We start from the raw sequence: 57,458 nt of genomic DNA on the forward strand, positions 1-57,458 counted from the left end.
AACTCCACCGGCAACCGAGGACGACCACCACGAGCACCCATCACAACACCCCTTCAACCGAAAGGTGTTGCAATCACTCCTTGAGCCCGCCCCACAATTTGGCTGGCGAACCCATCAAATGGTGCGCTCCTGCTCGATGTGCTTGCGCCGTACTCGGCACAGGTCGAGTCGGGCCGGCTGGATCGACAGCTTGTGCTGGAAGAGGTTGCGGGGATCCCACTTCGCCTTGATCTGCTGCAGCCGTGGGTAGTTGCCGAGGTAGTACAGGTCGTGCCACGGTACGCCGGACTTGTTGTACGCCGGGTCCGCCAGGTCCACGTCCGGGTAGTTGATGTACGACCCGCCGTTGATCTCGTTCGGCACCGGCACGCCACCGGTGTCGCGATAGATGTCGGCGTACAGCTTCCGGATCCAGGCCAGGTGCTTGGCGTCCTCGGCCGGATCCGACCACCCGACCGTCGCCACCATCTTGCACATCACCTCCCGCTGCGCCGTGGCGGTGGCGTCCGACGCGACCGTGTTGACCTTGCCGCCGTACGGGACGAAGAGGACGGAGAGATCCGGGGCGCTGTACGACGTGTCGGTCATGGCCTTGTGGATCGTCACCAGTTGCTCGTCGCGGTAGCCCTTCCGGAGGTAGCCCGCCTTCCACTTGTTCCGCCCCGGCGACGGCGACTCGGCGATCGAGCGCTCGAAGGTGGTGTGCAGGAACGGTCCCTCGCCTGCGTCGTACACGGCGGGCTTCGGGTCCAGGCCCTCCACCATCGCCGCGTTGAATGCCGCCAGCTTCTCCTTCGCGTTCGGCACCGAGGCATCCAGCTGGGTGGACAGCAGGACGTTCCCGGCGGACGACGGCGTGATGATGAGCGGGCTGTAGAGACTGGCGTACGGCGAATCGGCGGTGTTGTGCCGCTCGTAGAAGTCGAAGAAGTTGCGGATCGCACGGACGAAGCCGGCCTGCCCGATCGTCTTCCAGTCGTAGACGGTGATACTGGACAACAGGGCAGATGGTGCCTTGGGCAACAACCTGGACGGGTCCGAGCCGGTGGCGCCGGCCGTCCGCATCAGGTAGCGGGTGATCACGCCGAAGTTCCCGCCGCCTCCGCCGGTGTGCGCCCACCACAGGTCGCGGTACTCGTTGTCGCGGGTGGCGATCACCGACCGGGCCCGGCCGCGTGCGTCCACGACCACGACCTCCACGCCGTACAGGTGATCCACGACGGAGCCGTGCAGGCGGGACAGCGGCCCGTACCCACCGCCGCTGAAGTGACCGCCGACGCCCACCCCGAGGCAGCCGCCGCCTGGGATGGTCACGCCCCAGCCGTAGAACAGCGCCGGGTAGACCGTCTCCAGGATCGCGCCGGCGCCGATCGAGAAAGCGCGATACCGCTGATCGAACGTCACCTCGTCGTACAAGGACATGTCGAGCAGCACCTCGACGTCGCTGTTGTCGACGAAGTCCTCGAAGCAGTGCCCGCCGCCTCGGACCGCGATCCGCTTGCCGGTGCGGACGGCTTCCTGGACAGCCTGTACGGCGTCCTCGGTCGAGCGGATCACTCGCGCATAATCCGGTTGGCCGACGAACCGGCGGTTCTGCCCCCGCAGCACCAAGTCCTGATAGCGGGCGTCGCTTGACCGGATCTTCTCGCCGACCACTGGCGCCGCTGTCGCAGTACTTGGAATGGCGAGAGCGGCACCGGCCGCAGCGGTGCCGCCTAAAAGACCTCTACGACTGACTCGCATTGCGTTCCTCCCCAGAGACTGAAAAGAACCCGCCCCTCGCTCCGCTCGGGCGGGGGTGTGTGTAATCAACCCTAGGAAGCGGCGCAGATCGCTCGCGTCAGTTGTCAGGTGGAACGGGCGGGTCCCCTAGCCGATGTACAGATGCTCGAGTGGTCCACCCAGCAGGACTCCGGCCAGGGCGCCGACGAGCATGAACGGGCCGAACGGGACCATCTGCTTGCGCGTCATCACCTTGCTCGCGATCAGCGCGATCCCCACGATCGCGCCGAGGAAGAAGCCGCCGTACAGGCCGCTGACGAACTGCCCCCACCCGAGCGCCCCGAGAGCCAACCCCAGCAGCCCCGACAGCCGCACGTCACCGAACCCAACACCCCGCGGGAACACGAACCACAGCACGTAGAACACCGCGAACCCGATCGCCGCCGCGATCACCGCCCGGCGCAACGACCCCCACTCCCCCGACACCGCCGCCCCGACCAGCAGAGCCAGGCCGACCGCGCCGTACGACGGCCAGATGATGGCAGACGGCAGATACCGCGTCCGCGCATCGATGTAGCCGAGTACGGCGCCCACGACAGCCAGCAGCAACCACGCCACGAGCCACGGCGCCGTCCCGAGCATCCAGCCGAGCAATCCCCCGGACACCGCCGCGAGTAGACCACACCAGTACGCCGCCCGCGGGCCGGCCAGTTCGGCGTACGGGATCTTCGTCTCGCCTTCCTCCAGGGAAGGCTCAGGGATCCGCCGCATCAGCCATGGCCCGAGCAGGTACGCCGCGGGTCCGCAGAGGACCACACCGGCCCCTGCGGCGAGCAACGCGTTGTCAGCCGGCACGATCCAGGAGCCTAGACGATTTTGGGCTTCGGCTACGGACGGGCTGTGGATGAACGCCGGACCAGGATCCGGGCGACGATCGCCGCACCGACGCCGAGCAGCACCGGACCGCCTGCCAGGATCGCGATCGTGCTCCACAGGCCGTCGTTGACGGTGACGTACCGGACCCGCTGAAACTCCTCGTCCGTCGCGGCCTGCTTGAAGAGGTAGTCGTTGGTGATCCGGCCCGGCTCGGCGTACGTCGCCGTGTAGGCCGTCAGGTAGTTCGTCGGCACCGGAAGAGCCTCGTCCTGGACGCGACCGGCGTACAGGAGCTCTGGCTTCACGTCCGTATCCGGCACCTCTGCCGCGTCGACGCGATGCTCGGCAGCGACGTAGACCGTCACAGTCTGCTCGCGGGTCGCGCCCTTGCTGAGCCGCATCGGGTAGACGATCCGGTCCGAGCTGAAGGTCAGCTTGAGCGGCGGGGTCGAGCCGCTCATGCTCTGCCCGGCCTGCTTCGGCGCGAGCTTGACCGCGACGATCTCCCACTTCTCGGTCAGGTACGGCGTGATGTTCGCGGCCAGCGTGGGCGGTACCAGATAGCCGTTCGAGCGCAGCCAGTCGATCAGCGGAGCCGAAGTCGTTGCAGCCAGGCGCACGACCTCGAACGGCCCGAGCACCATCTGCTGCCGCACATCCACGCCACCACTGCTGCCGGGCGCGGGGGCACCGGCGGTGTCGCGACCGCTGCCCATGATGCCGAGGTCCCGGAACGGCCAGTACGTCTTGCGCGTCTCGACCCGCTCCCGGGTCATCCACTGCAGCCGGTTGAACACCCCGGTCTCCCCGAGCTCGACCTTCGCGGCCGACGGCACCGGCATGATCCAGGCCGCCTTCTTCGAGGACCCGTTGATCGCCATCGACAGCGTGATCTCCTCAGTGCTGCCGTCGTGCCGGACCAGGGCGTTCTCGCCGTACGCGCGGGCTCGCGACTCCTGATCGGGCAGATACCCGCCACAGGCGCACGCCCACGCGGGCGTCACTCCCGCGGCAACGAACCCGACGGCCAAGATCCCCGCGACGACCCGCCAAAGCTTCACGGCCGAGAGACTATCTACACCAGGGTGTACGGCGCGTGGAAGAAGTTGCCCGCGTCGTACTTCTTCTTGACCGACCGCAACCGGCCCAGGCTCGCGCCGTAGTACGAGCTGTTTGCGCGACCGGCCTCGAGGTAGTTCACGTAACCGCCCGCCGAATACTTCTGGACGGCATGATGCCCGTTCGTGATGAACGTCTGTGCGGCTTTCCCTTGGGACGAGGAGTACCACTGGATCACGCCGAGCGCCGACCGCCACGGCCACGACGAGCCGCCGGACGGCTGCTTCGCCGCCTGGCCGCCGAGCGGGTCGATGATCGCCGAGGCCGGTGTCTTCGCCCGCGCCGCCGCCTTCACCGCACCGAGGAACGCCGTGATCGTCACCGCGTCCATCGGCCTCTTCAGTACGTCGGAACCAGCCAGGAACCCGGTCCGCGGACTAGTAGTCCCGCCGCCCAGGTATCGAACCGCCTCCATGTGCGTCTTCACCGTGATCGAACGGGCGGAAGCCCGCGACCCGACGAAGGACTCGAGTTGCGCCGCCGCGGCAGCAGCGTTCCCGGTGGTGGAGACGCCGAGCACGTGGATCGACAGCGTTCCGTTGCTCTGGGCATCGATGTGCAAGTTGCCCCAGGAAGTGTTCGGCGCCGTCTGCGCGAACTTCTGCCAACCCCGTACGACGGCCGCGGCATTGAACTCCGGCCAGGTCAGCTTGAAGAAGCCCAGCTTGTTCGCCGGGATCGTCGCCAGCTTGAAGTAGGTGACAATGCCGAGGTTTCCACCACCGCTGCCGCGCAACGCCCAGAACAGGTCGGGATCGGACGACGCGGTCACGTTCCGGGCAACGCCGTCGGCCGTGATCACGCCCATCCCGACGATCCGGTCGCAGGTCAGCCCGTAGGCCCGCGTGTGGACTCCCATCCCGCCGCCGAGCGCGAGACCGGCGACACCGACCGTCGGGCACGTCCCGGTCGGCAGTGATCGACCGTACTTGTCGAGGAACGCGTGGACGTCGTACAGGCGAGCACCTGCGCCGACGGTGACGATGCCGTTCGCATAGCTCAGCCCGTGCATCCCGCCGAGGTCGACCATCAGGCCGTTACTGATCGTGGACGCGCCGACGTACGAATGCCCGCCGCCCTTCGGGACCAGCACCAGCTTGTTCTTCTTCGCGAAGAGGATCGCGCTGCGTACGTCGTTCCCGCCCGCCGCCCGGACCACTCCGGCCGGTTGCACGCTGTCCCAGCGGGGGTTGAAGAGCTGGCGAGCGGTCGCGTAGCCGGTCTGGCCCGGACGGTAGAGCCGGCCCTCGAGCGAGCGGCCGAAGGCGTTCCAGTCGGGCGCCGCCGCGGCGAGGTCGTTCGCTCCGGCCTGCTTCGCGTTGGTGCAGCTGGTCAGGGTGACGGCGGTCAGCGCACTGCCGGCTTTCAGGAACGTCCGGCGGTCAAGCAGGCTCACGATCGTCGAGCTCCTCACGGGCAGCGGCTCTCATGGCCGCCAGGGGTGCGGGCGACCTACCCGTCATCATCTCCACTTGGAGGGTCGCCTGGTGCACGAGGAGGTCAAGCCCGTTCAACAGGTCGGTACCGATCCGGTGCGCCGCGATCGCCAGCTGCGTCGGCCAGGGGTGGTACGCGACGTCGAACACCACCGGCGCGACGCTCGCGAAGTGCTCGGCCCACTGGTCGACGGCACCGCCGGGCAGCGTCGAGATGCACAGGTCGAACCCGCCGATCTGCTCGACCTGACCGAAGTCCGCGACCGACGTCTTCAGCCCGAGCTCGGCCGCCAGATCCAGCAGCCGCTCGGCCTTCGAGACGTCCCGTACGACGACCGTCACCTCGCTGACCTTCAACCCGCGCAGGGCGGCCAGCGTGGAAGCGGCGGTCGCGCCACCACCGAGTACGACGGCCGTGTCGGCGCCGGTGATGCCCCTTTCGGCGAAGGCGTTCACCAGCCCCGGTACGTCGGTGTTGTGCGCCGACCGCGATCCGTCCGGTTCGAACAGCATCGTGTTCGCCGCGCCGATCAGCTCCGCGACCGGATCGACAGTGTCGACGAGGTCCAGCGCGACTCGCTTCAGCGGCATCGTCAAAGACAGCCCGCGGACGTCATCACCCAGCGAGGCGACAAACCCACGCAGCTCGTCCTCGCCAACCTCGAAGGCGTCGTACTGCCAGTCGAGACCGAGAGCGGCGTACGCGGCCCGATGCATCGCCGGCGACAACGAGTGCGCAATCGGCGAACCGAGAACAGCACAACGCGTCATCAGCACCGGCCCTTGTGCGCGGCGCACCAGGCCTGCAGCTTCTGCACGTTGGCCAGGTGCTCCGCTTGGGTGGTCGCGAACGCGGTCTCGCCGGTGTCCAGGTTGACCAGCGTGAAGTACAGCCAGGAGCCCTGCGCCGGGTTGATCGCCGCGCGCAGCGTGTCCTTGGTCGGCGAGTTGATCGGCGTCGGCGGCAGGCCCTTGTACTTGTACGTGTTGTACCGCGAGTCGATCGCCCGCTGCTCGGCGCTGGTGAACACGCCGCCGTCCCGGCCGACGACGTAGTGCACGGTCGAGTCCATCTGCAACCGCATCCCGGCCCGCAAGCGGTTGTAGATCACTCGCGAGACCTTGGCGTAGTCCTGCGGCCGGTTCGTCTCCGCGCCGATGATGCTGGCCACGATCACCGCCTGGTACGGATCCAGCTGCTTGCGCTGCGCGGTCTTGACCAGATCCAGCTCGGCCGCATTCTTCGCGTACTGCGCCGTCATCAGCTTGATCATCGTGTACGCCGTCGCACCCTTCGGCACGTCGTACGTCCCCGGGTAGAGGAAGCCTTCGGCGTTGTTGTGCGCGTACGGCGGCAGTCCGAGCGCGGCGGGTTTCGCGAGCGCGGCCGCGGCGGCGCCGGACGAGAGCTTGAGCTTCGAGCGCTGCAGGGTGTCGGCGATCTCGGCCTTGGTCAGGCCGGCCCGGAAGCTGATCCGGGTGACCAGGACCGACTTGGCCGGGTCCAGCATCAGCTCCAGTGCGGCCTTGGCCGACATGTGCTTGCGCAGCGTGTAGGTGGCGGCCTGAATCTGCCGCGAGCGCGGATCGTCGCGGGCGGCCCGCTCGAACGCGCGGGCGCTCTTGACGACTTCCTTCTTCTCCAGCGTGTCCGCGATCGACTGCGCGCTCTCACCCTGGGTGATCTCGACCGTCACGGTGCCGGTGCCGTTGCCCTCGTAGTCGGGCGCGGCGAACATCTGCTCGATGGCGTCCCGGCCCTTGCCGAAGCCGACCACGACGCCGGCCACCAGTGCGCCGACGACGACGAGCGAGATCAGGCCGGCGAAGCAACCGAAACCGCGTCGGGCCCGAGCCTTGCGGCGGTTCGCCCTGCGCTCCACCCGGCTCTCCGGCCGAAGCCCGAGGCCGGCGCCGAGATCGTCGCCGTCTGTCACTTCGTCGTCCACCGATGTTCTGTTCACAGCGTCGTTCCGATCACAGGGGCCTCCCGGGTGGGTTCCCAGTCTCGCGCTCGACGTCGAGTGCGTGTTGCAGAATCACGACCGCCGCGGCCTGGTCGACCACGGCCCGCCGCTTGGAGCCCTTCTTTCCCCGTTCGCGCAGCATGCGCTCGGCGGTGACCGTGGTGAACCGCTCGTCCACCAGCCGTACCGCCGTCCCCGAGTCGCCCTCCTGCACCTTGCGTCGCACCAGTTCCGCCGTTTCCCGGATCTTCGCCGCCGCCGGACCCTCGCCGCCGGACAGCGAGCGCGGCAGACCGACCACGACCTCGAACGCCGCCAGTTCGGCGACGAGTGCGGCGATCCTATCCAGATCTCCGGGCCCGCGGCGGATCGTCTCCACCGGGGTGGCCAGAATGCCGTGCGGGTCGCTGCTGGCGACGCCGATCCTTGCGTCGCCGATATCCAGCGCGACCCGCACGCCCGTTCGCATCAGCGTCTGTCCATTCGTCAGCCGGTGACGAGCTGGCCGATGGTGTGCTCGACTGTGGCCAGCGCGTCGTCCGCGCCCGCCGGGTCGGTGCCACCACCCTGGGCGACGTCGTCCTTACCGCCGCCCCGGCCACCCAGCTTCTCCGCCGCGACCCGAACCAGGTCACCGGCCTTGAGCCGCCACTCCCGCGCGGTGTCGTTCAATGCGATCACCACGCCGGGCTTGCCGTCGTTCACGCTCAGTACGGCGATCACAGCCGGCTTGTCGGCCGGCATCCGGCCGCGCACGTCGAGTGCCAGCTTGCGGAGGTCTCCGCCGTTGACGCCGTCCGGTGCGCGATGACCGACGTACTGGACTCCGAAGACGTCCTTCGGGTTCGCGGCCAGCGCGGCGGCGGCCTCCAGCACCTGCGCGGCGCGGACGCGCTCCAGCTCCTTCTCCGCGACCCGCAGCCGCTCGGCGAGGTCGGCGACCTTCGCCGGCAGTTCCTCGGGCCGGGCCTTCAGGTTCTCGCTCAGCAGCCGGACCAATGCGCGCTCGCGACCCAGGTAGTGCAGGGCCTCCATGCCGACGAACGCCTCGATCCGGCGTACGCCGGCACCGACCGACGACTCGCCGGTCACGGTCAGCGCACCCACCTGCGACGAGTGCTTGACGTGCGTACCACCGCAGAGCTCGCGCGACCACGGGCCGCCGATCTCCACCACGCGGACCTGCTCGTCGTACGTCTCACCGAACAGCGCGAGCGCTCCCCACTCCCGGGCCTCCGGCAGCGTCATGTACTGCGCCGAGACCGGCAGGTCCTGCCGTACGGCGAGGTTCGCGACCTCCTCGATCTCGGACCGGGTCGCCTGGTCCAGCGCCGACGTCCAGGCGAAGTCGAGTCGCAGGTAGCCGGGCTTGTTGTACGACCCGCTCTGCAGCGCGTTCGGGCCGAGCACCTGCCGCAGGGCGGCGTGCACGACGTGCGTACCGGAGTGTGCCTGGCAGGCCGAGACCCGCCACTCGTGGTCGACCTCGGCGTGCACGTCGAGACCCGGCTGGAGGACGCCCTCGAGCACCTCGACCCGGTGCACGATCAGGCCCTTGACCGGCTTCTGGACGTCGAGCACCTTCAGCTTGACGCCGTCGGCGACGATCAGTCCCTCATCGGCGATCTGGCCGCCGGACTCCGCATAGAACGGGGTCTTCTCCAGTACGACCTCGACGGTCTCGCCCGGCTCGGCGGCCGACGCGATCGCGCCTTCCTTCAGCAGACCGCGGACCTGCGAGTCGGTGGCGAGCTCCTGGTAGCCGGTGAACTCGGTGACGCCCTTCTCCCGCAGCTCCCGGTAGCCGGAGGTGTCGGCGTGACCGGCCTTCTTGGCCCGCGCATCCGCCTTGGCCCGCTCGCGCTGTTCCTTCATCAACGTGCGGAAGCCCTCGGTGTCCACCTGCAGGCCCTGCTCGGCGGCCATCTCGACGGTCAGGTCGATCGGGAAGCCGTACGTGTCGTGCAGCTGGAACGCCTTCGCGCCGGCCAGCTGAGCGCCACCCTCGGACTTGGTCTCCTTCACCGCCACGTCGAAGATGCTCGTCCCGGCCGTGAGAGTACGGCGGAACGCGTCCTCCTCGGCGTACGCCACCTGACTGATCCGGCCGAAGTCCGGCTGCAGCTCCGGGTACGACTTCTTCATCTGCTCCAGGCTGACCGGAAGCAGCTCGACCAGGCTCGGGTCCTCGTAGCCGAGCAGGCGCATCGAGCGGATCGCCCGGCGCAGCAGCCGGCGGAGCACGTAGCCGCCCTGCTCGTTGCCCGGCGTGACGCCGTCGCCGATCAGCATCAGCGCGCTCCGGACGTGGTCGGCCACTACCCGGAACCGGACGTCGTCGACGTGCTCGACGCCGTACTTGCGGCCGCTCAGCTCCGACGCCTTCTCGATCACCGGGTAGATCTCGTCGATCTCGTACATGTTGTCGACGCCCTGCAGCAGGTACGAGACCCGCTCCAGGCCGAGACCGGTGTCGATGTTCTTCTTCGGCAGCTCACCGAGGATCGGGTAGCCCTCCTTGCCGCCACCCTCACCGCGGATGTTCTGCATGAAGACCAGGTTCCAGAACTCCAGGTAGCGGTCGCCCGCCTCCCAGTCCCGGTCCGCGCCGAACTCCGGGCCGCGGTCGATCAGGATCTCCGAGCACGGGCCGCACGGGCCGGGGATGCCCATCGACCAGAAGTTGTCCTTCATGCCGAGCCGGACGATCCGGTCGTCGGGCAGGCCGGCGATCCGCTTCCACAGCGCGATCGCCTCGTCGTCCTCGTAGTACACCGAGGCGTACAGCACCGACTCGTCGAAGCCGTACCCGCCGTCGCTCTGCGGCCTGGTGACCAGGTCCCAGGCGTACTCGATCGCCTTCTCCTTGAAGTAGTCGCCGAAGGAGAAGTTGCCGTTCATCTGGAAGAACGTGCCGTGCCGGGTGGTCTTGCCGACCTCGTCGATATCGAGCGTCCGGACGCACTTCTGCACGCTGGTGGCACGCGAGTACGGCGGCGTCTGCTGGCCGACGAAGTAGGGCACGAACTGGGCCATGCCGGCGACGTTGAACAGCAGGTTCGGGTCCGGCGACGGGAGCGGTGCGCTCGGCACCACGGTGTGGCCCCGGTCCTCGAAGTACTGCAGGAACCGCCGCCTGATCTCACTGGTTTCCATGGGTGTTACCGGTAGTCCTCACGTTCCGTTGGTGCAGTGTCGATACCCAGTGCGTCGCGCAGCTCGGTCTCCCGCTCGGCCATGCCCTCGCGCACCTCGTCGCCGAAGTGCCGGATCGCGGCGGCCACCTTGGCCGCGGACTGCTGCAGGCTTTCCGGTGCGAGCACCTGGGCGCGCTTCTTCAGCCGGGTGACGGCGTAGACGCCGACCGCGATGCCCATGATCAGCCAGAAGATCCGCTTCACCGTTTCCGCGCCTTCCGCTCCGCCTTCATCTCTTCCTTCACCCGGCGGGTGACGTCCTTGCGGTGGCTCTCGCCCAGTGCCCGGCGGACGCCGTACGTGAACGCCGCCGCCTTCACCAGCGGGCCGCCGGCCGTCGCCGAGAACAACGACACCAGCGCGGCCGCGTTGGTGGTCACGGTGGTCGCGTTGTCGGTGATGGTGTCCACCTTGGCCAGCTGCGCGTTGGTGGTGGCCACGGTACTGGTCACTTCGCCGAGCAGCGGAACGCTGGAGTCGGAGACGCCCTTCACCATGATCCGGGTCTCGTCCAGTACCTTGCCCAGCTTCAGGATCGGATAGGCCAGCAGGCCCACCAGAATGAGCAGCGCGCAGGCGGCTATCAGCCCCGCGACTTCACCGACGCTCATGGGAAACGATCCACCTTCCGTTGCGACTCGTGGACCGCCCGACCTTATCGCGCGGCGCCACGTCAGCCCGCCTCAGGACACCATCCCCCACATAACAGTCCCCCACCAAACTGGGTGACTGCGCGTGATCACGAACTGCCGCGTTCGCAGGCGACCCCGTCGCCGTTGCGGTCGAGCGCTTCGGTGTAGCCGGGGTCGCCGCGGTACAGAGGTGCCAGACCGGCGGCACGGACGGCGGCGCAGGTCGTGAAGACCACGGCCGGGGTGCCGGTTGGGGTGGTGCTGGTTGGGCTGGGGCTGCTCGAGGTCGCGGTTGGCGACGGCTGGGCTGTGGTCGGCTGGGCCGTGGTCGGTGTTGAGGTGGACGGCGCGGGTGATGTCGGGGTTGATGAGGACTGCGTCTGCTTCGGCGAGGTCTGCTGAGTCGTGAACGGCGTCAGCGTGGATGGCGCTGATGGGGCAGGCGCTGTCCAGGGCGGCATCGGGGCGGACGCGGACTGTGCCGGCCCGGACTGTGCCGACTCAGACTGTGCCGACTCGGGCTCAGACGCTCCGGACGAGGGCTGTATCGCCTCGGACTGCGTCTGGGTCGGGTCCGATGACGGCTGGGCCTCGGTCGCTTTGTCACCCGGCAGTATCGGGCGGCCAGTCGATCCGCGCGAGGGCGCCTCGGTCGCGCCGTCGGGCCTCGGGTTGGTGGTGTCGCCAGACTGCGGGGGCTCGCTGGTAGCGGAGTTGTGAGCGTTGAACGGGATGAAGAGCCATAGACCGGCCAACGCCAGTAGCACTGCTGCAAACGCGCCGAGCTTGAGGACGCGCGGACCGCCGTACCGCACGGCTGGTCTGGGGAGGGGCTTACCGTGCCTCAATGATCTGAACCTTCCGCCCCCAGGCCGGTAAAGCAGCCTATCGGCCTGAGCCAACGACGCAAGGTGGCCGAGCGTTAATCGAACGCGACGACCAGTATCCGTACACCGCCGGCGCAAGCGAAGCCACCGTGCCAGACCCACCCCCGCCACCGAAGCCACCGTGCCTGGCCCCTCCCCTGCCACCGAAGCCACCGTGCTGGCCCCGCCCCCGCCAGTGAAGCCACCGTGCCTGGCCCCGCCCCCGCCAGTGAAGCCACCGTGCGAGTGAAGGGAGTGTGCGATCGAGTGTGTGGAGAATGCTGCCGGCAAGGGTTTACCGGCAGCACTCTCCACACACTCGATGGTGGTGGGTGCTTGGTTCAGGCAGCGCGGCGGTGGAAGGTCCATCGGGGAGGAAAGAGAGGTGTCGTGGACAGGCAGGTGTGGTGTGCGCGCCGGATCCGGCTGACCAGCGCCACCTCGTCGGCCATGTCCACAGATGTCACCCGGACGATCGTCAACCCGCGACGTTCAAGACCTTCTTCCCGGTGATTGTCCGCCGTGTGCTGGCCGATGTCCCGGTGGTACGCGCCGTCGTACTCGAGGCCGAGCCCCGAGACCGGCTCCAGCAGGTCGACGATGCCAAGGAAGGTTCCGTCGACATCGAAGATCGGCGCGTTCACCTCCAGTGGCGGAAGTCCCGCGCGTAAACAGAGCAACCTCAGCCTCGACTCAGGCGGAGAGGCGGCCAGCTTGTCGAGTAACGGCAGCGCCGCGCGGAGTTGCCGAACACCTCGCCGGCCCGGATGAGCTACCTCGTACGCCGAAACCGTGTCAATGTCGGCAAGTCCGGCATGAAGAAGGCAGTCTCCGCTCACAACTGCTTCAGTCAGATCCGGTGCCAACCGCAGTACGTCGTACGTCGTCCTGACACCGCTGGTGCATCGGATGCCGTGGCACTCGACCACGTCCTCAGGTTCCAACGTTGCGCGCAGGGTCCTGATGCCTGGTCGATTCACCACAGTTCCCGGTGGGACAACAAGCAGGACTGGCTCGCCGACGCGTGGCTCGCCGTGAACGGTCCGCGGCCAACCGCCGTCCAGATATGCCACGCCCTGCAAGTACGCCGACGCCCAGCCACCGACCACGGCATGATCGGGCATGACCGCCGTCGCATCCAGGATCCGCTGCCTGATGGGATCGTTCACCTGCGCCGAGCGGTGGTAACCGAAATGCGGTGATACCCAGCGGGCTGACTCCAGCTGTGCCCGAGTGACCCCAGCCGCGAGCAGGTCCCGCCTCCGCTGGGCCAACAGTCGTCCGTCGATCTTGCCCATCACCCAACAATGCCCGCCCATCGCCGAGCGGCGCCTCACACTGTCCACAGCCCCCAACCCACTGAAGCCACCGTGCACCTCCTCGCCACCGAAGCCACCGTGCCAGCCCTGTCGCCGCCGCGAGTGAAGCCACCGTGGGGAGTGTGCAATCGAGTGTTAACAGCAGGTCGCTGGAGAAGGCTTACCAACAGCAAGCTTCTTTCACTCGATCGACAACCCCTCCGGTCAGGGGTCTGCGGAGTCCGGCTAGGGGTCGAAGGAGACCGTCAGTGTCTGTACGGCGCCGGCCGGGGTCCAGCCGATTTTCATCGTTCCCGTGCCGCCGCTCGCCCAGCGGAACCGGATGCTGTCGCCATCGGCTTCCTGGATGGTCATGGTCTCGGTCGGTGGGTTCTCGCGGTAGGCGCTCGCGATCGATCGCCGCCCGTGGAACGAGCCGGCCGGGACGCCGATGAAGGTCATGGTCGCGTCCTCGGCGAAGCGTTCGGCGAAAGTGTCCCAGTCGCCGGTGGTGACGGCGTGGTTGAAGGCGTCCACGTGGTCCGTCGTACGGCTCATTTGCGGTCGCGGAGGATTTTGCGGATGTTGGCTACGCGATCGGCGTACGCCGCTTCGCCGCCGCGGCGGGTGGGGTTGTAGTAGTCGGTGCCGTCGATGACGTCGGGGGCGTACTGCTGGGGGACGATGCCGCGGGGATCGTCGTGGGAGTACTGGTACGACGAACCGTGGCCGATCTTCTTGGCACCTGCGTAATGAGCGTCGCGCAGGTGGGGTGGGACCGGGCCGACCTTGCCGGCCTTCACGTCGGCGATGGCGGCGTCGACGGCCATGATCACCGCGTTCGACTTCGGGGCGAGGGCGAGGGCGACGACGGCCTGGGCGAGGTTGATCCGCGCCTCGGGCATGCCGATCAGCTGGACCGCCTCGGCCGCGGCGACGGCGACACCGAGCGCGGTCGGGTCGCCCATGCCGATGTCCTCGCTCGCCGAGATGACCAGCCGGCGGGCGATGAAGCGCGGGTCCTCGCCGGCCTCGATCATCCGGGCCAGGTAGTGCATGGCCGCGTCCACGTCCGAGCCGCGGATCGACTTGATCAGGGCGGAGGCGACGTCGTAGTGCTGATCGCCGGCCCGGTCATACCGCACCGCGGCCCGGTCGACCGCCGTCTCGAGCGTCTTGAGGTCGATGACCTCAGCCTCTTTGGCGCGGGCACCACCGGCGGCCGCTTCCAGATAGGTGAGCGCCCGCCGGGCATCTCCACCTGCCATCCGCAACAGGTGCGCGCGGGCGTCCTCGGCGAGCTCGAACTCGCTGTTCAGCCCGCGCTCGTCGGTCAGCGCCCGATCCAGCAGTACGGCGATGTCGTCGTCGGTGAGCGATTCCAGCGTCAGCAACAGGCTGCGGGACAGTAATGGTGAGATGACGGAGAAGAACGGGTTCTCGGTCGTCGCGGCAACGAGCGTCACCCAACGGTTTTCCACACCCGGGAGCAGCGCATCCTGCTGAGCCTTCGTGAACCGGTGCACCTCGTCGATGAACAACACGGTCTCGACAGTCCCCGTCGCCCGGGACAGATCCCGACGGGCCGCATCAATCACCTGCCGGACGTCTTTCACTCCGGCGGTGACGGCCGACAGCTCCACAAACTTCCGGTTGGTCTGATGCGAGACCACGGCCGCGATCGTGGTCTTCCCGGTCCCAGGCGGTCCCCACAGCAGCAACGACATCGGCTGGTCACCCTCCACCAGCCGCCGCAACGGCGACCCCGGCGCCAGCAGGTGCTGCTGCCCCACCAGCTCATCGAGACTCCGGGGCCGCATCCGCACAGCCAGCGGAGCAGCCGTGTGATCCACATCCGCCAGACTCCCGCCGCCCCGGGCGGGCGCGGGAGCACCCGGAATATCGAACAAACCTTCGCTCACCCCAGCAGCCTATCCACCCCCACCGACATCCCCCGCCACCAGCCAGCGGCCTCCGCGCGTCCAGCTGGCCCCCGCCCCGAGCGTTCCCCCCGAACGCCACCCGCCGCCAACCGTGGAGCCGGTTGGCGGCGGGTTCTCTGATGTGCAGCTGGTTACTTCTTGCGGTCGGGCGACTCGCTCTCGTCGTCGTCCGCGTCGCGGAGCTCCTCCGGGAGCGCTTCGTCCTCATCGGCGTCGCGGAGCTCCTCCGGGAGCTCTTCGTCCTCATCGGCGTCGCGGAGTTCCTCGGGCAGGTCTTCGTCGTCCGCCTCGCGGAGTTCTTCGGGGAGGTCGTCCTCGTCGAAGGTTTCGGCGGGGATTTCTTCGGATTGGGATACCGACTCAGGCTTGATGGCGTTGCGGAGGCGGCCGAGGATCCGGTCTGCTTCGGTGCCGAAGGGGTTGTCGTTGATGAGGTAGGTCCACGTCGCCGTCGGGCGCGGGACTCCGCTTGCCTCCTCGTCGAGGCCTTCGGAGGTGATTTCGGCGGTCTTGAAGATTTCGGCGGCGTCGGTCCAGGCGTCTTCGATGAGCGTGTCGAAGGACGCGATCGCCGACTTGTTGAACTCGTCGATCGGCTTCAGGTGGACGATGCCGCCGGCCAGCGAGCGCAGGTGGATGCCCTCGCGCAGGTCGGCCAGGTACGCCAGGTGGTCGGTCCAGCGCCGGTCCAGCTGGTGCAGCGCGATCCGCCGGGCCGCGTCCTTCACGACGTCCTCGCCGACCTCTTCGACGAGTTCGTCGTACCGCTCCTTCGCCCGCTCCGCCAGCTCCTCGGCAGCCAGGTCGTCGACAAGCACCTTCTCCCGCGTGTCCAGGAGGATCGCGCGCTGCTGACCCGTCAGCCGGTGGTACGACCACGTCGTACGGTGCAATTCGGCGTTGGCGCCGTCCGCGACCCGCTGCGCGTGCTCGAGCACCCCGAGCGACTTGCGGTCTGTCAGCCGGCCGGAGGAGTCCGGGTTCGGCCGCAGCCCAGACGACACGGAGTAGCGAGTCACGAGCTCGTCGCCGAGGCTGGCGAAGAACAGCGACCCGCCCGGGTCACCCTGCCGCCCGGCGCGGCCACGCAGCTGGTCGTCCAGCCGGCGCGACGCGTGCAGACCGGTCCCGATCACGTAGAGGCCCCCGAGCTCGATGGCCTTCTCCTTGTCGTGCGACTCGTCGCGCCCACCCAGCCGGATGTCGGTACCGCGGCCGGCCATCTGCGTCGACACCGTCACCGTCCCCGGCACACCGGCCTCGGCGATGATCGCCGCCTCCTCGGCGTCGTTCTTCGCGTTCAGTACGACGTGCGTGATCCCGGCGGCCTCGAGACGGTCGCTCAGCTGCTCCGACTCCTCGACACTGTGGGTGCCGATCAGGATCGGGCGGCCGGACTCGTGCACCTCGGCGATGTGCTCGACCAGCGCGGCGTTCTTCTGCTCGACGGTCAGGTACAGCCGGTCTGGCTCGTCGACCCGGACGTTCGGCTTGTTCGGCGGTACGACGGCCACCTCTACGTCGTAGAACTCCTGGAGCGACTCCCCGACGACCACGGCCGTACCGGTCATGCCGCACAGAGTCTTGTAGCCGGTCACCAGCGCCTGCACGGTGATGCTGTCCAGCACCTCACCGGAGTCACTGACCGGCACGGCCTCCTTGGCCTCGACGGCAGCCTGCAGACCGTCCGGCCAGCGCTGCAGCTTGGCGATCCGCCCGCGGTTGTTGTTGATCAGACTGACCTTGCCGTCGCGCACCAGGTAGTCGACGTCCTTGCGCAGCAGCACCTCAGCGTGCAGCGCGACGTTGATCTGGGTGAGCCGGTCGACATGGTCGTCCTCGTACAGGTTGATCCCGCCGAGCGACTCCTCGACCTTGTCGGTGCCGCGATCCGTCAGCGCCACCGTCCGGCCGTCGCCGTCGATCTCGTAGTCCACGCCCGCACGCAGCGTCCGCACCAGTTGTACGACGTCGTCGTCCAGCTCCTCGGTCCGAGTCGCACCGGCGAGCACCAGCGGCACCCGGGCCTCGTCGATCAGCACCGAGTCCGCCTCGTCCACCAGCGCCACGTCCCGCTCCACGGTGACCCGGTCGGCTACATCGGTGACGAGGCGGTCGCGCAGCACGTCGAACCCGATCTCGCTCACCGGCGCGTAGCAGACGTCCGCCTGGTAGGCCTCGCGCCGCTCCTCCGGGGTGGACGCCTGGCCGATGTGGGCCACGCTCACGCCAAGCAGCTCGTACACCGGGCCCATCCACTCGGCGTCGCGGCGGGCGAGGTAGTCGTTGACCGCGAGTACCTGAACCCTGCGACCGCCGATCGCATACCCGGCGGCAGCGATCGCACCCGCCAGCGTCTTGCCCTCACCGGTCGCCATCTCCACGACCCGGCCCTGCAGCATCGCCAGCGCACCGACGACCTGACCGTCGAACGCGCGCTCACCGATCGCCCGCTGACCGGCCTCCCGGGCCAGTGCGAGGAACTCGATCTGCTCGTCCTCGTGCAACCCGCCGGTGGTCCGCAGCTCGCCGACCGCCTCGGTGAGCTCTTCGTCGGTCAGGGACTGGACCGACTCCTCCGCCTCCCCGACCAACTGGGTGAGCCGCTCGTACGGGCCGAGATCGATCGAGCCGGGACGCTGCAGCAGCCGACGGAAACGAGACGCGATCTTCAGTGCCATGATTCCGCAACGTACAGCCTCACAGAGTCGTTCCGTACACCAGGGCGTGTCAGCGACACCCGCGTGTCAGGCGCTCAAGGCGTCCACTCGTACGGCGTCGTGGTGGTGACGGCATGGAGGCCTAGCTTCTGCAGGATCGGGCGGGAGTCTTCGGACGCGTCCACCCGCAGGAATTCGTACCCGCGCTCCTTCGCCAGCCGGGCCCGATGCGCCAGCACCGCGCTGTAGAGCCCCTGCCGCCGCCACTCCGGCAGCGTCCCGCCACCCCACAGACTGGCGAACCCGGTCCCAGGGTGGAACCGAATCCACGCCGCCGTCAGCGCCGGCCCTTCCGGACCCTTCAGCGCCTCCTCGACCAGGAACACAGACAGCCGGTCCGGGAACATCCGCGCCTCCCCCGCCAGCCGTTCCTCGATCCGCTCCAGCCCGTTGTGCCACAACGTGTCCATCAGTACGGCGATCCGGTGGTAATCCGCTGCGCCGAGAGCCTCCCGCAACCGCACCTTCGACGGCAGCGCGGACGGCCGCTCCAGGATCCGGTCGACTTCGCCGAGGATCAGCGTCTCCGGCTCCCCCGGCGTGAACCCGGCCCGGACCAGCCGCTCACCGAGGTCGGCCGGTTCGTCGTACGCGTAGGTCTTCCACTCGAACGGCAGCCCGCGGTCGCGGAAGAAGGCGACCTGCGCCGCGATCACCGCGTCCGGGTCGTCACCCAGGCCGCGCGGGGTCTCGACGAACCCGGCGCCCTCCGGCCCTTCGACGTACGAGCGGTGCACCAGGCCGTCGAGCTCCTGCTTCCAGCCGGGGATCGTGTCGGCGTCCGGCAGCCGGATCCGGCGGTGGAACACCTCGAGCAACTCATCTGGGGTCATCTGCTCATCGTGCCCGAACGACTACCTGAAATCACCACGATAAAGAGCAAACCAGTTCGCAACTGGTGTCGTCCAAGTAAGTGTTCCTGAAGGGGGGACATCATGTACATCCACCGCATCACCCGCAAGACAGTCTTCGCCGCTCTCGCCATCATGGCGGTCCCGGCAGCAGCGATCGCCGCACCGGCCGTCGTCGGCTCCTCGTCCGCCCCCCGCACCGCTTCGACCGCCATTGTCGCGAGCACCACTTCCTGCCCGCGCGGCTGGGGATCGTTGCCCGAGGCAAACAGCCGGATGGTCCAGTCACCGATCACGAACGTCCGCACCGGAAGGCATGCGTGCTTCGACCGGCTGGTCGTCGATCTCCGCGGCCGCGCACCCGGGTACAACGTCCGCTACGTCAGCAACGTCTACACCGACGGCGCCGGCTTCCTCGTCCCGCTGCGCGGCGGCGCGAAGCTGCAGATCATCGTCAAGGCTCCGGCGTACGACGCCTACAAGTCGACGTACACCCCGTCGAACCAGCGTGAACTGACCAACGTCTCCGGCTACAGCACCTTCCGCCAGGTCGCGTACGCCGGCAGCTTCGAAGGACAGACCACGATCGGCCTCGGCGTCCGCGCCCGGCTGCCGTTCCGCGTCTTCACCCTGGCCGGCCCGGGCTCGAACTCCCGGCTCGTGATCGACGTCGCGCACCACTGGTGAGATGTCAAGTCGAATGTCTAGTTTCCAAGTAGTGATACTGGACTTTGAGGTTCGCTGTCGCCTGACACCATCCAGGCGTGACGACCTTGACCAAACCTCTTGCCCTGGCGGCCGCTCCCGCCTTGCTTCTCTCCACGGTGCTGGCCGGACCGGCGGCCGGCACCACCACCCAACAGACAGCGGATGTCGCACTCGAGTGGTACGACATCACCGCTGACACCATCACCGCCGCCGGTGCGCCCACACAGGTGACCAACAACCGCACGTGGGCCATCGGCTGGCTCGCCGCGAGCCGGGCGCTCCTCCGCGCGCCCGGCTCGACGCCGTACAAGGAAGCTGCTCTCGCCGGTGCGGTCCACGAGACCCTGGTGACACTCGTCCCGGCTCGCAAGACTTCGCTGGACCAGTCGCTGGCTACTACCCTCGCGCGCATCCCTGACGGTGCAGCTGAGACAGCCGGTATTGCCGCAGGACGCCAGCAGGCAAAGGAAGTACTGGCGTCTCGCGCCGACGACGGGCTGGACCCGGCCTCGATCAACGCGCCCTTCACTCCGCCGTCGACGAATCCTGGGGTCTGGCAGCCCACGCCACCCACTTACAGCCCGGCAACACAGTACGGGAACCGCGTGGCCAAGCCGTTCTTGCTGCGTAGTGCGGATCAGTTCCGCCCCGGTCCGCCGCCTGCGCTCGGCTCACCGAAGTACAACCGCGACCTGGCCGAGGTCCGTGCCGACGGTGCTCTCAACAGCACCACCCGCACACAAGCCCAGACCGATACGGCCACGTTCTGGCTCGGGTCGTCGTACGTGCTCTACACAGAACCGTTGCGGGTAGCACTGGCCGAGGCCGCTCAGCGGCCGCTGGTCGAGCGAGCCAAGCTGGTCGCGCTGTTCCACGTGGCCTCTGTGGACACGCAGATCGCGACCTCCGACACGAAGTACGCCTACCAGCGCTGGCGTCCGGTCACGGCACTGCGTGCGACCACAGACCCCGACTGGACTCCCTTGCACACAACTCCGGCGCACCCGGACTACCCGAGCGGGCACAACACGTACTCCGGTGCTGCAGAGCAGGTGCTGACCACTCTGGTCGGTGCACGCACTGCCAAGCCCTACACGATCGCCAGCCCATCCGCACCGGGTGTCACCCGCACCTACCACGACTGGCGTCAGCTCACCCTCGAGAACGTCGACGCCCGCGTCTGGTCTGGCATCCACACCCGTACGGCGGACACGGTTGGAGTGACCCTCGGAAAGCAGGTCGCGGCCAACGCCCTGCAGAACGCCTACAAGCTCCTCCAGTGACCCACGCTCCGGCGGGCGGTAGGCGGACCGCCCGCCGGAGCGTGCTCGTTACGGCAGTACTCGGCTGAGGAGGTCGAAGAAGGTGTTGGCGAGGACTAGTTCGTAGGGGTCTTTGAGGAGTGCGGCCAGCTCGGCCACGTCCGACGGAGTCCATGACCAGGCGCCGATCCCGCCCGCGATGAAGAGCGGGCTCGCGCCGTCCCAGTTCGCGATCCGCGCATCCAGAGCGGTCTTGTATTCGGCGGCCTTACCGGGTGCGCCCCAGATCCCGATGATGGGCAGTCCGCCGCGCCGTACCAGCAGCGGGTCGCCGTCCCACGACTGGATGATCCCCTTCACCGGCGTGTAGTCGGCGTACCCCTTGGCGATCTCCTCCGGGAACGGCACCCACTGGTTGTTCTGGCGATTGTTGTACGCATAGACCTGGTCCATCCCAGTGCGGCGCATGAACCCGCCCGACATCTTCAGGTACTGCGTCAACTGGTCGGCGGGCCACGAACCGGGATAGGTGTAACCCCCACCGGACGGTCCACAGACCAGCAGGTCGTTGGCCGTCGCGGTCCGCTGGTAGTAGCTGAACAACCCGGGACCGGTCTCCGCGAGCAGGGGGCTGATGGTCCAGTTGGCCGGCGCTTCGCCGCGTTTCGGGTCGTCCCAGATGTCGCGCATCCGCCGCTGGCAGTACTGGATGTTGTCGCCTTCGCCGAAGGTCAGCGTCACGTACACCTTGTTTTTCGGCGTGGTGATTCTTTTGACCGGACGGACCTTGTCCGAGATCGGCGCGGTGAAGCCTGCGTGCACCGTGCCGTTCATGTAGAAGTCGGCCGCGATCACCGGCGAACCACCCTGCGACGCGAGGTCGACTCCGTCCCACTCACCGGAGACGTCGTTCGCGAACCAGCCCATGTACGGCGCTAGCGTCGGGTACTTGGCGTAGTGCTCGATCAGCAGTTCCCCGGTCTCGCCACCCGGCGGCAGCCAGCTCACCAGGGCCTTGGTCGCCACCACGTAGTCGCGGAAGTACGGGAACGGCTCGATCCGGGTCGGCGCGATGTCGGTGATGGAGACGACGTACTGGTTCCACATCTCGACGGTCACGACCAAGGACGTCGTACCGGCCGGTGGAGCGAAGCGGTAGATCCAGTAGTTGCCGCCGTCGGCGAATCGGTTGCCTTCGCCACCGATCGACGAGTGCGAGCCGTCGAACAGGTACGGCGCTTCCTCCGGTGTGTTCGGCAGGAAACGGGCGATCTCAGTGCCGTTCGCCTTGACCGACACCTGCAGCACCGACGCACCCCAGCCGTCATCGGTGAACGAGTCGCCGAACCGGACGTACACTGCCTCCCCGCCGAGCTCGGCGGAGACGTCGAGGTCGTAGGTGCCGCGGTTTGAGGAGTCGCGGATCTGCCTTGTTTCGCGCGCGATCTCCTGCCAGACGACGTTCTCGACGTTGACCACCATGGTCGGCGGGAGGCCGGCGAGCAGTTTGTGCGTGCACCGCGAGTACAGGTTGTCCAACTGCCAGCGGTAGGTCTTCACCCGATCGCCGTCGAAGACCCCGCGCAGGTCCTTCACGATCTTCAGGCCGTGCGCCTTGGCCTGATCGGCATCCGCGACGACCGCGTTCTCCAGCCCGGCCAGCGTGGTCGCGATGTTGATCGAGTCCGGTACGGCGGGATCGTGGACGATCGCACCCCGGATGCGGCTCCGGTACTTCGCGACCAGGTCGAGCGGGTTCGCGTACAACTTGGTGGGCAGGTGCATGTCGGCCAGCCACTTGGCGTCCGGCGTGCTCTGGGTGCCGGTGTCGTAGAGGAAGTACAGCTCTGGCTCGGTGCGGTTGACAATGCCCTGCAACGTTGTCAGCAACGTCTGATCTCCGCCGCTGAGTTTGCTGACATCGCCGTAGTCCAGGTGCTTCGGGCGACCGAAGGCCGGCAGCAGCCGGGCGGGGCTGCCGGACGTCGATGAAGTAGCAGCCTGCACGCTCGCGGTGAGGCCGGGGAACACCCCGAACCCACCCGCCGCAACGACGCCGCTGCCCGCCAGGAACGCTCGTCTCGAAACCATCGTGACCACTCCCCTGTCGTTGACATCGATGTCAAATCAGCGGGGAGATTAGCAACCCGGAGAGAGCGTGTACATAGTTCGTTACAACGTTGACCAAGGTATTTTGGAATCGTTTCCGAGCAACCCAGTCAAACCCACGCGTGCTACGCAGCCCCAACCGGGGTCGGCAGCTCAGACGGGCGTGCATGCTAGGGAATGACCCCAGGTCCTCCACGCGGTAGTGCGGTATTCGTGTGGCAGGTCGTAGGGGATATACGGCGGCTTGGAGATCAACTGCCGCTGCCGTAGGGGCGGGTGAGGATTTCTAGCCAGTGGCCGTCGGGGCCTTCCCAGTAGAGGCCGCGGCCGCCGTCGCCGTGGTTGATTTCTTGCGGTTGGCGCTTGAAGGGGTCGGCCCACCACTGGCGGCCGTCGTCCCGCAGGCGACCGAGGATGAGGTCGAACTCCTCCTCACTCACCAGGAACGCGTAGTGCTGGCCGTGGATCTCGCCCTCTGTGTCCATGAAGTCCAGGCTCGCCCCGTTGTCCAGCTTCAACTCGGCGAACGGGCCGTATGCTCCCGCTTCCGGCAGACCGAGCACTTCGCCGACATCGCGAGCGGCAGCCCATCGATCCTTCACGTGCACGATGGTGTGATTCAGCTCGATACTCATAGGTCCCCCCGGGCTACCGGTCCTCAGTTGGCGCGTGGACACCACTGTGCACTCCAAACCCGTACCCGTGAAGACCAGGCCCTGCATGCAGCAGAATCGTCGTGTGAAGAAACCCGAGGCCGAGCCCGTGGTCGCGCGCAATCGCAAGGCGGCCCACGACTACCATCTGGGCGAGTCCTGGGAGGCGGGGATCGTGTTGCAGGGTCCGGAGGTGAAGGCGCTCCGTGCCGGGCGGGCGTCCCTGGTCGGCGGCTTCGCCCAAGTCGAGGATCGGGAGATCTGGCTGCACGGCGTGCACATCCCGCAGTACTCCCAGGCCCGCTGGTTCAATGACGGCTCACGCCGTAAGCGGAAGCTGCTGCTGCATCGTGCCCAGATCGACAAGATCGACCGCAAGGTCAACGAGAGCGGCCTGACGATCGTCCCAGTGACCCTGTATTTCAAGGACGGTCGCGCGAAGGTGGAGATCGCCCTCGCCCGCGGCAAGAAGACCTGGGACAAGCGGCACACGCTCGCCGAGCGCGAGGCAACCCGCGAGGCCGAACGCGCACTCAGCCGCCGGCGCAGGGGTCGCCCGGACTGATCGACCGGCCCGTCGCTACAGGCTGAAGGCGATTGAGCGGAGGATCAGCGCAGCGAGGAACACCGCCGTAAACGCCAAGTCAAGCGACAGGCCGCCGGCGCGCACCGGCCGCAACACCCGCCGTACCGGCGCAATCACCGGCTCCGTCCAGGCATGAGTCAGCTGGCGGGCCCGGCTCGCCCACTGGGGTCCGCTTGCCAACACCCCCGACCAGTCCAGCACCATCCGTGCGAGCAACAGCAAGATGAACGCCGACAGCGCGTACCCGACCAGGGCTCCGATGAGGCTCATGATCAACTCCTCCTCGACGGCCACACTGACCGCCTTGCCAGTATCAACGTGGCCGGTCACCCAGGAATGTCCGCGTCGCCGTCTTCTTAGCCGAATATCAGGTCAGCCCGGTAGCGGTCCAAAGATGCGACGATTTCTCCTGGGGCCGTGTCGATCCGCGGGCCAGCCGTTCGACCAGGGGGTGCGAGGGCCGAGAGGCGGTCCCGCCGGACGAGGAGAACGCGAATGCCGAAGTACATGCTGATCATGCGGGGCACCGACGAGTCGAACGCGGCCATGATGGCCAACATCGACGAGATGATGGCCACGACCCGGCAGTTCATCGAGGACCTGTTCAAGGCCGGCGTGTACGTCGCGGCCGAGGGGCTGGACGATCCGGGCCAGGGCGTCGTGGTCGACTTCAGCGGCGAGACCCCGGTGGTCACCGACGGGCCGTACGGCGAGACCAAGGAACTGTTCGGGGGCTACTTCCTGCTCGATGTCGCCTCGAAGCAGGAGGCGGTCGAGTGGGCCAAGCGGGTCCCGGCGGCCCGCGGGTCCAAGATCGAGATCCGGCGTGTGCCCGGGGAGGACGAGGTCCCGCAGGAGAACGGGAAGTTCGTGAAGGAAGGGGCCTTGGGCGACAGCGACGGCCGGATCTGATGGGTACGGCGGACGTCGAGGCCGTCTGGCGGATCGAATCGGCGCGGATCATCGCCGCACTGACCCGGTTCACCGGCGATTTCGGGCTGGCCGAGGACGCGGCCCAGGAGGCGGTGGCCGAGGCGCTGGTGTCGTGGCCGCGCACCTCTCCGGCCGATCCGGCCGGCTGGCTGATGACCACGGCCCGGCGGCGGGCGATCGACGCGATCCGCCGCCGGGCCGCACTGCGGGACCGATATGCCTTGCTGGCCGCCGACCCTGCGCTGGCCCCGGCGCGCGACTCGGCGGTGGACGAGGAAGTCGACCCCGACCGGATCGACGACGACGTACTGGCGCTCATGTTCGTCAGCTGCCACCCGGTGCTCTCCGCCGAAGCCCGGGTGGCGCTGACCCTGCGCGTGGTCGGCGGCCTGACCACCGAACAGATCGCCCGCGCGTTCCTGGTACCCGTGCCGACCGTGCAGGCCCGTATCACCCGGGCGAAGAAGACGATCGCGGCGGCCGGGGTGCCGTTCGAGCTGCCGCCGTCCGATGAGCGCCGGGAACGGCTGGGCGGCGTGCTCAGCGTCCTCTACGTGATCTTCACCGAGGGGTCGACGGCCACGTCGGGCGATCGGTTGCTGCGCCCCGACCTCGCGTACGAGGCGATCCGGCTGGCCCGCAAGCTGGCCGCACTGCAGCCGAAGGAGCCGGAAGTGCACGGCCTGCTCGCGCTGTGCGAACTGACAGCCGCGCGCTTCCCGGCCCGGACGGGCCAGGACGGTTCGCCGATCCTGCTCGAGGACCAGGACCGGCGCCGGTGGGACTACTCGGCGATCCGCCGTGGGCTGGCCGAGCTGGCCAAAGCATCGCCTCGCGGCCTCGGTCCCTACGGCCTGCAGGCCGCGATCGCCGCAGCCCACGCGTCGGCGCCATCCGTCGAGGCGACCGACTGGGACCGCATCGTGCTGCTCTACGAGGCCCTCAACCGGGTCGCACCCTCTCCGGTAGTCGAGCTCAACCGAGCCGTCGCCATAGCCATGGCTTCGGGTCCGGCGCAAGCCCTGGCCATCGTCGACGAACTGATCGCCTCGAACCGGCTCCCCGGTTCACACTTGGTTCCGACCGTACGCGGCGAGCTACTGGCCCGCCTCGGACGACAACCAGAAGCCCGCGCCGAACTGGAACTGGCGGCCCGCCTCTGCGCCAACCAGCGCGAACGCTCAGTCCTGCTCCACAAGGCCGCCACGCTGGGCTGATTTCCAGCCGGCTCGCTGTCGGATTGGGGTCATCACCAGGCTTGGCGGAGGATTTCGGTGGTTTCGGCGAGGCTCAGGCCGGCTTGGTGGGCGGTGCGGGACAAGGCCACGGCGGCGCGGTGGGTGGCTGCGTCGTCTACCTGGCTGCGGGATGCCAGGACGAAGGTGCCGTTGCGGCCGCGGGTCTCCACGAGGCGGTCCGCTTCGAGCTCTTTGTATGCGCGGGCGACCGTGTTGACCGCCAGCCCCAGGTCCAGCGACAGTTGCCGCACCGTCGGCAGTCGCGTCCCGCGCGCCAGCTCGCCGGCCCGGATCAATGCTTCGATCTGCGCACGTACCTGCTCGTACGGCGGCGTGATCCCGACCGGATCCACCGAAATGTCCATCCGCTCACCATGCCAGACCAAGCGGCCGTAAGCGGCCAAGCGATCAGGCGAAGTCTGCAGCGGAGTACGGCTTCTGCTCGACCAGGACCAGCCAGTTGCCGGAGTTGTCGCGGAGCACCGCCTCAACGCCGTACGGGCGATCGGACGGCTCCTGGATGTACTCGACGCCCTTGGCTACCAGCTCGGCGAAGGTCTTGTGGCAGTCGTCGGTGTTGATGCCGAAGCCGTGCCACATCCCCTTCGCGAGGCTCCGGCGTACGGCGTCCGCGGTCTCCTCGTCCAGCGGCGGACCGGGCAGCATCAGCGCGAGCTCGAGCTCGGGGTGGTCGGCCTGGTGCACGGTGCACCAGCGGAAGTCCTCGCTCAAGGTGATGTCGTCCTTCAGCACGAACCCGAGCTTCTCGGTGTAGAACGCCTTCGCTTCGTCGATGTCGTTCACATAGACGGTGACCAGACTGACGTTGGTGATCATCGTTCCTCCAAGTCGTTGGTACGACGGTAAGGCGCAGCCGGCCCGGGTTGCTTCTCCGGAATTGCGGAGTTCAGCCCCAGCATGAACACGAAACACCCCGGGATCCGCGCACCGGCCTGGGTCCGCTGGTAAGCCGACGGACTCATCCCAACCAGTTCGGTGAACCGCTGCGAGAACGACCCGAGGCTGGTGTACCCGACCAGCCCACACACCTCGGTCACGGTCAGGTTCGTCGCCCGCAGCAAATCTGTGGCGCGCTCGATCCGGCGCCGGGTGACGTATTGCATCGGCGTCTCGCCGTACTCGGCCGCGAAACACCGCAGGAAGTGGTATTTCGACACCCCCGCCGCGGCCGCCAGCCCGGCCAGATCCAGCGGCTCCGCGTAGTTGCGATCGGCAACATCCCGCGCACGCCGCAGATGCACCAGCAGTTCCACCGGTACGACGATCCGCACCCTGCGAGCCTAGACCGTTGACCGACGGCAGGGGGCAGCGCGACAGTGACGACAGGAGGGGAGGTCGACCGTGCAGCGGGAAGCGGCGAGCGAGTACCTGCGGGGCGCCCTCTGGGCACTGCCGACAGTGGCGGTCGTCATCGCGCTGGCGGCGGGCTCCGGCCTCTCGTACGTCGAGGTCGATCCGGGGTCGTGGGCGGACAGCTTCCTGTTCCAGGGCACCGCGGACGACGCCCGGACCCTGCTGATCGCGATTGCCAGCACGATGGCCACCGTCATCGCCCTGGTGCTCGGTCTCACCGTCGTCGCGCTCCAGCTCGCGTCGACCCAGTTCTCGCCCCGCCTGCTGCGGGCCTTCCTCCGCGATCGCGTGAATCAGGTCGTGCTGAGCATCTTCGTGGCGACCTTCGTCTACAGCACAGCCGGCCTCTACACAGTCGGTGTCGAAGCCGGCCAGCGCGTCGACGAGTATCCGCGGCTCGCGGTGACGGTCGCTCTGGTGCTCCTGTTCCTGAGCCTGCTCGTGCTGGTGTTCTTCATCCACCACCTGACGCACTCGATCCAGATCGACGAGGTGATGCGCACGGTCGAGCGCCGTACCCTGCGGGTCATCGCACGCGACCTGCCCACGACGGGCCTGAGCAACGAGCCCCGTCCGCTGCCACCCGGGTGGGTTGTCGATGTGGCGGCTCACCGGTCGGGATACCTGCAGACCATCCATCCCGTAGCACTGGTGGAGGCCGCGGCCTACTCCGGCGCCACCGCGCTCGTTACCCGCATGGTCGGTGAACACGTGATCGTGGGTTCTCCCCTCGTCCAGGTGTGGCAGGAGCCGGTCGGGCCGCCGCCGGACCTGGACCGGCTCACCGCCGCCGCCCGCGACGCCATCCGGATCGGCTTCGAACGGACTGCCGAGCAGGACGTCGCGTTCGGCGTCCGGCAGCTCGCAGACATCGCAGTCAAGGCGCTGTCGCCGGCCATCAACGACCCCTACACCGCGATCCAGGCCATCGAGCACCTGTCGGTCATCCTCGCCTCGCTCGCCGGCCGGCCGCTCGGCGACCAGTTCCTCCGGGACGAGGCCGGCGTCCTGCGCGTCGTCGTACCAGGCCGGAACTTCGAGTACTACCTCGATCTGGCGTGCGGCCAGGTACGGCGATATGGACGGTCCGAGCCTCGAGTGGTCCGGGCCCTGTTGCGGATCCTGCACAGCACCGGGCAGTTCTGCACCGACGACGACGGCCGGCGACTTGTCATCGATCAGGTGAAACTGCTGCTCGCAGACTCCCAGCGCGCCATCGTCCAGCCCGCCGACTTCGTCGTCGTCCGCGAGCACGGCGACCGCGTCCTCAGCGACTTGGTCGGTCAGACCTCGCCGCGGAGGAAGGATTCGACGACCGCGATGTAGCGGGCCGGCTCCTCGACGTTCGGCAGGTGGCTGGACTCGGGGAAGATCTCCCAGCGCGCGCCCGGGATCCGGTCCGCGTACGGCGACACCGCCACCGGCTGCGCTTCGTCGTACGCGCCGGAGATCACCAGCGTCGGTACGGCGATCTGCGGGGCCGGTCGACGATGCTCCAGTCCTTCATGCTGCCGATCACGTGGAACTCGCTGGGCCCGTTCATCGTGTGGTAGACGGTGGGGTTCTCCTCGATGGAGGCGAACGCGGCCGCGACCTCGGGCGGGTTCGGGACCACCCGGCAGACGTGGCGGTCGTAGAACACCTTCATCGCCGCCGCGTACTCCGGCGAGTCGGTGGTCTCGGCCTCCTCGTGCTTGCGCAGCGTCTCCTCGACCTCCGCCGGCAGCTCGGCACGCAACGCCGCAGCGGCCTCCAGCCACAACGGCATCGACGCCGGCGAGTTGGAGATGACCAGCCGCTTCAGCCCGGCAGAACGCCGTACGGCGTGCTCCGACGCGAGCATCCCGCCCCACGACTGGCCGAGCAGGTGATAGCTGTCGGCGATGCCGAGGTGGTCGAGCAGGTTGTCCAGCTCGTCCAGGAAGAGGTCGACATTCCAGTATGACGGATCGGCGTCGGGCAGGTGAGTCGAGTTGCCGCAGCCGAGCTGGTCGTAGTGGATGACGGGCCGCGCCGGCCCGTCCGGGTCGGCAAACGCGGTCAGCGACAGCAGATAGAGATGCGTCGCCCCCGGACCACCATGCGCGACCACCAGTGGCGTCACCCCGGACTCGAGATCCCCGGTGATCCGATACCAGGTCTCGCCGTCCGAGAACCGCACTCGTCCTTCAGTCCTCGGCGGCAAGATCTCGTAATTCATAGCTCAGCTCTTGGCTTCGGGCTTGGCGTCGACGCCGGCTTCCTTGCGCTGTGCTGGGGTGATCGGGGCCGGGGCCGCGGTCAGCGGGTCGAAGCCGCCGCCGGACTTGGGGAAGGCGATCACGTCGCGGATCGACTCCGTGCCGGCCAGCAGTGCGGTGATCCGGTCCCAGCCGAACGCGATCCCGCCGTGCGGCGGCGCGCCGAACTTGAACGCGTCCAGCAGGAAGCCGAACTTCTCCGAAGCCTCCTCGTCCGACAGGCCCATCACCTTGAACACGCGCTTCTGCACATCCTCGCGGTGGATACGGATCGACCCGCCGCCGATCTCGTTGCCGTTGCAGACGATGTCGTAGGCGTACGCCAGCGCCGACCCCGGCTCGGTGTCGAACGTGTCCAGCGAGTCCGGCTTCGGCGACGTGAAGGCATGGTGTACGGCGGTCCAGGCGCCCGAACCGACCGCGACCTCGCCAGCGGCGGTCGCCTCGTCGGCCGGCTCGAACAGCGGCGCGTCCACGACCCACACGAACGACCAGGCCGACTCGTCGATCAGCCCGCCGCGACGCCCGATCTCGAGCCGCGCCGCGCCCAGCAGCGCCCGCGACGGCTTCACCGGACCGGCGGCGAAGAAGACGCAGTCGCCCGGCTTCGCGCCGACGTGGTCGGCGATGCCCGCGCGCTCCTCGTCGGACAGGTTCTTCGCGACCGGTCCGCCGAGCTCACCGTCCTGGCCGACCAGCACGTAGGCAAGGCCCTTGGCGCCGCGCTGCTTCGCCCAGTCCTGCCACGCGTCCAGCTGCTTGCGCGGCTGGTCCGCACCACCCGGCATCACGACGGCACCGACGTACGGCGCTTGGAAGACCCGGAACGGCGTGTTCTTGAAGTACTCCGTGCACTCGACCAGCTCGAGGCCCATCCGCAGGTCCGGCTTGTCGCTGCCGAACCGCGCCATCGCCTCGGCGTACGTCATCCGCGGGATCGGCGTCTGGACGTCGTACCCGACGAGCTTCCAGAGCGCGGCCAGGATCTCCTCGGAGAGCGCGATGATGTCGTCCTGGTCGACGAAGCTCATCTCGATGTCGAGCTGGGTGAACTCCGGCTGCCGGTCGGCGCGGAAGTCCTCGTCCCGGTAGCAGCGGGCGATCTGGTAGTACCGCTCCATTCCGGCCACCATCAGCAGCTGCTTGAACAGCTGCGGCGACTGCGGCAGCGCGTACCACGAGCCCGGCTGCAGACGCGCCGGCACCAGGAAGTCACGCGCGCCTTCCGGCGTGGACTTGGTCAGCGTCGGCGTCTCGATCTCGACGAAGTCGTGCTTCGCGAGTACGTCGCGAGCCGCCTTGTTCACTTCGCTCCGCAGCCGCAGCGCCGTACCCGGGCCCTGCCTGCGCAGATCGAGGTACCGGTACTTCAGCCGGACCTCCTCGTTCACCGGGGTCGCGTGGTGCTCCTCGACCGGGAACGGCAGCGGGTCCGCCGAGTTCAGTACGTCGACCTCGGTCGCGATGACCTCGATCTCGCCGGTCGGCAGGTTCGGGTTCGCGTTGCCCTCCGGCCGCGCGCTCACCTCGCCGGTGATCTTCAGGCAGAACTCGGCCCGCAGCGGGTGCGCGACCTCCTCGTCCCGGATCACGACCTGGACGGTGCCGCTGGAGTCGCGCAGGTCGATGAACGCCACGCCGCCGTGATCACGCCGCCGCGCCACCCAGCCGGCCAGGGTGACGGTCTGCCCGGTGTGCTCGGCGCGCAACGAGCCTGCGGAATGGGTACGGATCACTGGTTCTCCTGAGTGGTGTCGATACGGGGACGAAGGTCTTCGGCGGGCGGAGTCCAGGTGGCGGGATCGGCGGCCACCTGCTCGCCGCTGCGGATGTCCTTCACCTCGGAGCCGCTCTCGGTGCTGAACCAGACGAACGGGATGCCACGTCGATCGGCGAAGCGGATCTGCTTCCCGAACTTCGCCGCCGCCGGCGCCACCTCCACCGGAATCCCCCGGCTCCGCAGCTGTACGGCGGTCCGCATGGCCTCGGCCCGATCCTCTTCGGCATTCAGCGCGATGAGTACGGCGGTCGGCGTACTGCGAGAGCCCTTCAGCAGACCCGTCGAGAGCAGCCGCGTCACGAGCCGGGACACGCCGATCGAGATGCCAACACCCGGGTACGTCGTCTTGCCGTCGGACGCGAGCGAGTCGTAGCGACCGCCGGAGCAGATCGATCCGTAGCCCTCGTCACCGATCAGCTGCGTCTCGTAGACGGTGCCGGTGTAGTAGTCCAGACCGCGCGCGATCTTCAGGTCGGCCACCAGCAGACCCGGTGCGTGTTCGTTCGCCGCCGTCATGATCTGGGTCAGGCGCTCAAGACCCTCGTCGAGGACTTCGTGCTGTACGCCGAGCGCGCGTACCTGCTCGGCGAACGATGCGTCGATCGACGAGATCTCGGCCAGCCGCAGCACCTGCTTGGCGGTCTCGGCCGACAGACCGGGACCGCTCGTCAGCTGCTCGGTGACCTTGTCCGGGCCGATCTTGTCCAGCTTGTCGACGATCCGCAGTACGCCGGTGATGTCCTCGATGCCGAGCCCGCGGTAGAAGCCGTCGGGGATCTGCCGGGTGTTCACCTGGATCCGGAACGGGGGGATCGGCAGCTTGCTGAACGCGTCCGCGATCACCAGCGGCAGCTCGACCTCGTAGTGGAACGGCAGCTCACCGCTGTCGACGATGTCGATGTCGGCCTGGGTGAACTCGCGGTAGCGGCCCTCCTGCGGGCGCTCGCCGCGCCAGACCTTCTGGATCTGGTAGCGCCGGAACGGGAAGACCAGCTTGCCGCTGTGCTCCAGCACGTAGCGGGCGAACGGCACGGTCAGGTCGAAGTGCAGGCCGAGCGCGGCGTCGTCGCCGGAGTCCGCGGCCAGCCGCCGTACGCCGTAGATCTCCTTGTCGGCGTCCTCGCCCTGGTTGGACAGCCGCTCGACCGGCTCGACCGCGCGCGTCTCGATCGACGCGAAGCCGTGCAGCTCGAACGTCTCCCGGATCACGTCGAGGAACTTCTGCTCAACGATCCGGTCCGACGGAAGAAATTCGGGGAACCCACTCAGCGGGGTCACCTTGCTCATAAGTTCTGTATCTCCAGGTCCTGCAAGTAGGGGTTGGTCGCCTTCTCCCGGCCGATCGTGGTCTGGCCACCATGACCCGGCAGGACGACGATCTCGTCGCGCATCGGCAGGATCTTGGTGGCCAACGTATGCAGCATCGCCGGATGGTCGCCCCCAGGCAGATCCGTCCGGCCGATCGACCCGGCGAACAACACGTCACCGGAGAACAGGACTGCGGGCACATCTTCCGGCCCGTCGTACGGCGTGGTGAACGTGACCGATCCCCGGGTGTGCCCAGGGGTGTGGTCGACGGTGAAGTTGAGCCCGGCCAGCTCCAGGCTCAGGCCGTCCTTGAGCTCGGCGACGTCGTCGGGCTCGGCGAAGTCGTGCTTGCCGCCGAGCAGCATCCGCGCCGTCTCCGGGCTGATCCCGGCCATCGGGTCGCTCAGCAGGTGCCGGTCGTCCGGGTGGATCCAGGCGGTGGCGTCGTACGTCCCGCAGACCGGGAGTACGGAAAACATGTGGTCGAGGTGACCGTGCGTGAGCAGCACCGCGACCGGCTTCAGCTTGTTCTCCCGGACCACCTGCTCGACGCCTTCGGCGGCGTCCTGGCCGGGGTCGACGACGATGCACTCCGCGCCCTGGCCGGTGGCGACGACGTAGCAGTTCGTACCCCACGATCCCGCGGGGAACCCGGCGATGAGCACGACTGACCTTCCTGGAACGGTTCCGGACCACCCAAGGCTACCGGTGTCAATGCCCGTAGTTCGAACCGGATTGTGACGCAACCCCGTTGCGTACCGGCGGGGAGTTTGTGATTGTTCAGAGATAAGCGTCGAGATAGCGGCTCGACGCGCCCGGGCGGACCCTGTTGACGCGGTTGGACCAGGGACTGACCAGAATGGGCACGAGCGCAGTACATACCGCCGGAAGGGGCGAGTTGTGGCCGGAGAGAGCTGGGGCCGGGTAGCTGAGGACGGAACGGTCTTCGTACGGACCAAGGACGGTGAACGGGCAGTCGGCCAGTGGCCGGACGCGAACCCCGAGGAGGCTCTCGCCTTCTACACCCGCCGGTACGACGCGCTGGCGTTCGAGGTGGACCTGCTGGAGAAGCGGGTCCAGGCCGGCACCGTATCCCCCGACGACGCGCGGGCCGCGGTCAAGAAGGTGACGAGCTCGATCGACGAGGCGCAAGCGGTCGGCGACCTCGACGGCCTGCGGGCCCGGCTGGAGGCGCTCACCCCGCTGGTCGCGCAGCAGAAGGAGAAGCGCAAGGCCGAGCGGGCCGCGAAGGTCGAGGAGGCACGTTCCGCCAAGACCAAGATCGCGACCGAGGCCGAGACGATCGCCGCCGGCACCGACTGGCGCCACGGCGTCACACGGCTGCGCGAACTCCTCGACGAGTGGAAAGCCCTCCCGCGGCTGGACAAGTCCAGTGACGACGAGCTGTGGCATCGCTTCTCTTCCGCGCGTACGACGTACACCCGGCATCGCAAGCAGCACTTCGCCGAGCTGTCCTCGAAGCGTGAGGAAGCCGCCGTGGTGAAGGAGCGGCTGGCGGCCGAGGCCGAGAGCCTCGCTTCGTCGAACGACTGGGGTCCGACGTCCGGCCGCTTCCGGGACCTCATGCGCCAGTGGAAGGCCGCCGGGCCCGCGCCGCGCGAGGTGGACGACAAGCTGTGGGCACGCTTCCGGGCCGCGCAGGACACGTTCTTCGGGGCGCGCGACGCCGTACAGGCCGAGGAGAACGCCGAGCAGGTGGAGAACCTGCAGGCCAAGGAAGCCCTGCTGGTGGAGATCGAGGCGATCCTCCCGGTCGAGGACGCCAAGGTGGCGCGGGACCAGCTCCGCGAACTGCTCGACCGCTGGGACCAGATCGGCAAGGTCCCGCGCGACTCCATGCGCGCGATCGACTCCCGCCTGCGCGCCGTCGAACAGGCGGTCAAGGCGGCCGAGGACGAGGTCTGGAACCGCTCCAACCCCGAGGCCCGCGCCCGCGCCGAAGCCACGGTCAAGCAGCTCCAGTCCCTCATCGCCGACCTGGAGAAGCAGGCCGCCAAGGCCGAGTCACAGGGCAACACCCGGAAGGCAAACGAGGCCCGTGAAGCCATCGCCGCCCGCCGCGAATGGCTGACCCAAGCCCAAAACGCCCTCGCCGACTTCAGCTGACCCCCACCGCAATCCCCCTGCGACGATTCGTCAGGAGTACACGCGTCTGTGGATAACCGCCGACGTGTGCGGCGGGGTTCGCCGATCCTGCTGGGATGTCTTGTTGCAATCCCCTGATGTTCTTCGACGGCAATCCGTTCACCCGGTCGGACGCGGCCGCCGCCGGCTGGTCGGTCAACAAGATCACCGCCCTTCTTCGCGACGGCTACATTCGGCGGCTGGTGCGCGGCGTCTACGTCGACGCGCTGGCCGCCGACAGCATCGAGCTACGCGCTGCCGCCATCGCTCGGGTCGCTCCACCGGGCGCCGTCATCTGCCGACGGACCGCCGCATGGCTCTACGGCATCGACACCCTCGCTTTGCACGAGCACCGCGACCTGCCGAGCGTCGAGTGTGTGCGACCGCCACGACGGCGCGCCACCCGATTGCCACTTTCAGCCGGCCACAGCCAAACGCTTCTCCACGGTGATGTGGTCGAGCTCGGAGATCTTTCGGTGACAAGCCCGCTGGCAACAGCGGTCCATCTCGGCCGCCATCTGGATCGCCCCTTCGCACTGTCAGCAATCGATTCCATGCTGCATGCCGGCTTGATCGGTCATGACAAACTCCGGGCGGCAGTCGAGCGCTACAAGCGGCATCCTGGCATCGCGCAGGCGCCTGAGCTCGTCGACCTGGCCGAACCGTTGACCGAATCGCCAGGAGAATCGTGGTTGCGACTACGCGTCATCGACGCCGGATTTCCCCGACCCGAAGTTCAGGTTGCCGTGTCGACCAGGCAACGCGAACGGCGAATCGACGTAGCCTTCCGTGGGGCTTGCCCGGATGGGCGTCGGCTCGGCCTTGAATACGACAGTGACCGATGGCACTCAGATGACCGAGCCGACACCCGCGACAGCGCCCGACGAGACGAGCTCGAGGAGGTCGGTTGGCTGATTCTTCCGGTCCGCCGGGGCGATGTCCTGGGCCGCAACCCCGCTTTGGAGCTGGCCATCGGCGAAGCGCTGGGTATTCAGCCGCGCCTTCCCCGCCGTTGGTGAATCCGACCCCTCGTCCACAGACGCATGTACTTCTGACGAACCGCCGGGGAAGAGGAGGGCGGCGGCAAAAGGCAGCGATTCGTCAGAAGTACACGGCATTGTGGACGGCTGCACACCGCCCACATATCCACAGGCGCATGTACTTGTGACGAATCGTCGGGGAGAAGCTGGGGTTACTGGGTCACGCGGTAGACGTCGAAGACGCCTTCGACCGAGCGGACGGCCTTGAGGACGTGGCCCAGATGCGTCGGATCGCCCATTTCAAAGGTGAAGCGGGACTTGGCGATCCGGTCGCGGGTGGTGGTCAGGGCGGCCGACAGGATGTTGACGTGGTAGTCGGACAGAACCCGGGTGATGTCCGACAGCAGCCGCGCCCGATCCAGCGCCTCAACCTGAATCGCGACCAGGAAGACGGACTGAGCAGTGGGCGCCCACTCGACCTCGACGATGCGTTCGGGCTGGGTCTGCAGGTCCTCGACGTTGGCGCAATCGGCGCGGTGAACCGAGACGCCGGCACCACGCGTGATCCAGCCGATGATCTCGTCGCCTGGGACCGGCGTGCAGCACCTGGCCAGCTTCGACAGGATGTCCGTCGCGCCCTTGACGATGACACCCGCATCGCCGCGAGCCGTCCGCTTGCGGTCGCGCTTCTGCGGCAGCCGCAGCCCCTCGGCGAGGTCCTCGGCCGCGCCCTCCTCACCGCCGTACGTCTCGATGAGTCGCCGTACGACGGCCTGCGCGCTGACGTGACTTTCGCCGACCGCGGCGTACAGGCCGGTGACATCCGGGTAGCGCAGTGAGTTCGCGACCGCGGTGAGGGTCTCGTGGGAGAGCAGGCGCTGCAGCGGCAGGCCTTCCTTGCGGAGCTGCTTGGCGATCGCGTCCTTGCCGTGCTCGATCGCCTCGTCGCGGCGTTCCTTGGAGAACCAGTGCTTGATCTTGTTCCGCGCGCGCGGGCTCTTGACGAACGTCAGCCAGTCGCGGGACGGACCCGCACCGGCCGCCTTCGAGGTGAAGACCTCGACGACGTCACCGTTCTCGAGCGTGCTCTCCAGCGGGACGAGCCGGCCGTTCACCCGGGCGCCGATACAGCGGTGCCCGACCTCGGTGTGGATCGCGTAGGCGAAGTCGACCGGCGACGACCCGGCGGGCAGCGACATCACGTCGCCGCGCGGGGTGAAGACGTAGACCTCGGAGTTGTTGATCTCGAACCGCAGCGAGTCGAGGAACTCCGACGGGTCGGAGGTCTCCCGCTGCCAGTCGACCAGCTGCCGCACCCACGGCATCTCGTTCGGGCCGCCGATCTCGGTGGTCGGCGGACCAGCCGCCTCGGGCGCCGCGGTGCTCGGGTCTTCCTTGTACTTCCAGTGCGCGGCGATGCCGTACTCCGCGCGGCGGTGCATCGCGAAGGACCGGATCTGCAGCTCCACCGGCTTGCCCTGCGGGCCGATCACGGTGGTGTGCAGCGACTGGTACATGTTGAACTTCGGCATCGCGATGTAGTCCTTGAACCGGCCGGGCACCGGATTCCACCGCGCGTGCAGGATGCCGAGGGCGGCGTAACAGTCCCGGACCGACTCCACCAGCACCCGGATGCCGACCAGGTCGTAGATGTCGGAGAACTCGCGGCCGCGGACGATCATCTTCTGGTAGATCGAGTAGTAGTGCTTCGGCCGGCCGGTGACGGTCGCCTTCACCTTGGCGGCGCGCAGGTCCTCGTGCACCTGGTCGATGACGGAGGCCAGGTAGTCGTCGCGGGACGGCGCGCGCTCGGCGACCAGCCGGACGATCTCGTCGTACACCTTCGGGTGCAGGGTCGAGAAGGACAGGTCCTCGAGCTCCCACTTGATCGTGTTCATACCGAGCCGGTGCGCCAGCGGGGCGTAGATCTCCAGCGTCTCGCGGGCGATCCGCTCCTGCTTCTCCTGCCGCAGGAACCCGAGCGTGCGCATGTTGTGCAGCCGGTCGGCGAGCTTGATCACCAGCACCCGGATGTCCTTGGCCATCGCGACCACCATCTTGCGGATGGTCTCGGCCTGCGCGGATTCGCCGTACTTGACCTTGTCCAGCTTGGTCACACCGTCGACCAGCATGGCGATCTCTTCGGTGAATTCCTTGGTCAGCTGCTCGATCGTGTAGTCGGTGTCCTCGACCGTGTCGTGCAGCAGCGCCGCACACAGGGTCGGCGCGGTCATACCGAGCTCGGCCAGGATCGTCGCGACCGCGAGCGGGTGGGTGATGTACGCGTCACCGCTCTTGCGGAGCTGGCCGGTGTGGTACCTCTCCGCGGTCCGGTAGGCGCGCTCGATCATGCCGAGGTCGGCCTTGGGGTGGGTCGCCCGTACGACGCGGAACAGCGGCTCGAGCATCGGCGCACGGTTCGGATGCCTGGTCCCGCCGAGCCGGGCGAGGCGGGCGCGGACCCGGGCCGGTGCGAGCCGGGGCGGTTGAGCGGCAGGCGGCTGGGCGGCAGGCGGCGGTGACGAGGCCGCCGGGCGCACCGGTGCGGGCGCGCGCGGAGGCTCCTGCGGAACCACATTCGGTGCCGCTGACGTCATCGCCGGGTCTTCGCCCACGTTGTGTCCCTCCGCCGACAGAGCACCAGTCTAGGGGGAACCAGCCAACGGGGCAGAAACCCCCTGTGGACAACACGCCGAGCCACCCTGCGACTGCACAGCGTAATACCCTGAGTACTCAGACTGTCACGAGGGCTGTCAGTTGTTCGCCGGACAGGCGCTCGCGGCCGGGCAGGAAGGACAGCTCGAGAAGCACCGTGGTGCCGTGCACCTCGGCCTCGAACCGGCGGATCAGGCGCAGACAGGCCTCGATGGTCCCGCCGGTGGCGAGGACGTCGTCGATGATCAGCACGCGGTCGCCGGGAGCGAAGGCGTCCTGGTGCACCTCGATGGTCGCCTCGCCGTACTCCAGCGCATACGATTCCTCGTACGTCGCCGCCGGCAGCTTGCCCTTCTTCCGCACCGGCACGAATCCGGCGCCGAGGGCGAGCGCGACCGGCGCGGCCAGGATGAAGCCGCGGGCCTCGATCCCGACCACCTTGTCCACCACCGGCCGGCCGTCGTCATCCGTACCGGTCGCGGCCAGCGCCTCGACGACCTGCGCGAATCCGCTGTTGTCGGCCAGCAGCGGGGTGATGTCCTTGAAAATCACCCCGGCCTGCGGGTAGTCCGGGATGTCGCGGATGCCGTCCTTCAGGACCTGCTCGAGCGACCGCATCACTTGCCGCGCTTCGAACGCGGCTTACGCGACGGCTGCGGCCGCCCGGACCCGGTCGCCTTCATCGGCCGAGCCGCCGGCGTCGGCGCCGTACCACTGGAGGGCTGCTTGCGAGCGGGCCGCGGCTCGTCCTGCACCCGCGGTGTCCCTGCCCCAACGGTGGCAACCGCCGGAGCCACCGCGGCGGCCGCCTTCTTGGCGGTCACCCGGCGGTTCAGAGCCTGCATGCCCGGCTCGCGCTCCTTGAAGACCGCGAGCAGCGCCGGCGCGATGAAGATCGACGAGTACGCACCGACGGCGATACCGACGAACAGCGCCAGCGACAGGTCCTTCAACGGCCCGGTCCCCAGTACGACGGTGCCGACGACGAGGATCGCCGCAACCGGCAGCAGCGCCGTCACCGTCGTGTTGATCGACCGTACGACGGTCTGGTTGACGGCGAGGTTGGTCGCGTCGGAGTAGGTGAACCGGTTGGACCCGGTGATGCCCCGGGTGTTCTCCCGGACCTTGTCGAACACCACGACCGTGTCGTAGAGCGAGTAACCCAGAATCGTCAGTACGCCGATCACGGTTGCCGGCGTGACATCGAAGCCGACCAGCGCGTACACGCCGACCGTGATCGTCACGTCATGGACCAGCGCGATGATGGCAGCCATCGAGGCCTTGGGCTCGCGGAAGTACGCCCAGATCACCAGGAAGACCAGCCCCAGGAACACCACCAGCGCCCAGATCGCCTTGTCGGCGATCTGCCGGCCCCAGGAGGCGCCGATCTGCTGCGACGTCACCTGGTTGAGCGTGACTCCGGCTTCCTTGGCGATCGCGGCGCGGACCTTGGCGACGTCGTCCTGGCCCAGCGGCTTGGTCTGCACCCGGACTTTGTCGGCGCCGATGGTGGTGACCACCGGGTCGCCGAGGTCCTTGGCGTTGGTCGCCTTCACCGCGCTGGTGAAGTCGTCGACCGTGCTGCCGGTGACCTTCACATTGGCCTGGTACTCGACGCCGCCCTTGAACTCGATGCCCAGGGCCAGGCCGCGGGCGAACAGCCCGACCAGCGACAAGGCCACCAGGATCAGCGAGACGGTGAACCAGAGCTTGCGATTGCCGATGAAGTCGTAGGAGATCTCACCGCGGTGGAGCTTGGCACCGATCTGTCCGAGCTTCGACATCAGACCTCCCCTCCAACCGGCTTGCGCGTCGACGGCTTGGCCGGACGCGGCGCCGGCTTCATCTGACCGGGCAGCCGCTCCACCCCGAGATGCTCAGGGTCCAGACCGGACAGCTTGTGCCCGTGGCCGAAGAAGTCGGTCCGGGCCAGCAGCGTGACCAGCGGCTTGGTGAACAGGAACACGATCAGCAAGTCGAGCAGCGTGGTCAGTCCGAGCGTGAACGCGAAGCCGCGGACACTGCCGATCGCCAGGATGTAGAGCACCACCGCGGCGAGCAGCGAGATCGAGTCGGCCGCGATGATCGTGTGCTTGGCCCGGGCCCAGCCGGTCTCCACCGACGACCGCAGACTGCGCCCCTCGCGCACTTCGTCGCGGAGTCGCTCGAAGTAGATGATGAACGAGTCCGCGGTGATACCGACGGCCACGATCAGACCGGCGATACCGGCCAGCGTCAGGGTGAACCCGATCGCCTTGCCGAGCAGTACGACGAGCGCGTACGTGAGTACGCCGGCGATGCCCAGCGACGCCACCACCACGAGCCCCAGGCCGCGGTAGTACAGGAACGAGAAGATGACGACCAGGGCGAGGCCGATGAGGCCGGCCCAGATGCCCGCGGACAGCTGGTCACCACCGAGCTGCGGCGACACCGTCTCGACCGAGGAGATGTCGAACGACACCGGCAGCGCGCCGTACTTCAGCACGTTTGCCAGGTCGCGGGCCTCGGCCTCGGTGAAGGTACCGGTGATCTGCGCCTGACCGCCGGGGATCGCCTGGCTCACGCTCGGCGTGGAGATGGTCTCGCCGTCGAGCACGATCGCGAACAGGTTCTGGCCCTCGCCGCGAGCGGCGATGTTCTGGGTGGCCTTGAAGAACTTGTCGCCGCCCTCGCCGGTGAACTTCAGGTTCACCTGCCACTGGAAGCCGCCCTGGGGGATGCCCGCGCTGGCGTCGGACAGGTCGGTGCCCTTCAGGATCGCCGGGCCGAGCAGGTACTTGTACGTCCCCTGCCGGTCACACGCGAACAGCGGCTTGTTCGGGTCGTCGGTCTGCTCGGTACCGCACTTGTACGACGCGAACGCCGCCTGCGTGGCGGCGTCGGGGACGTAAGCCAGTGGGTCCGACGGGGTCGTCGTACTCGGCGTGGTGCTGGCGCCAGGAGTCGCCGACGCCGCCGGGGTGCTCGCCTTGGCGGTCGGCGTGGGCGTCGGGGTCGGCGTGGCACCGCCGAGTGCGCTGCTCCAGCCCCGGCCGTTCGGCGTGCTGCTCGGCTTCACGGTCGCGGTGCTGCTCGGCTTGACCGTGGTGCTGGGCTTCGGCGTCGTGCTCGGCTTCGGAGTGCCGGTGGCGGTGGGCGTCGGTGTCGGCACCGGCGCCGCGGCCTGAGCGTCGTACACGATCCGGAAGTAGAGCAGTGCGGTCTGGCCGACCTGCTTCACCAGGCTGTCCTGGTTGGCACCCGGGACCGCCACGTTGATGTGGTCGCGCCCGGAGGTGGTGATGTCGGCCTCGGCGACACCCGCCCCGTTGACCCGCTGGGAGATGATGTTCTTCGCCTCGTTCAGCTGGTCCGCGGTGACCGAGCCACCGCCCGCGATGGACTTCGCGGTCAGCGTGATGGTGGTGCCACCACGCAGGTCCAGGCCGAGCTTGGGTCCCCAGGTCTTGGTGATCGCCATGATCCCGAACAGCAGGACCACGATGACCGCCAGGACGATCAGGTTCCGCCCGGGGCGGGATGTCGTCGTCGTTGCCACGTCAGATTCAACCTTTGTGCTTCTGGGCGCGCCGCACCGTCTTGTGGACGCTGGTCACGCCGTACGCCGTAGGGACGGGAAATCAGTTCTCGGTGTGCGTCGGCGGCAGCTTCGGCGCGTCCTGCACCTTGCTGTCGGCCTTGTCCTTACCGGCGTCCGGGACATCGACCGGGTCCTTCGCCTCCGCGGCCGGCTCTTCGACGGCCTCGACAGCTTCATCGGTCGCGTCGTCGGCGGTCAGCTCCTCAGCCGCGGCGTCGTCGTCCGGGATCACCCGGCCGACCGCGGCCTTGACCACCTGGACCAGCACGCCCTCGGAGATCTCCAGCGTCACGTACTCGTCGTCGGTCTCCTCGACGATGCCGACCAGTCCACTGGTGGTGATCACCTTGGTGCCCGGGGTGAGCGAGGCGACCGTCTCGGCCTGCCGCTGGCGTTGCTTGCGCTGCGTGCGGCTCATGAACCAGATCATCCCGACGATCAGGATCAGCGGCAGCAGCAGCGTGAAGCCGGAGCCACCCCCGGAGGAGGCCATCGGTACGGCGATCAGTTGCATCGGGACTCAAAATCCTTCGTCATCGGGAGTACGGGCGCCGCGCACACGCTCTGCAGCGCGCAAATCGCAGCGGAATAGACCTGAGGTCAGGCCACCGGGGAGTCTAACCCTGAGCGGCAACAATCGCCTCATGACACCGGGTCACGTTTGAGTTACTCGGCCCCTTGCCTTGGAGATACTTATTCGTCGTCGAAGAGAGTGTCCGCGAACGTGGCGCCCTTCGGGACTTTCAGGCCGATATGCCGCCAGGCCGCGGGCGTGGCGACGCGGCCGCGCGGCGTACGAGCCAGATAGCCGGACCGGACCAGGAATGGTTCGGCCACTTCCTCCACGGTCTCACGTTCTTCGCCGACCGCAACCGCAAGCGTGGAAAGGCCGACCGGGCCTCCGCCGAAGCGGCGGCAGAGCGCATCCAGGACGGACCGGTCCAGCCGGTCCAGGCCCATCTTGTCCACTTCGTACAGCTCCAGCGCGGCCTTGGCCAGCGCGAGCGTGATGATGCCGTCCGCGCGTACTTCGGCGTAGTCGCGGACCCGGCGGAGCAGCCGGTTCGCGATTCGCGGCGTACCGCGGGACCGGGACGCGATCTCGGCCGCGCCCTCCGGCGTGATGTCGACCTCGAGCAGCGCCGCCGATCGGTTGACGATCTTCTCCAACTCGGCGGCGTCGTAGAACTCCAGATGGCCGGTGAAGCCGAACCGGTCCCGCAGCGGACCCGGCAGCAGCCCGGCCCGGGTGGTCGCGCCGACGAGCGTGAATGGCGGGATCTCCAGCGGGATCGCAGTCGCGCCCGGGCCCTTCCCGACGATCACATCGACGCGGAAGTCCTCCATCGCCATATAGAGCAGTTCCTCGGCGGGCCGCGACATCCGGTGGATCTCGTCGAGGAACAGCACCTCGCCCTCGCTCAGGCCGGACAGGATCGCGGCCAGGTCACCGGCGTGCTGGATCGCTGGACCGCTGGTCACCCGCAGTGGCGCGGACATCTCGCTCGCGATGATCATCGCGAGCGTCGTCTTGCCGAGGCCGGGCGGACCGGACAGCAGCACGTGATCCGGCGTCCGGTTGCGGCCGCGGGCGGCGTGCAGGACCAGCTCGAGCTGCTCGCTGACCCGGCGCTGACCGCCGAACTCGGCCAGGGTTCGTGGCCGCAGGGCGGACTCGATCTTGCGTTCCTCGAGATCCACCGCGTCCGCGGAGACCAGCGGCCGGACGTTGTCTTCCATGTTCTATGCCTTCGACAGCACGCGCAGCGCAGCACGCAGCAGGTCGGGAACAGATGGGTTCGGGCTGTCGGCCGCCAGCGGCGACACCGCGGTCACCGCGTCCTCGGCGTCGCGAGCGGACCAGCCCAGGCCGACGAGGCCCGCGTGGACCTGCTCCCGCCAGGCCTCGGTCGCCTGCAGCGGCCGGCCGGTCACCGTCTTCGACGGCGCGCCGATCTTGTCCTTCAGCTCCAGCACGATCCGCTGCGCACCCTTCTTACCGATACCGGGCACCTTCACCAGCATCGCCAGGTCCTCGCTCGCGACCGCCTGCCGCAACTGATCCGGACTCAGTACGGCGAGCGCGGCCTGCGCCAGCTTGGGACCGACACCGGACGCTGTCTGCAGCAGCTCGAACAGGTTCTTCTCGTCGTCGTCGGAGAACCCGTACAGCGTCAGGGAGTCCTCCCGGACCACCATCGAGGTCGCGACCCGCGCCTCCTGCCCAGGCCGCAGACCGGCCAGCGTCCCAGGATGGCAGAAGACCTGCAGCCCCACTCCCCCGACCTCGATCACCGCACTGTCCACTCCGATGGCCGCCACCGGCCCCCGCACAAACGCGATCATCGCCAACCTCCCAGGCTCCGGCTCATCTCTTGCCTTCCTGCGCCGCGACCGCCGCGCGCAGCCGCGCGACCTGCAGCCGGGATTGTGCCTGCGCCAACGCCTCGAGGTTCGCCCGGCTTCCCGCGGCCTGCTGCAGCTTTGAGGTCACACCGCCGCGCCAGACCTGGCAGATCGCCAGCGCCAGTGCGTCCGCGGCGTCCGCCGGCGTCGGTCGCTCGGCCAGCTTCAGGATCCGCGTCACCATCGTCGTCACCTGTTCCTTGCCGGCCCGCCCGGACCCCGTCACAGCTGCCTTCACCTCACTCGGCGTATGCAGCGCGACCGGCAGCCCACGCCGCGCGGCGACGACCATCGCCACGCCCGACGCCTGCGCCGTACCCATCACCGTCCGCACGTTGTGCTGCGCGAAAACCCGCTCGACGGCAACAGAGTCCGGCCGATGCTCGGTGATCCACTCCTCCAGCTCGGCCTCGATCCGCACCAGGCGCTGGGACACGTCGAGGTCGGCCGGCGTGCGGATCACGCCGACGGCGACCAGCGCCGGCGGCTTCCCGGGCGTGCCCTCGACGATGCCGAGGCCGCACCGGGTCAGCCCCGGGTCGACACCGAGCACCCGCATGGACCACCTCCGAACGTTTGTTCGACAACCCTAACGGCCGCTCAGGACGGCCCAGAAATCGACGCGCCGCACACTGCTGTCATGCGAATGGAAATCACGCTCGACTGCGACGACCTGGAGACCCTCGCGGCCTTCTGGTCAGCCGCGCTTCACTACCACCGAAGCCGGCCGGACCCGCCCGGCTACGCCGTACTCGAACCGTCCGACGGCAACGGCATCACCCTCAACCTGCAGCGCGTTCCCGAGCCGAAGCTGACCAAGAACCGCATGCATCTCGACCTCCTGGTCGAGGACGTCGACGCCGAAGTCCAACGCCTGCTGTCCCTCGGCGCCCACCGCCTCGAGGACCACACCGCGTACGGCACCCACTGGTCCGTCCTCGCGGACCCGGAAGGCAACGAGTTCTGCGTCGGCGCCGGTTAGAAGGAGTCGAGCATGTACGACGCCGACCCACCAAAGGCAGTGTCGACAGCCGCGTCATCGAGAGGAGACCCACCCTTGGCCAGACCACCCGCGCGCAGCGTCACCAGCGGCGTACCGGCGTAGAGAGCAGCAAGCCCACGCGGCCCCAGCTCCAGTACGTCGCCGGACACCTGAGCAGGCGTGAGCCGCCCAACCCCATCCGCGACCGACAGATGCCAGTCACCGCTGTTCGACTGTACGTCGGCATCCTCCACCCGCAGGTCGAGCTCCAGTACGGCGCCAGGCGCGAACCCACGTGCGGCAATCGCCGCCGGAGCATCGAGCAACCGCAACATCCACCGCTGGACCCATGCGTCGCCGTCAGCCTCATGCTCGACCATGAGGTGGATCGGATCGTCCGCCGACACGTACGCATGCACAGTACGGGCGATCGACGAGCCGGATCCGACCGTCGCCCACAGCGCTCGCGCAGTCGCCTCTGACCCGGCGACAAGCTCGTCGATGGTCAGGTCGGACCCGGACCAGCTGTAGACGACGAAGCCGTCGTCAGCGAGGTAGGCGAAGTTGTCCTCGTCCCTCAGCCATTCCGTGACTTCCTTGATCGGCCACATCAGCGGACCGTTGCTCCGCCGTACCTCATGGATCTGCGCGACCAGGTCCAGGAACCGCTGCGCGTCATCCGGCCCAGCACGCCGTACGGCGACCCCCTTTCCACCAAGGCATCGCAGGTCCGCCGCGCGGAAGGAGAACTTGTAGCGGTGGCCGCCGAACTCGTAGCCGAGGTGGCGGTAGATCACCGTGGTCGCGGGGTAGAGCGCCGTCAGCGGGAACCCCTTGTCAGCGGCCCGTTGCAGCACCCCGCGCATCAGCTTGCTGCCGACCCCACGACCCCGGTATTCCGGCGCCACCACCACGCCCGCGACACCAGCCACCGGGACGCGACGACCGCCCCACCACTGCTGGAAGTCCCAGAACCGGGCGGCCGCGACCACCTCGTCTCCGTCGGCCACACCGACGTACCGGCCGTCGTTGATGAACGCGAGCGCGTCCTTCGTCCACCGCTCGCGGTCGTCGGATGCCAGTGGGCCGAACGACCGCGCCCGTACTCTGATCACCGCATCCAGCTGATCCTCGGTGATGTCCACGAACCGCAACGCGTCACTCACGCCGCCGACCTTACGGCCTCGCGGGCAGCCCGAGCGACCTACTTCTTGTCGGTGACCCAGAGGTGGATGGTGCCCTCGACGACAGTGGTGCCGTCGGTGCGGGTGGCCTTGACGCGGACCGGGACGTCGGGGCCGGCCGTCCAGTCGGCAGGGTCGGTCTCGGCGGCGCACGTCAGATCGGTGGTGGACTTGGCCAGGTAGGCCACCTCCATGCCCTTGGGCAGCCAGCGCTTGTCGGCCGGAACGGTGGCCTCGGCCAACGCGCCCATCGCCGCCTCGAGACCGTTGCACACGGCAATCGCATGCACCGTGCCGATGTGGTTCTGCACGGCCCGGCGCTTCGGCAGCACCAGTGCGGCGTAGTTCGGGCTGACCTGCACGAACCGCGGCCGGATCGACCGGAAGTACGGCGCCTTCCGGGTGAACCCGAGCGAGAACACCCGATCCCCACCGGGGACGGTCCGCAACTTCTCCCACATCGCCAGCACCTGATTCGCCATGGCGGGAATGTTACTCATGAGTCACATTCCCGTCGAGCCCGCGAGCCAAGCGGCATTTAGACGATTCAATCCACCACGGCTAAGCTGACGGTCCTTTCGATTGAACGGCAGTTGACGACGATGGCCACGCCCAGCATCAAAGAGGTCGCGCACCGCGCCGGCGTCTCGGTCGGCACGGTCAGCAACGTCCTGAACCGGCCCTGGATCGTCGCACCCGACACCCGGCAACGAGTGCAGGACAGCATCCGCGCGCTCGGTTTCGTCCGCAACGAGGCCGCTCGTCACCTGCGCGCCGGACGCAGCCGGACCGTCGGTCTGGTGGTGCTCGACGTGAGCAACCCGTTCTTCACCAACCTCGCGGAAGGCGCCGAGGCCCTGGCCTACGAGCACGACACCGTGGTGATGCTCTGCAACAGCAAGACCGACCCGGTCCGCGAAGGCCATCACCTCGACCAGCTCGAGCAGCAGCGCGTTATGGGCATACTGATCACGCCCTTCGACAGCGCGGATCCGCGACTCCAGGCGCTGGTCTCGCGAGGTACGCCGGTCGTCCTGGTCGACCGCGCCGCGGACAGCGGACTGTGCTCGGTCTCGGTCGACGACCAGCTCGGCGGACGGCTGGCCGGGAACCACCTGATCGAGTCCGGTCATCGCCGGATCGCCTTCATCGGCGGGCCGTTCACGATGCAGCAGGTCGCCGACCGCCGTACCGGTATCACCACGACGGTCGAGAAGGCCGACGGCGTCGAGCTGCAACTGTTCGAGGTCGACGTGATGGGCGTTGTCGAGGGACGCGCGATCGGCGAGCGGATCGCGGCGCTGCCGGCCCGGGCCCGGCCGACCGCGGCGTTCCTGGCGAACGACCTGCTGGCGCTGGGATTCCTGCAGGCGATGTCCGTCGCGGGTCTGCAGGTGCCGCGCGACATGGCGATCGTCGGGTACGACGACATCGACTTCGCCCGGGCGGCCGCCGTCCCGCTGTCATCGGTCCGGCAACCGGCCGAACTGCTCGGGCGGTCCGCGATGGAGTTGCTGCAGGAGGAAGTCGAGGCGGCGGACCGGCATCGCCACCGGCAGGTGATCTTCCAACCCGACTTGATCGTCAGGGAGTCGAGTGACTATGTCCGGCGCTGACGTCATCTACGAGAACCCGCTCGCCTCGGCCGCTGACCTCAAGGGCTTCCGGCTGGAGGGTGACGGCGCGGTCTCGTTCCCGCTCGGCCGGCTGCGGCTCGAGAGCGTCCGGCCGCCCGAGGACGGTCAGGATGCGAACGTGGTGCTCTGGTGCCCGGAGAACTTCCCGCCCGACCTCACCGTCGAGTGGGATTTCTGGCCGATCCGCGAGCCCGGCCTGTGCATCCTGTTCTTCCACGCCAAGGGCCGCGCGGGTGAGGACCTCTTCGACCTGACGCCGCGCACCGGGCCGTACGAGCAATACCACCACGGCGACCTGGACACCTATCACGTCTCCTACTTCCGCCGCCGCTGGCCGGAAGAGCGCGCGTTCCACACCTGCAATCTGCGCAAGAGCTACGGCTTCCACCTCGTCGCACAAGGACCGGATCCGTTGCCGTCGGTGCTGGACGCCCAAGGTCCTTACAAACTGAGGCTCTCGGTCCAGCGGGGCACGATCACGTTCGCGATCAACGACGTACCCAGCTTCCAGTGGTACGACGACCAGCCGCTGACCGGCGGCAAGCTCGGCTTCCGCCAGATGGCTCCGCTCATCGGCGAGTACGCGAATCTGCGAATTTCACAGCCCTGAGTGCTACTTCGGGCAGCCGCCTGACCAGTCTCTGACAAACGCTTTCCGAAGCGTTGACATTGAGACGATTCAACCATATGGTCACATCACTTTTCGCCCGTTAACGCATCTGTCACAAGGCAGGGACCGCCATGAAACAACTGCCGCTGGATCCTCGATGAGCTCCGTAGGTTGGTCAGTCAGGCTGTACGACGCTGCCGACGAGGTCGTCTGGGCGATCAAGCTGAACGCGCTCTGGATCGGCTTCACCCTCGCCGGCGGCGTCGCGCTGGGTATCGGCCCGGCGACGCTCGCAGCATATTCACTGGCCAGACGCAGGTCTTCCGGTGAATCGTTTCATGCTCTGCCTGCCTTCACCGCCGCGTTCCGGCGGGAGTTCAAGCGCGGGTCGCTCGTGGTGCTGCCGCTGGTGGCGGCCGCGATCGTCCTGATCGGCAACTACCTGTTCTTCGCGTCGCTCGGCGCGAAGGCGTCGCTCCCCCGGCTGGCCAGCCTCGTCGCGCTGGTCGCCCTCGGGGTGATCGCCGCCTACCTGCTCCCGCTGGCCGTGCACTACGACCTCCGGGTCCGCGAGTTGTTGCCCAAGGCATCGTTGGTCGCGCTCGCGCGGCCGGCGTCGTCCCTGGTCCTGCTCTTCATCGCGGTGTCCATCGCCTACCTGTCAGCCAAGTTCCCGGTGCTCGGGATCGTGCTGGCCGGCGGCGGCTGGATCCAGCTCAACACCTGGCTCTGCCTGCGCTTCTTCGCCGAGAACGAGGCGCGCCTGCACCTGAAAGGGAACTCATGACCATCTTTTCCCGCCGGCGTCTGGCCGGCGCCGTCGCACTCGCTGCGTCGACGGCACTGCTCGCGTCCGCCTGTTCGGGTGGTGGCGACAGCAAAGGGGGCGAGGCCGCCGCCAACGAGCTGACGGTCCAGGCGCCGCTGTTCGGCACCGCGCCGGATCCGAACGGCGAACTGCAGCAGGCCGTCGAGAAACTCATCGGCAAGAAGCTCAAGATCACCTGGGTGCCGAACGCCGAGTACGGCGACAAGTCCAACGTGACGCTTGCCTCGGACAACATCCCCGACGTGATGGTGGTGAACGAGAAGGGCCCGTCGTTCGTCAAGGCGGCCGAGGCCGGCGCGTTCTGGGACCTGACCGGCAAGCTGGACAAGTACCCGAACCTCAAGCCGGCCAACGAGCAGACCGCCAAGAACACGATGACCAACGGCAAGACCTACGGCATCTACCGGGTCCGCCCGCTGCTGCGCTCCGGCATCGTGATCCGCAAGGACTGGCTGGCCAAGCTCGGCCTGAAGGAACCGCAGACCGTCGAGGACCTCTACGCGATCGCCAAGGCGTTCACCGAGCAGGACCCGGACGGCAACGGCAAGAAGGACACCTACGGCCTGATCATCCCGAAGTGGCCCGGCAACTACGCCAGCGCCAGCCCGTACGACGTGATCGAGACCTGGTTCGGCGCCCCGAACGGCTGGGGTGAGCGGGACGGCAAGCTGGTGCCCGGCTTCGATACCCCGGAGTTCCTGGAGGCGAACCGCTGGCTGAAGAAGTGGGTCACCGAAGGCCTGGTCAACCCGGACTTCGCCACCCTGGACAGCGGCAACTGGAACGACCCGTTCGTACAGGGCAAGGGCGGCATGATCATCGACGTGAACGTCCGGGCCACCCAGCTGCTCGACCTGTTCAAGGAGAAGAACCCGAAGGACTTCGACAAGGTCACCTTGGTCGGCAACCTGAAGGGCCCGGACGGTCAGAAGCACTCCTACCCGTTCACCGGCTACAACATGGTGATGGCGATCTCGAAGCAGCACATCCGGACCGATGAGCAGCTCGACCAGGTGCTGCAGACGCTGGACAAGCTCGCGTCAAAGGAGGGCTCGATCCTGCTCACCAACGGCATCGAGGGCCGCAACTTCAAGGTCGAGGGCAAGTACGCCGTACCGATCAACCAGGACGACCCGAAGGTCAAGGCGATCCAGAACGATGTCGACAAGGCCTTCATCCAGCTCGGTACCCGGGCGTCGGTCGGCATGGGCGCGTACCCGCTGCTGCCGAACGACGCGCCGAGCCGGGCGATGCGGGAGAAGTTCGACGTCCTGATGAACGAGGACCTGAAGACCGCGGTCTTCAACCCGGCCCTCGGCGTGATCGCCCCGACCTCGATCTCCAAGGGCCAGACGCTGGACACGATCATCCCGGACGCCCGGATCAAGTACCTGTCCGGCGCGATCACCGAGGACCAGCTGAAGGCCGCCATCAAGCGCTGGTACGACAGCGGTGGCACCCAGATCGCCCAGGAGACCAACGACCTCGTCAACAAGGTCGGCGGCTGACCCGTGGCCACCGACCTGGTGCCTGAGGTGGTACAGCCTGCCGCGGACGCTCCGCGGCAGGCCCCACCGGGCAAGAAGAGCCGTCGTGCGCGGCGGCCGGTGCCGCTATGGCGCGACCTGCTCCGCTACCGCTGGCTCTACTTGTTGCTGCTGCCCGGTCTGGCGTACTTCCTCGTCTTCAAGTACCTGCCGATGTACGGCCTGACCATCGCGTTCAAGGACTACGTGCCGTTCCTCGGCTACTCGGGCAGCGAGTGGGTCGGTCTCAAGCACTTCCAGGAACTGTTCACCGGGCCGGACTTCGGCCGGCTGATGTTCAACACGCTGTTGCTCGCACTGCTGACGATCGTGTTCGTCTTCCCGGCGCCGATCATCGTGGCGCTGATGCTGAACGAGCTGCGCGTCAACGTGCTGAAGCGGTCGGTGCAGTCGCTGATCTACATCCCGCACTTCCTGTCCTGGACGATCGTCGCGTCGCTGACCTACCTGCTGTTCTCAGTGGACTTCGGCGTGATCGCGAACTGGATCCACGGCATCGTCGGCGGGCAGAAGGTCGACTACGTCGCCCAGGCGGACTGGTTCCGGCCGCTGATCGTGCTGCAGCTGCTGTGGAAGCAGACCGGCTGGGGCACCATCATCTACCTGGCCGCGCTGGCCGGGGTCGACTCGCAGCTGTACGAGGCGGCCCGGGTGGACGGCGCCGGCCGGTGGCGGCAGTTCTGGCACATCACGCTGCCGGCGATCCGGCCGACCATCGTGGTGATGGCGATCCTGACGTCCGGTCACCTGATGGACTCCGGGTTCGAGCAGATCTGGCTGATGACCACCTCGCTCAACCGCGACGTCGCGGACGTGTTCGACACGTTCGTCTACTACATCGGTATCACCCAGGGTTCGTTCAGCTACGCGACCGCCGTCGGTCTGTTCAAGGGCGTCGTCGGTGTCGTGCTGATCTTCGGCTCCAACTTCCTGGCCAAGCGTCTGGGCCAGCGAGGCCTGTTCTGAAGGGGCTGTGAGCATGGCAACCACTCAATCCGTCCGGTACTTCGACTCCCGCGGCAGCCGCGCGTTCGACATAGCGAATGCCGTCCTGCTGACCGTTCTGTCGCTCGTCACGGTCCTGCCGCTGCTGTATGTCCTGGCCGGGTCGTTCGCGACCGAGTCCGAGATCAGCTCGCGGCCGTTCTTCCTGTGGCCGCACAAGTTCGTCACGGACACCTATCACTACATCTTCTCCACCGATACGTTCGTACGCGCGCTGCTGACGACGATCTGCGTGACCGCGGTCGGGACCGCGGTCCAGCTGTTCCTGACACTGACCATGGCTTATCCGCTGGCGAAGCGGTTTCTGCCCGGGCGGGCGTTGGTCCTCAACCTGGTGATCTTCACGCTGGTGTTCAGCGGCGGCATGATCCCGACGTACCTGGTGGTGCGTGATCTCGGGCTGCTGGACAGCTACTGGGCGCTGATCTTGCCGTTGGCCATCAATCCGTTCTATCTGATCGTGGTGAAGAGCTTCTTCCAGGAGTTGCCGGAGGCACTCGAGGAGGCGGCCCGGATCGACGGCTGCAACGAGCTGAACGTGTTCCTGCGGATCGTGCTGCCGTTGTCGAAGCCGATCATCGCGACGTTCTCGCTGTTCTACGCGGTGGGCATCTGGAACGACTACATGTCGCCATTGCTCTACATCGACGACAGCAAGAAGTGGACGCTACAGATGATCGTCCGCCAGCTGACCGCGGCGAATGCCGACTCGGCGAACGTGCTGCAGCAGCTGGAGACGGTGACGTTCCCGGAGCAGGGGCTGAAGTTCGCGGTCGTGGTGGTCGCGACGCTGCCGATCCTGTTCTTCTACCCGTTCCTGCAGAAGCACTTCGCGAAGGGCGTCCTGATCGGATCGGTGAAGGAATGACCACTGTTCAGTGGCTGGAGACGCCTTGCCGGCAAGGGGTTTCCTGGGGTGTTCCGTGGCCGCGCGGAACTGTTGCTGAGGGCACCAGCTTTGCGTTGGCCGACGGAACGCCCGTACAGAGCTGGACGACCGCGAGCTGGCCGGACGGGTCGATCAAATGGTCGGCCCACGCGATCGGGCGGTCAGAGCGCCCGGAGTCGTCGTACGAGCTGGTCGCCGGTACGCCGACTGCACCTGACCGGCCTGTGCAGGTCGACCAGATCGATGGCGAGGTCCGGGTGACCGTAGGCGAGGTCAGTTGGTTGCTCAGATCACCCCAGCTGATCGCGTCGATTGTCTACAACGGCGAGGAGGTCGTGCGCGAGGTTCGGCTGGTCAGCCTGCGGCAGAGCGCGCCGGACGAGGATCTGGGCTGCGCCCGCCAGCAGACGACGGCGATTGTCGACAATCTCGTTGTCGAGCAGGATGGCCCGATCCGCGCGGTGGTCCGGCTGGAGGGCAAGCACGGCGACTGGCTGCCGTTCAGCGTCCGGCTGTACTTCTACGCCGGCGCTACCGACGTCCGCGTCGTCCACAGCTTCGTCTGGGACGGCGACCCGGACCGTGACTTCCTCGCCGGGCTCGGCCTCAGCGCCGACGTGGTGATGCGGGACGAGCCGCACAATCGGCACATCCGGCTGGCCGGACCATCCGGATTCCTCACCGAGGCCGTCCGAGGCCTGACCGGTCTTCGTCGCGATCCAGGCGAGGACGTACGACGTACGCAGGTAGCGGGCCGTGCGGTAGAGGACATCCCCAACCCGGAGGTGTCGGAACGGCTGCACCTCATCCCCCAATGGAACGACTACACCCTCGACCAGTCCAGCGCCGACGGCTTCACCCTGCGCAAAAGGACCGCTCCCGGCCACGCCTGGGTGACCATCCCCGCCGGCACCAGGTCCCCCGGCTACGGGTACGTCGGTGGTGTCAGCGGCGGACTGGGCTTCGGCCTCCGCGACTTCTGGAAACTGCACCCCACCCGTCTGGACATCCGCAACGCCGCCGGCGACGTAGCAACGGCGACAGTGTGGATGTGGTCGCCCAGTGCACCCGCCATGGACCTGCGGTACTGGCACGACGGCATGGACCAGGACAGCTACGCCGAACAGCTCGAGGGACTCGAGATCACCTATGAGGACTACGAACCGGGCTTCGGCAACGCCCACGGCATCGCCCGTACGCACGAGCTCAGTCTGCGAGTCCACGACACCACACCGACGGCAGACGAGCTCGCCGAGCATGCGGCCCTGCTCAACTCCCCCGGCCTGCTCTCGGTCTCACCAGCCCGCCTGCTGGAGGCCGGCGTCTTCGGGAGCTGGAGTCTGCCCACGGCCGACGACCAGGACATCGAGGCGCGGCTGAACTTCCTGTTCCAGTACTACGTCGGCCAGCGCGAGCAGCGACGCTGGTACGGGTTCTGGGACTACGGCGACGTCATGCACACGTACGACCGCGACCGGCACACCTGGCGATACGACATCGGCGGCTATGCGTGGGACAACTCCGAGCTGTCGCCGGACCTCTGGCTCTGGTACCAGTACCTGCGGACCGGCCGAGCCGATGTCTTCCGGTTCGCCGAGGCGATGACCCGTCATACCGGGGAGGTCGACGTACATCACCTTGGCCGGTGGAAGGGACTCGGCTCGCGGCACAACGTGCAGCACTGGGGCTGCAGCTGCAAGCAGGTCCGCATCTCCAACGCGATCTACCGCCGTTTCTACTACTACCTCACCACCGACGAGCGGACCGGTGACCTGCTGGACGAGCTGGCGACGATCGAGGAGATGTTCCTGGCCGTCGATCCGCAGCGCAAGGTGCGGCCTGATGTCTACTCCCCCGACCCGCACGCGCTGTCGGTCGAGCTGGGCGTGGACTGGGGTGCACTCGCCGCAGCGTGGCTCACGCGGTGGGAACGCCACGGCGACGAGCGGGCGCGCGCACGGCTCGTCGGAACGATGGCCGACATCGCAGCACTCCACTACGGCTTCCTCACCGGCAATGCACGGCTGGACCTGTCCACCGGGCGCTTCGACACGAGCCGGCGGGCCATCTCGGTGTCACACCTGTCCTCGCTCTTCGGGCTGCCCGAGATCTGTTCCGAACTCATCGACCTGGACCTCGACGTACCCGGGTTCGAGAAGGCGTGGCTGGACTACTGCCGGCTCTACCTGCTCACGCCCGAGCAGCAGGCCGCTGAGGTCGGTCAAGCACTGCAAGGCATCTCGCTTGTCCAGGCCCACAGCCGCCTTGCCGCGTACGCCGCCGCGCGTACGGGTGACGCTGAGCTGGCCCGACTGGCCTGGCGCAAGTTTTTCGTCGACGAAGGCGATCAGCTCAACCGCAACGCGATGCAACGCGAGACGGAGTGGAAGACCACTCCGGTCGACGGCGCCCTGATGCCGGTCGACGAGGCCGCCTTCATCAGTACCAACGGCGCGGCGCAGTACGCGCTCGCCGCGATCCAGAACCTGTCCCTGATTCCTGAACACCGAAACGACAGAGGTGGAATGGCGTGGAACAAGTCACAGCGGTCACCCGACGCACCGTCCTAGCAGGTATGGCCGCCGTACCTGCAGCGTCCCTGCTCGACAACCCGGTCGCTGCCTTTGCGCAGCAGGCCGAAGTCTCAGAAGTGAAGCTCACCTGGCTGGAAGGCAAACCCACCACCGCGGCCGTGACGACTTGGGGTACGCCGTGGCCGAAGGGCGCCGTACCAGCGAACCAGTCCTTTGCGCTCAAGGCCGCTGACGGCACCGACGTACCACTGCAGAGCTGGCCGACGGCGTACTGGCCGGACGGGTCGCTCAAGTGGAGCGCCCACGCGATCGCTGTCGACGCGCCAGCGGAGTCCTACACCCTTGGCCCTGGTACGGCGGCCAGTCCGGCCCAAGCGGTCACGGTGAAGAACGAGAAGACGTACGTCGACGTCGACACCGGCGTGATCAAGACACGCATCCGCAAGAGCGGGTCGGAGCTGATCAGCCAGATCTGGCGTGGTGACGTGCTGATCGCCCGCAAGGGACAGCTGGTCAATCTCAAGCAGGACAAGATCGTCGAGGACGAAGAGGGCAGTGGCGTCCGGGAGCGCTACGAGAGCGACATCCAGAAGGTCACTGTCGAGCAGGCGGGTCCGGTGCGCGCAGTGGTTCGCGTAGAGGGCCGGCACAAGTCTCGCAAGGGCAAGACGTGGCTGCCGTTCTCAGTACGGCTCTACTTCGCGGCCGGCGCGGAGAGCGTGCGGATGGTGCACACGTTCGTCTACGACAAGGACGGTCAGCAGGACTACATCGCGGGCCTCGGCGTGCGCTTCCGGGTGCCGCTGCGTGATGCGGCGTACGACCGGCATGTGCGGTTCGTCGGTGAGGGCCACGGCATGGTGGCCGAGGCGGTGAAGGGGATCACCGGGCTGCGGCGTGACCCGGGTGCCGTCGGACGGGCGGCTCAGATCGCCGGGACGAAGCTGCCGGATCCTGCCACCTGGGACCAGCGGGTGACGACGCGGCTGCAGTACATCCCCGAGTGGGGCGACTACACGCTGGCCCAGCTGTCCGCGGACGGGTTCACCGTCAAGAAGCGGACTGGTCGCGGGTACGGCTGGATCTCGGTGGACCAAGGTCGTCGCGCCTCAGGGCTCGGCTACGTGGGTGGCGTCAGCGGCGGGTTCGCCTTTGGGCTAAGGGACTTCTGGCAGCGGCATCCGACCCAGCTGGACATCAGGGGTGCGGCAACCGAGGAGGCCGAGGTCACTGTGTGGCTGTGGTCGCCGGAGGCCGGGCCGATGGACACGCGGTTCTACCACGACGGCATGGGCCAGGACACGTACCCGGAGCAGCTCGAGGGTCTGAACATCACGTACGAGGACTACGAGCCGGGATTCGGGACGCCGTACGGGATCGCACGGACCTCGGAGCTCACCTTCTGGGCGCTGGCTGGGACGCCCTCTGCTGCCCGGCTGGGTGACATGGCTGACCAGGTGCGGACTCCTCCGCAGCTGATCAACCCGGTGGGTCAACTGGTCAGCACGCGTGTGTTTGGTGGGCTGGTCACGCCGGTGGATCGGTCGGTGCCGGCCAAGCAGGCGATCGAGGACCACCTGGACTTCCTGTTCGACTACTACCGCGGTCAGGTGGAGTCACGGCACTGGTACGGGTTCTGGGACTACGGCGACATCAT

General features: G+C 67.7%; 55 protein-coding genes (1 of these 55 running past the window's edge). 18 read left to right on the forward strand and 37 right to left on the reverse strand.

Annotation, left to right across the window (positions count from 1 at the left end; genetic code table 11):
• Positions 1-114 precede the first annotated feature (114 nt).
• The 11 genes from EV646_RS32755 to EV646_RS40410 all read right to left on the reverse strand — a co-directional run bounded on the left by EV646_RS32755 (position 115) and on the right by EV646_RS40410 (position 11,185).
• Positions 115-1,743, reverse strand: coding sequence for an FAD-binding oxidoreductase (locus tag EV646_RS32755; RefSeq protein ID WP_132155574.1), 1,629 nt, complete (start codon positions 1,741-1,743; stop codon positions 115-117).
• A 126-nt stretch (positions 1,744-1,869) separates the two neighbouring features.
• Entirely contained in the window at positions 1,870-2,577 is a 708-nt protein-coding gene (locus EV646_RS32760; protein WP_241996474.1) for a prepilin peptidase, read from the reverse strand.
• Positions 2,578-2,609: 32 nt separating this feature from the next.
• Positions 2,610-3,659, reverse strand: a complete 1,050-nt coding sequence (locus EV646_RS32765) for a DUF2330 domain-containing protein (protein WP_132155578.1) — start codon at positions 3,657-3,659, stop codon at positions 2,610-2,612.
• A gap of 14 nt (positions 3,660-3,673) precedes the next feature.
• Positions 3,674-5,113, reverse strand: a complete 1,440-nt coding sequence (locus EV646_RS32770) for an FAD-binding oxidoreductase (RefSeq protein WP_132155580.1) — start codon at positions 5,111-5,113, stop codon at positions 3,674-3,676.
• Positions 5,100-5,951 carry a shikimate dehydrogenase gene (locus EV646_RS32775; RefSeq protein WP_241996475.1) on the reverse strand — a complete coding sequence of 284 codons (852 nt, stop codon included), beginning with the start codon at positions 5,949-5,951 and terminating at the stop codon, positions 5,100-5,102. Before EV646_RS32775 ends, EV646_RS32770 begins: the two co-directional genes overlap by 14 nt.
• A complete protein-coding gene (gene mltG, locus EV646_RS32780; RefSeq protein ID WP_241996476.1) occupies positions 5,924-7,102 on the reverse strand; it encodes an endolytic transglycosylase MltG in 1,179 nt (392 codons plus the stop codon). The genes EV646_RS32775 and mltG overlap by 28 nt, the downstream gene beginning before the upstream one ends.
• A gap of 28 nt (positions 7,103-7,130) precedes the next feature.
• A complete protein-coding gene (gene ruvX, locus EV646_RS32785) occupies positions 7,131-7,589 on the reverse strand; it encodes a Holliday junction resolvase RuvX (RefSeq protein ID WP_241996477.1) in 459 nt (152 codons plus the stop codon).
• Positions 7,590-7,606: 17 nt separating this feature from the next.
• Positions 7,607-10,276, reverse strand: coding sequence for an alanine--tRNA ligase (gene alaS / locus EV646_RS32790; protein ID WP_132155586.1), 2,670 nt, complete (start codon positions 10,274-10,276; stop codon positions 7,607-7,609).
• Between the two features lie 5 nt (positions 10,277-10,281).
• Positions 10,282-10,521, reverse strand: coding sequence for a DUF6167 family protein (locus EV646_RS32795; RefSeq protein WP_241996478.1), 240 nt, complete (start codon positions 10,519-10,521; stop codon positions 10,282-10,284).
• Positions 10,518-10,928, reverse strand: a complete 411-nt coding sequence (locus EV646_RS32800; protein ID WP_132155588.1) for a DUF948 domain-containing protein — start codon at positions 10,926-10,928, stop codon at positions 10,518-10,520. Before EV646_RS32800 ends, EV646_RS32795 begins: the two co-directional genes overlap by 4 nt.
• 128 nt (positions 10,929-11,056) lie before the next feature.
• Positions 11,057-11,185, reverse strand: coding sequence for an excalibur calcium-binding domain-containing protein (locus tag EV646_RS40410; protein ID WP_241996479.1), 129 nt, complete (start codon positions 11,183-11,185; stop codon positions 11,057-11,059).
• Between EV646_RS40410 and EV646_RS40415 the strand changes: the two genes are divergently transcribed.
• On the forward strand, positions 11,175-11,351 hold the full coding sequence (locus tag EV646_RS40415) for a hypothetical protein (RefSeq protein WP_241996480.1): 177 nt from the start codon (positions 11,175-11,177) through the stop codon (positions 11,349-11,351). The two genes, EV646_RS40410 and EV646_RS40415, sit on opposite strands and share 11 nt — an antisense overlap.
• 805 nt (positions 11,352-12,156) lie before the next feature.
• On the opposite strand, the gene EV646_RS32810 is transcribed toward EV646_RS40415, so the two are convergent.
• The 5 genes from EV646_RS32810 to EV646_RS32830 form a co-directional block, all read right to left on the reverse strand.
• Entirely contained in the window at positions 12,157-13,113 is a 957-nt protein-coding gene (locus tag EV646_RS32810) for a hypothetical protein (RefSeq protein WP_132155592.1), read from the reverse strand.
• 246 nt (positions 13,114-13,359) lie between these two features.
• Positions 13,360-13,671: a nuclear transport factor 2 family protein gene (locus EV646_RS32815; RefSeq protein ID WP_132155594.1), complete on the reverse strand. Its 312-nt coding sequence runs from the start codon at positions 13,669-13,671 to the stop codon at positions 13,360-13,362.
• Entirely contained in the window at positions 13,668-15,035 is a 1,368-nt protein-coding gene (locus tag EV646_RS32820) for a replication-associated recombination protein A (protein ID WP_199237337.1), read from the reverse strand. Before EV646_RS32820 ends, EV646_RS32815 begins: the two co-directional genes overlap by 4 nt.
• Positions 15,036-15,187: 152 nt before the next feature.
• Positions 15,188-17,737, reverse strand: coding sequence for an accessory Sec system translocase SecA2 (secA2, locus tag EV646_RS32825; RefSeq protein WP_132155596.1), 2,550 nt, complete (start codon positions 17,735-17,737; stop codon positions 15,188-15,190).
• Between the two features lie 74 nt (positions 17,738-17,811).
• A complete protein-coding gene (locus tag EV646_RS32830) occupies positions 17,812-18,609 on the reverse strand; it encodes a GNAT family N-acetyltransferase (RefSeq protein WP_132155598.1) in 798 nt (265 codons plus the stop codon).
• Between the two features lie 102 nt (positions 18,610-18,711).
• Here EV646_RS32830 and EV646_RS32835 point away from each other — a divergent pair, with 102 nt between their 5' ends.
• Both EV646_RS32835 and EV646_RS32840 read left to right on the forward strand, forming a co-directional pair.
• A complete protein-coding gene (locus tag EV646_RS32835; RefSeq protein ID WP_199237338.1) occupies positions 18,712-19,314 on the forward strand; it encodes an AMIN-like domain-containing (lipo)protein in 603 nt (200 codons plus the stop codon).
• Positions 19,315-19,391: 77 nt separating this feature from the next.
• Positions 19,392-20,618 carry a vanadium-dependent haloperoxidase gene (locus EV646_RS32840; protein WP_132155600.1) on the forward strand — a complete coding sequence of 409 codons (1,227 nt, stop codon included), beginning with the start codon at positions 19,392-19,394 and terminating at the stop codon, positions 20,616-20,618.
• A gap of 48 nt (positions 20,619-20,666) precedes the next feature.
• Here EV646_RS32840 and EV646_RS32845 read toward each other — a convergent pair whose 3' ends face one another.
• Both EV646_RS32845 and EV646_RS32850 read right to left on the reverse strand, forming a co-directional pair.
• A complete protein-coding gene (locus tag EV646_RS32845; protein ID WP_132155602.1) occupies positions 20,667-22,688 on the reverse strand; it encodes a GxGYxYP domain-containing protein in 2,022 nt (673 codons plus the stop codon).
• 269 nt (positions 22,689-22,957) lie between these two features.
• Positions 22,958-23,341 (reverse strand): VOC family protein, encoded by a 384-nt coding sequence (locus EV646_RS32850; RefSeq protein ID WP_132155604.1) that lies wholly within the window; start codon positions 23,339-23,341, stop codon positions 22,958-22,960.
• A gap of 103 nt (positions 23,342-23,444) precedes the next feature.
• Here EV646_RS32850 and smpB point away from each other — a divergent pair, with 103 nt between their 5' ends.
• On the forward strand, positions 23,445-23,924 hold the full coding sequence (smpB, locus tag EV646_RS32855; protein WP_241996481.1) for an SsrA-binding protein SmpB: 480 nt from the start codon (positions 23,445-23,447) through the stop codon (positions 23,922-23,924).
• Positions 23,925-23,939: 15 nt separating this feature from the next.
• Here the strand turns inward: smpB and EV646_RS32860 are convergent, their stop codons facing one another.
• A complete protein-coding gene (locus EV646_RS32860; protein WP_132155606.1) occupies positions 23,940-24,215 on the reverse strand; it encodes a YggT family protein in 276 nt (91 codons plus the stop codon).
• A 225-nt stretch (positions 24,216-24,440) separates the two neighbouring features.
• Here EV646_RS32860 and EV646_RS32865 point away from each other — a divergent pair, with 225 nt between their 5' ends.
• Positions 24,441-24,857, forward strand: coding sequence for a YciI family protein (locus tag EV646_RS32865; protein ID WP_132155608.1), 417 nt, complete (start codon positions 24,441-24,443; stop codon positions 24,855-24,857).
• Positions 24,857-26,095, forward strand: coding sequence for an RNA polymerase sigma factor (locus EV646_RS32870; RefSeq protein ID WP_132155610.1), 1,239 nt, complete (start codon positions 24,857-24,859; stop codon positions 26,093-26,095). Before EV646_RS32865 ends, EV646_RS32870 begins: the two co-directional genes overlap by 1 nt.
• Positions 26,096-26,127: 32 nt before the next feature.
• On the opposite strand, the gene EV646_RS32875 is transcribed toward EV646_RS32870, so the two are convergent.
• Genes EV646_RS32875 through EV646_RS32885 form a run of 3 tightly spaced genes read right to left on the reverse strand, consistent with a single transcriptional unit; the run spans position 26,128 to position 27,408 of the window.
• Positions 26,128-26,481, reverse strand: a complete 354-nt coding sequence (locus EV646_RS32875; RefSeq protein WP_132155612.1) for a GntR family transcriptional regulator — start codon at positions 26,479-26,481, stop codon at positions 26,128-26,130.
• A gap of 43 nt (positions 26,482-26,524) precedes the next feature.
• Positions 26,525-26,953, reverse strand: coding sequence for a VOC family protein (locus EV646_RS32880; protein ID WP_132155614.1), 429 nt, complete (start codon positions 26,951-26,953; stop codon positions 26,525-26,527).
• Entirely contained in the window at positions 26,950-27,408 is a 459-nt protein-coding gene (locus tag EV646_RS32885; protein ID WP_132155616.1) for a helix-turn-helix transcriptional regulator, read from the reverse strand. Before EV646_RS32885 ends, EV646_RS32880 begins: the two co-directional genes overlap by 4 nt.
• Positions 27,409-27,478: 70 nt before the next feature.
• Between EV646_RS32885 and EV646_RS32890 the strand changes: the two genes are divergently transcribed.
• Positions 27,479-28,816 (forward strand): DUF2254 domain-containing protein, encoded by a 1,338-nt coding sequence (locus EV646_RS32890; RefSeq protein WP_132155618.1) that lies wholly within the window; start codon positions 27,479-27,481, stop codon positions 28,814-28,816.
• Here the strand turns inward: EV646_RS32890 and EV646_RS40420 are convergent.
• The 5 genes from EV646_RS40420 to EV646_RS32910 are packed head-to-tail and all read right to left on the reverse strand — an operon-like array spanning position 28,774 to position 33,483.
• Positions 28,774-28,944: an alpha/beta fold hydrolase gene (locus tag EV646_RS40420; protein ID WP_241996482.1), complete on the reverse strand. Its 171-nt coding sequence runs from the start codon at positions 28,942-28,944 to the stop codon at positions 28,774-28,776. The two genes, EV646_RS32890 and EV646_RS40420, sit on opposite strands and share 43 nt — an antisense overlap.
• Positions 28,941-29,690 carry a proline iminopeptidase-family hydrolase gene (locus tag EV646_RS32895; protein ID WP_241996483.1) on the reverse strand — a complete coding sequence of 250 codons (750 nt, stop codon included), beginning with the start codon at positions 29,688-29,690 and terminating at the stop codon, positions 28,941-28,943. The genes EV646_RS40420 and EV646_RS32895 overlap by 4 nt, the downstream gene beginning before the upstream one ends.
• Positions 29,691-29,693: 3 nt before the next feature.
• On the reverse strand, positions 29,694-31,466 hold the full coding sequence (gene aspS / locus EV646_RS32900; protein ID WP_132155620.1) for an aspartate--tRNA ligase: 1,773 nt from the start codon (positions 31,464-31,466) through the stop codon (positions 29,694-29,696).
• Positions 31,463-32,797, reverse strand: a complete 1,335-nt coding sequence (gene hisS, locus EV646_RS32905) for a histidine--tRNA ligase (protein ID WP_132155622.1) — start codon at positions 32,795-32,797, stop codon at positions 31,463-31,465. Before hisS ends, aspS begins: the two co-directional genes overlap by 4 nt.
• Entirely contained in the window at positions 32,794-33,483 is a 690-nt protein-coding gene (locus EV646_RS32910) for an MBL fold metallo-hydrolase (protein WP_132155624.1), read from the reverse strand. Before EV646_RS32910 ends, hisS begins: the two co-directional genes overlap by 4 nt.
• 235 nt (positions 33,484-33,718) lie before the next feature.
• Between EV646_RS32910 and EV646_RS32915 the strand changes: the two genes are divergently transcribed.
• Together EV646_RS32915 and EV646_RS32920 are read left to right on the forward strand one after the other, a co-directional pair.
• On the forward strand, positions 33,719-34,945 hold the full coding sequence (locus EV646_RS32915; protein WP_132155625.1) for a DUF349 domain-containing protein: 1,227 nt from the start codon (positions 33,719-33,721) through the stop codon (positions 34,943-34,945).
• Positions 34,946-35,061: 116 nt separating this feature from the next.
• A complete protein-coding gene (locus EV646_RS32920; protein WP_241996484.1) occupies positions 35,062-35,982 on the forward strand; it encodes a type IV toxin-antitoxin system AbiEi family antitoxin domain-containing protein in 921 nt (306 codons plus the stop codon).
• Positions 35,983-36,155: 173 nt separating this feature from the next.
• On the opposite strand, the gene EV646_RS32925 is transcribed toward EV646_RS32920, so the two are convergent.
• The 8 genes from EV646_RS32925 to ruvC all read right to left on the reverse strand — a co-directional run bounded on the left by EV646_RS32925 (position 36,156) and on the right by ruvC (position 45,143).
• Positions 36,156-38,351: a RelA/SpoT family protein gene (locus EV646_RS32925; RefSeq protein WP_199237348.1), complete on the reverse strand. Its 2,196-nt coding sequence runs from the start codon at positions 38,349-38,351 to the stop codon at positions 36,156-36,158.
• Positions 38,352-38,676: 325 nt separating this feature from the next.
• Positions 38,677-39,216: an adenine phosphoribosyltransferase gene (locus EV646_RS32930; RefSeq protein ID WP_132155631.1), complete on the reverse strand. Its 540-nt coding sequence runs from the start codon at positions 39,214-39,216 to the stop codon at positions 38,677-38,679.
• Positions 39,216-40,382, reverse strand: a complete 1,167-nt coding sequence (secF, locus tag EV646_RS32935) for a protein translocase subunit SecF (protein ID WP_132155633.1) — start codon at positions 40,380-40,382, stop codon at positions 39,216-39,218. The genes EV646_RS32930 and secF overlap by 1 nt, the downstream gene beginning before the upstream one ends.
• Positions 40,382-42,136 (reverse strand): protein translocase subunit SecD, encoded by a 1,755-nt coding sequence (secD, locus tag EV646_RS32940; RefSeq protein ID WP_132155635.1) that lies wholly within the window; start codon positions 42,134-42,136, stop codon positions 40,382-40,384. The genes secF and secD overlap by 1 nt, the downstream gene beginning before the upstream one ends.
• An 82-nt stretch (positions 42,137-42,218) precedes the next feature.
• Positions 42,219-42,692: a preprotein translocase subunit YajC gene (yajC, locus tag EV646_RS32945; protein ID WP_132155637.1), complete on the reverse strand. Its 474-nt coding sequence runs from the start codon at positions 42,690-42,692 to the stop codon at positions 42,219-42,221.
• Between the two features lie 179 nt (positions 42,693-42,871).
• Positions 42,872-43,918, reverse strand: coding sequence for a Holliday junction branch migration DNA helicase RuvB (ruvB, locus tag EV646_RS32950; protein WP_132155639.1), 1,047 nt, complete (start codon positions 43,916-43,918; stop codon positions 42,872-42,874).
• Positions 43,919-43,921: 3 nt separating this feature from the next.
• Positions 43,922-44,524: a Holliday junction branch migration protein RuvA gene (ruvA, locus tag EV646_RS32955; RefSeq protein WP_132155641.1), complete on the reverse strand. Its 603-nt coding sequence runs from the start codon at positions 44,522-44,524 to the stop codon at positions 43,922-43,924.
• Between the two features lie 22 nt (positions 44,525-44,546).
• A complete protein-coding gene (gene ruvC, locus EV646_RS32960) occupies positions 44,547-45,143 on the reverse strand; it encodes a crossover junction endodeoxyribonuclease RuvC (RefSeq protein ID WP_132155643.1) in 597 nt (198 codons plus the stop codon).
• A gap of 81 nt (positions 45,144-45,224) precedes the next feature.
• On the opposite strand from ruvC, the gene EV646_RS32965 reads away from it, so the two are divergent.
• Positions 45,225-45,566, forward strand: coding sequence for a VOC family protein (locus EV646_RS32965; protein ID WP_132155645.1), 342 nt, complete (start codon positions 45,225-45,227; stop codon positions 45,564-45,566).
• Here EV646_RS32965 and EV646_RS32970 read toward each other — a convergent pair.
• Both EV646_RS32970 and EV646_RS32975 read right to left on the reverse strand, forming a co-directional pair.
• Positions 45,563-46,732: a GNAT family N-acetyltransferase gene (locus tag EV646_RS32970; RefSeq protein ID WP_132155647.1), complete on the reverse strand. Its 1,170-nt coding sequence runs from the start codon at positions 46,730-46,732 to the stop codon at positions 45,563-45,565. The genes EV646_RS32965 and EV646_RS32970 overlap by 4 nt on opposite strands.
• 38 nt (positions 46,733-46,770) lie before the next feature.
• Entirely contained in the window at positions 46,771-47,232 is a 462-nt protein-coding gene (locus tag EV646_RS32975) for a hotdog fold domain-containing protein (RefSeq protein WP_132155649.1), read from the reverse strand.
• Positions 47,233-47,352: 120 nt separating this feature from the next.
• Here EV646_RS32975 and EV646_RS32980 point away from each other — a divergent pair, with 120 nt between their 5' ends.
• From EV646_RS32980 to EV646_RS33015, 8 genes are all read left to right on the forward strand, one after another.
• Positions 47,353-48,366: a LacI family DNA-binding transcriptional regulator gene (locus tag EV646_RS32980; protein WP_132155651.1), complete on the forward strand. Its 1,014-nt coding sequence runs from the start codon at positions 47,353-47,355 to the stop codon at positions 48,364-48,366.
• On the forward strand, positions 48,353-48,997 hold the full coding sequence (locus EV646_RS32985) for a DUF1961 family protein (RefSeq protein ID WP_132155653.1): 645 nt from the start codon (positions 48,353-48,355) through the stop codon (positions 48,995-48,997). The genes EV646_RS32980 and EV646_RS32985 overlap by 14 nt, the downstream gene beginning before the upstream one ends.
• Positions 48,998-49,154: 157 nt before the next feature.
• Positions 49,155-49,784: a YesL family protein gene (locus EV646_RS32990; RefSeq protein ID WP_132155655.1), complete on the forward strand. Its 630-nt coding sequence runs from the start codon at positions 49,155-49,157 to the stop codon at positions 49,782-49,784.
• Positions 49,781-51,334: an extracellular solute-binding protein gene (locus tag EV646_RS32995; protein ID WP_132155657.1), complete on the forward strand. Its 1,554-nt coding sequence runs from the start codon at positions 49,781-49,783 to the stop codon at positions 51,332-51,334. The genes EV646_RS32990 and EV646_RS32995 overlap by 4 nt, the downstream gene beginning before the upstream one ends.
• Positions 51,335-51,337: 3 nt before the next feature.
• A complete protein-coding gene (locus EV646_RS33000; RefSeq protein ID WP_132155659.1) occupies positions 51,338-52,339 on the forward strand; it encodes an ABC transporter permease in 1,002 nt (333 codons plus the stop codon).
• 13 nt (positions 52,340-52,352) lie between these two features.
• Positions 52,353-53,246, forward strand: a complete 894-nt coding sequence (locus tag EV646_RS33005) for a carbohydrate ABC transporter permease (protein ID WP_132155661.1) — start codon at positions 52,353-52,355, stop codon at positions 53,244-53,246.
• The gene (locus EV646_RS33010; protein ID WP_132155663.1) at positions 53,243-55,837 is read left to right on the forward strand and encodes an exo-rhamnogalacturonan lyase family protein; all 2,595 of its coding nucleotides are present in this window, start codon (positions 53,243-53,245) and stop codon (positions 55,835-55,837) included. Before EV646_RS33005 ends, EV646_RS33010 begins: the two co-directional genes overlap by 4 nt.
• Positions 55,798-57,458: the 5' portion of an exo-rhamnogalacturonan lyase family protein gene (locus tag EV646_RS33015; RefSeq protein WP_241996486.1), read on the forward strand. Its footprint extends 1,051 nt past the window's final position; the window shows 1,661 of its 2,712 coding nt (coding positions 1-1,661); its start codon is at positions 55,798-55,800; the stop codon falls past the right edge of the window. The genes EV646_RS33010 and EV646_RS33015 overlap by 40 nt, the downstream gene beginning before the upstream one ends.

Source organism: Kribbella antiqua (assembly GCF_004345665.1).
Lineage (GTDB): Bacteria > Actinomycetota > Actinomycetes > Propionibacteriales > Kribbellaceae > Kribbella > Kribbella antiqua.

Excerpts from the sequence above, each read along its gene's own strand:
- EV646_RS32990 (WP_132155655.1), top strand. The coding sequence starts at position 49,155 with ATGAGCTCCGTAGGTTGGTCAGTCAGGCTGTACGACGCTGCCGACGAG.
- ruvA (WP_132155641.1), bottom strand. The coding sequence starts at position 44,524 with ATGATCGCGTTTGTGCGGGGGCCGGTGGCGGCCATCGGAGTGGACAGT.
- EV646_RS32810 (WP_132155592.1), bottom strand. The coding sequence starts at position 13,113 with ATGGGCAAGATCGACGGACGACTGTTGGCCCAGCGGAGGCGGGACCTG.
- secA2 (WP_132155596.1), bottom strand. The coding sequence starts at position 17,737 with ATGGCACTGAAGATCGCGTCTCGTTTCCGTCGGCTGCTGCAGCGTCCC.
- EV646_RS32975 (WP_132155649.1), bottom strand. The coding sequence starts at position 47,232 with ATGGCGAATCAGGTGCTGGCGATGTGGGAGAAGTTGCGGACCGTCCCC.
- EV646_RS32925 (WP_199237348.1), bottom strand. The coding sequence starts at position 38,351 with ATGCTCGAGCCGCTGTTCCGCGTCGTACGGGCGACCCACCCCAAGGCC.
- EV646_RS32965 (WP_132155645.1), top strand. The coding sequence starts at position 45,225 with ATGCGAATGGAAATCACGCTCGACTGCGACGACCTGGAGACCCTCGCG.
- EV646_RS33010 (WP_132155663.1), top strand. The coding sequence starts at position 53,243 with ATGACCACTGTTCAGTGGCTGGAGACGCCTTGCCGGCAAGGGGTTTCC.
- hisS (WP_132155622.1), bottom strand. The coding sequence starts at position 32,797 with ATGAGCAAGGTGACCCCGCTGAGTGGGTTCCCCGAATTTCTTCCGTCG.
- EV646_RS32865 (WP_132155608.1), top strand. The coding sequence starts at position 24,441 with ATGCCGAAGTACATGCTGATCATGCGGGGCACCGACGAGTCGAACGCG.
- ruvX (WP_241996477.1), bottom strand. The coding sequence starts at position 7,589 with ATGCGAACGGGCGTGCGGGTCGCGCTGGATATCGGCGACGCAAGGATC.
- EV646_RS32880 (WP_132155614.1), bottom strand. The coding sequence starts at position 26,953 with ATGATCACCAACGTCAGTCTGGTCACCGTCTATGTGAACGACATCGAC.
- EV646_RS32920 (WP_241996484.1), top strand. The coding sequence starts at position 35,062 with ATGTTCTTCGACGGCAATCCGTTCACCCGGTCGGACGCGGCCGCCGCC.
- ruvC (WP_132155643.1), bottom strand. The coding sequence starts at position 45,143 with ATGCGGGTGCTCGGTGTCGACCCGGGGCTGACCCGGTGCGGCCTCGGC.
- EV646_RS32980 (WP_132155651.1), top strand. The coding sequence starts at position 47,353 with ATGGCCACGCCCAGCATCAAAGAGGTCGCGCACCGCGCCGGCGTCTCG.
- EV646_RS32815 (WP_132155594.1), bottom strand. The coding sequence starts at position 13,671 with ATGAGCCGTACGACGGACCACGTGGACGCCTTCAACCACGCCGTCACC.
- EV646_RS32830 (WP_132155598.1), bottom strand. The coding sequence starts at position 18,609 with ATGACCCCAGATGAGTTGCTCGAGGTGTTCCACCGCCGGATCCGGCTG.
- EV646_RS32850 (WP_132155604.1), bottom strand. The coding sequence starts at position 23,341 with ATGAGTATCGAGCTGAATCACACCATCGTGCACGTGAAGGATCGATGG.
- EV646_RS32860 (WP_132155606.1), bottom strand. The coding sequence starts at position 24,215 with ATGAGCCTCATCGGAGCCCTGGTCGGGTACGCGCTGTCGGCGTTCATC.
- EV646_RS32800 (WP_132155588.1), bottom strand. The coding sequence starts at position 10,928 with ATGAGCGTCGGTGAAGTCGCGGGGCTGATAGCCGCCTGCGCGCTGCTC.
- EV646_RS32930 (WP_132155631.1), bottom strand. The coding sequence starts at position 39,216 with ATGCGGTCGCTCGAGCAGGTCCTGAAGGACGGCATCCGCGACATCCCG.
- EV646_RS32995 (WP_132155657.1), top strand. The coding sequence starts at position 49,781 with ATGACCATCTTTTCCCGCCGGCGTCTGGCCGGCGCCGTCGCACTCGCT.
- yajC (WP_132155637.1), bottom strand. The coding sequence starts at position 42,692 with ATGCAACTGATCGCCGTACCGATGGCCTCCTCCGGGGGTGGCTCCGGC.
- EV646_RS32755 (WP_132155574.1), bottom strand. The coding sequence starts at position 1,743 with ATGCGAGTCAGTCGTAGAGGTCTTTTAGGCGGCACCGCTGCGGCCGGT.
- secF (WP_132155633.1), bottom strand. The coding sequence starts at position 40,382 with ATGTCGAAGCTCGGACAGATCGGTGCCAAGCTCCACCGCGGTGAGATC.
- EV646_RS32895 (WP_241996483.1), bottom strand. The coding sequence starts at position 29,690 with ATGAATTACGAGATCTTGCCGCCGAGGACTGAAGGACGAGTGCGGTTC.
- ruvB (WP_132155639.1), bottom strand. The coding sequence starts at position 43,918 with ATGGAAGACAACGTCCGGCCGCTGGTCTCCGCGGACGCGGTGGATCTC.
- EV646_RS32875 (WP_132155612.1), bottom strand. The coding sequence starts at position 26,481 with ATGGACATTTCGGTGGATCCGGTCGGGATCACGCCGCCGTACGAGCAG.
- EV646_RS32845 (WP_132155602.1), bottom strand. The coding sequence starts at position 22,688 with ATGGTTTCGAGACGAGCGTTCCTGGCGGGCAGCGGCGTCGTTGCGGCG.
- EV646_RS32985 (WP_132155653.1), top strand. The coding sequence starts at position 48,353 with ATGTCCGGCGCTGACGTCATCTACGAGAACCCGCTCGCCTCGGCCGCT.
- EV646_RS33005 (WP_132155661.1), top strand. The coding sequence starts at position 52,353 with ATGGCAACCACTCAATCCGTCCGGTACTTCGACTCCCGCGGCAGCCGC.
- alaS (WP_132155586.1), bottom strand. The coding sequence starts at position 10,276 with ATGGAAACCAGTGAGATCAGGCGGCGGTTCCTGCAGTACTTCGAGGAC.
- EV646_RS32870 (WP_132155610.1), top strand. The coding sequence starts at position 24,857 with ATGGGTACGGCGGACGTCGAGGCCGTCTGGCGGATCGAATCGGCGCGG.
- EV646_RS32835 (WP_199237338.1), top strand. The coding sequence starts at position 18,712 with ATGTACATCCACCGCATCACCCGCAAGACAGTCTTCGCCGCTCTCGCC.